Source organism: Pseudomonas sp. A25(2017), from assembly GCF_002001065.1.
Lineage (GTDB): Bacteria > Pseudomonadota > Gammaproteobacteria > Pseudomonadales > Pseudomonadaceae > Aquipseudomonas > Aquipseudomonas kilonensis.
Window position 1 is genome coordinate 1 of sequence record NZ_MUOA01000077.1, and the last position, 52,751, is coordinate 52,751.

65 protein-coding genes are annotated in these 52,751 nt (G+C 55.7%); 12 read left to right on the plus strand and 53 right to left on the minus strand.

Going from position 1 to position 52,751, the window contains the following annotated elements; genetic code table 11:
• The 5 genes from B0E42_RS30515 to B0E42_RS20340 form a co-directional block, all read right to left on the minus strand.
• Nucleotides 1–2,533: inverse autotransporter beta domain-containing protein (locus B0E42_RS30515; protein ID WP_174599586.1), on the minus strand; the 2,533-nt coding region annotated here is incomplete at its 3' end.
• Between the two features lie 129 nt (nucleotides 2,534–2,662).
• Nucleotides 2,663–3,154 carry a hypothetical protein gene (locus B0E42_RS20315; protein WP_077507134.1) on the minus strand — a complete coding sequence of 164 codons (492 nt, stop codon included), beginning with the start codon at nucleotides 3,152–3,154 and terminating at the stop codon, nucleotides 2,663–2,665.
• A 51-nt stretch (nucleotides 3,155–3,205) separates the two neighbouring features.
• Entirely contained in the window at nucleotides 3,206–4,945 is a 1,740-nt protein-coding gene (locus tag B0E42_RS20320) for an LPD7 domain-containing protein (protein WP_077507135.1), read from the minus strand.
• Nucleotides 4,946–5,081: 136 nt separating this feature from the next.
• Nucleotides 5,082–8,306 carry an LPD7 domain-containing protein gene (locus tag B0E42_RS31175; protein ID WP_168188529.1) on the minus strand — a complete coding sequence of 1,075 codons (3,225 nt, stop codon included), beginning with the start codon at nucleotides 8,304–8,306 and terminating at the stop codon, nucleotides 5,082–5,084.
• Nucleotides 8,296–8,643 (minus strand): plasmid mobilization relaxosome protein MobC, encoded by a 348-nt coding sequence (locus B0E42_RS20340; protein WP_077507139.1) that lies wholly within the window; start codon nucleotides 8,641–8,643, stop codon nucleotides 8,296–8,298. Before B0E42_RS20340 ends, B0E42_RS31175 begins: the two co-directional genes overlap by 11 nt.
• Nucleotides 8,644–8,931: 288 nt before the next feature.
• Here B0E42_RS20340 and B0E42_RS20345 point away from each other — a divergent pair, with 288 nt between their 5' ends.
• Nucleotides 8,932–9,285, plus strand: coding sequence for a TraK family protein (locus B0E42_RS20345; RefSeq protein ID WP_077507140.1), 354 nt, complete (start codon nucleotides 8,932–8,934; stop codon nucleotides 9,283–9,285).
• Between the two features lie 50 nt (nucleotides 9,286–9,335).
• Here B0E42_RS20345 and B0E42_RS20350 read toward each other — a convergent pair whose 3' ends face one another.
• The 21 genes from B0E42_RS20350 to B0E42_RS20450 all read right to left on the minus strand — a co-directional run bounded on the left by B0E42_RS20350 (nucleotide 9,336) and on the right by B0E42_RS20450 (nucleotide 27,298).
• A complete protein-coding gene (locus B0E42_RS20350; protein WP_077507141.1) occupies nucleotides 9,336–9,968 on the minus strand; it encodes a hypothetical protein in 633 nt (210 codons plus the stop codon).
• A gap of 5 nt (nucleotides 9,969–9,973) precedes the next feature.
• Nucleotides 9,974–10,771 (minus strand): conjugal transfer protein, TraL family, encoded by a 798-nt coding sequence (locus B0E42_RS20355; RefSeq protein WP_256578329.1) that lies wholly within the window; start codon nucleotides 10,769–10,771, stop codon nucleotides 9,974–9,976.
• Nucleotides 10,772–11,014: 243 nt separating this feature from the next.
• A complete protein-coding gene (locus B0E42_RS20360) occupies nucleotides 11,015–11,530 on the minus strand; it encodes a single-stranded DNA-binding protein (protein ID WP_077507142.1) in 516 nt (171 codons plus the stop codon).
• A gap of 44 nt (nucleotides 11,531–11,574) precedes the next feature.
• A complete protein-coding gene (locus tag B0E42_RS20365) occupies nucleotides 11,575–13,749 on the minus strand; it encodes a type IA DNA topoisomerase (protein ID WP_077507143.1) in 2,175 nt (724 codons plus the stop codon).
• A gap of 25 nt (nucleotides 13,750–13,774) precedes the next feature.
• Complete coding sequence (locus B0E42_RS31180) at nucleotides 13,775–14,146, minus strand: hypothetical protein (protein WP_168188530.1); 372 nt, start codon at nucleotides 14,144–14,146, stop codon at nucleotides 13,775–13,777.
• 47 nt (nucleotides 14,147–14,193) lie between these two features.
• The gene (locus B0E42_RS20375; protein WP_077507144.1) at nucleotides 14,194–15,729 is read right to left on the minus strand and encodes a type IV secretory system conjugative DNA transfer family protein; all 1,536 of its coding nucleotides are present in this window, start codon (nucleotides 15,727–15,729) and stop codon (nucleotides 14,194–14,196) included.
• An 89-nt stretch (nucleotides 15,730–15,818) separates the two neighbouring features.
• A complete protein-coding gene (locus B0E42_RS20380; protein ID WP_077507145.1) occupies nucleotides 15,819–16,145 on the minus strand; it encodes a hypothetical protein in 327 nt (108 codons plus the stop codon).
• Nucleotides 16,142–16,378, minus strand: a complete 237-nt coding sequence (locus B0E42_RS20385) for a hypothetical protein (protein ID WP_077507146.1) — start codon at nucleotides 16,376–16,378, stop codon at nucleotides 16,142–16,144. The genes B0E42_RS20380 and B0E42_RS20385 overlap by 4 nt, the downstream gene beginning before the upstream one ends.
• A gap of 135 nt (nucleotides 16,379–16,513) precedes the next feature.
• The gene (locus B0E42_RS20390; protein ID WP_077507147.1) at nucleotides 16,514–16,864 is read right to left on the minus strand and encodes a hypothetical protein; all 351 of its coding nucleotides are present in this window, start codon (nucleotides 16,862–16,864) and stop codon (nucleotides 16,514–16,516) included.
• Nucleotides 16,865–16,872: 8 nt separating this feature from the next.
• The gene (virB11, locus tag B0E42_RS20395) at nucleotides 16,873–17,934 is read right to left on the minus strand and encodes a P-type DNA transfer ATPase VirB11 (protein WP_077507196.1); all 1,062 of its coding nucleotides are present in this window, start codon (nucleotides 17,932–17,934) and stop codon (nucleotides 16,873–16,875) included.
• Between the two features lie 18 nt (nucleotides 17,935–17,952).
• Nucleotides 17,953–19,236 (minus strand): TrbI/VirB10 family protein, encoded by a 1,284-nt coding sequence (locus tag B0E42_RS20400; protein WP_077507148.1) that lies wholly within the window; start codon nucleotides 19,234–19,236, stop codon nucleotides 17,953–17,955.
• A complete protein-coding gene (locus tag B0E42_RS20405) occupies nucleotides 19,223–19,951 on the minus strand; it encodes a TrbG/VirB9 family P-type conjugative transfer protein (RefSeq protein WP_256578334.1) in 729 nt (242 codons plus the stop codon). Before B0E42_RS20405 ends, B0E42_RS20400 begins: the two co-directional genes overlap by 14 nt.
• 89 nt (nucleotides 19,952–20,040) lie before the next feature.
• Nucleotides 20,041–20,817, minus strand: coding sequence for a virB8 family protein (locus B0E42_RS20410; RefSeq protein ID WP_077507150.1), 777 nt, complete (start codon nucleotides 20,815–20,817; stop codon nucleotides 20,041–20,043).
• A gap of 197 nt (nucleotides 20,818–21,014) precedes the next feature.
• Nucleotides 21,015–21,956, minus strand: a complete 942-nt coding sequence (locus B0E42_RS20415; protein ID WP_077507151.1) for a type IV secretion system protein — start codon at nucleotides 21,954–21,956, stop codon at nucleotides 21,015–21,017.
• 21 nt (nucleotides 21,957–21,977) lie between these two features.
• A complete protein-coding gene (gene virB5 / locus B0E42_RS20420; RefSeq protein WP_077507152.1) occupies nucleotides 21,978–22,637 on the minus strand; it encodes a P-type DNA transfer protein VirB5 in 660 nt (219 codons plus the stop codon).
• Nucleotides 22,634–24,994 (minus strand): VirB4 family type IV secretion system protein, encoded by a 2,361-nt coding sequence (locus B0E42_RS20425; RefSeq protein ID WP_139353191.1) that lies wholly within the window; start codon nucleotides 24,992–24,994, stop codon nucleotides 22,634–22,636. Before B0E42_RS20425 ends, virB5 begins: the two co-directional genes overlap by 4 nt.
• Nucleotides 24,972–25,409 (minus strand): VirB3 family type IV secretion system protein, encoded by a 438-nt coding sequence (locus B0E42_RS20430; protein ID WP_077507154.1) that lies wholly within the window; start codon nucleotides 25,407–25,409, stop codon nucleotides 24,972–24,974. The genes B0E42_RS20425 and B0E42_RS20430 overlap by 23 nt, the downstream gene beginning before the upstream one ends.
• Before the next feature lie 24 nt (nucleotides 25,410–25,433).
• Nucleotides 25,434–25,787: a hypothetical protein gene (locus B0E42_RS20435; protein WP_077507155.1), complete on the minus strand. Its 354-nt coding sequence runs from the start codon at nucleotides 25,785–25,787 to the stop codon at nucleotides 25,434–25,436.
• Complete coding sequence (locus B0E42_RS20440; RefSeq protein ID WP_077507197.1) at nucleotides 25,780–26,451, minus strand: lytic transglycosylase domain-containing protein; 672 nt, start codon at nucleotides 26,449–26,451, stop codon at nucleotides 25,780–25,782. The genes B0E42_RS20435 and B0E42_RS20440 overlap by 8 nt, the downstream gene beginning before the upstream one ends.
• A gap of 15 nt (nucleotides 26,452–26,466) precedes the next feature.
• The gene (locus B0E42_RS20445) at nucleotides 26,467–26,679 is read right to left on the minus strand and encodes a hypothetical protein (RefSeq protein WP_077507156.1); all 213 of its coding nucleotides are present in this window, start codon (nucleotides 26,677–26,679) and stop codon (nucleotides 26,467–26,469) included.
• Between the two features lie 85 nt (nucleotides 26,680–26,764).
• Complete coding sequence (locus tag B0E42_RS20450; protein WP_077507157.1) at nucleotides 26,765–27,298, minus strand: transcription termination/antitermination NusG family protein; 534 nt, start codon at nucleotides 27,296–27,298, stop codon at nucleotides 26,765–26,767.
• 260 nt (nucleotides 27,299–27,558) lie between these two features.
• Here B0E42_RS20450 and B0E42_RS20455 point away from each other — a divergent pair, with 260 nt between their 5' ends.
• Together B0E42_RS20455 and B0E42_RS20460 are read left to right on the plus strand one after the other, a co-directional pair.
• Nucleotides 27,559–27,906 (plus strand): helix-turn-helix domain-containing protein, encoded by a 348-nt coding sequence (locus B0E42_RS20455; protein ID WP_077507158.1) that lies wholly within the window; start codon nucleotides 27,559–27,561, stop codon nucleotides 27,904–27,906.
• 163 nt (nucleotides 27,907–28,069) lie between these two features.
• Nucleotides 28,070–28,525 (plus strand): DUF6392 family protein, encoded by a 456-nt coding sequence (locus B0E42_RS20460; protein WP_256578330.1) that lies wholly within the window; start codon nucleotides 28,070–28,072, stop codon nucleotides 28,523–28,525.
• 109 nt (nucleotides 28,526–28,634) lie between these two features.
• On the opposite strand, the gene B0E42_RS30520 is transcribed toward B0E42_RS20460, so the two are convergent.
• From B0E42_RS30520 to B0E42_RS20470, 3 genes are all read right to left on the minus strand, one after another.
• Entirely contained in the window at nucleotides 28,635–28,865 is a 231-nt protein-coding gene (locus tag B0E42_RS30520; RefSeq protein WP_139353192.1) for a hypothetical protein, read from the minus strand.
• A gap of 84 nt (nucleotides 28,866–28,949) precedes the next feature.
• On the minus strand, nucleotides 28,950–29,285 hold the full coding sequence (locus B0E42_RS20465; protein WP_256578335.1) for an adhesin biosynthesis transcription regulatory family protein: 336 nt from the start codon (nucleotides 29,283–29,285) through the stop codon (nucleotides 28,950–28,952).
• 225 nt (nucleotides 29,286–29,510) lie between these two features.
• Nucleotides 29,511–30,152 carry an SOS response-associated peptidase gene (locus B0E42_RS20470; RefSeq protein WP_077507161.1) on the minus strand — a complete coding sequence of 214 codons (642 nt, stop codon included), beginning with the start codon at nucleotides 30,150–30,152 and terminating at the stop codon, nucleotides 29,511–29,513.
• A gap of 130 nt (nucleotides 30,153–30,282) precedes the next feature.
• Here B0E42_RS20470 and B0E42_RS20475 point away from each other — a divergent pair, with 130 nt between their 5' ends.
• The gene (locus B0E42_RS20475; protein ID WP_077507162.1) at nucleotides 30,283–30,708 is read left to right on the plus strand and encodes a LexA family transcriptional regulator; all 426 of its coding nucleotides are present in this window, start codon (nucleotides 30,283–30,285) and stop codon (nucleotides 30,706–30,708) included.
• Nucleotides 30,701–31,975: a translesion error-prone DNA polymerase V subunit UmuC gene (gene umuC / locus B0E42_RS20480; RefSeq protein WP_077507163.1), complete on the plus strand. Its 1,275-nt coding sequence runs from the start codon at nucleotides 30,701–30,703 to the stop codon at nucleotides 31,973–31,975. The genes B0E42_RS20475 and umuC overlap by 8 nt, the downstream gene beginning before the upstream one ends.
• Before the next feature lie 703 nt (nucleotides 31,976–32,678).
• Here umuC and B0E42_RS31535 read toward each other — a convergent pair.
• Nucleotides 32,679–32,804, minus strand: a complete 126-nt coding sequence (locus B0E42_RS31535) for a hypothetical protein (RefSeq protein ID WP_256578331.1) — start codon at nucleotides 32,802–32,804, stop codon at nucleotides 32,679–32,681.
• Nucleotides 32,805–33,414: 610 nt separating this feature from the next.
• Here B0E42_RS31535 and B0E42_RS20485 point away from each other — a divergent pair.
• A complete protein-coding gene (locus B0E42_RS20485; protein WP_077507164.1) occupies nucleotides 33,415–33,609 on the plus strand; it encodes a hypothetical protein in 195 nt (64 codons plus the stop codon).
• A 9-nt stretch (nucleotides 33,610–33,618) separates the two neighbouring features.
• Here B0E42_RS20485 and B0E42_RS20490 read toward each other — a convergent pair whose 3' ends face one another.
• The 19 genes from B0E42_RS20490 to B0E42_RS31810 all read right to left on the minus strand — a co-directional run bounded on the left by B0E42_RS20490 (nucleotide 33,619) and on the right by B0E42_RS31810 (nucleotide 41,790).
• Nucleotides 33,619–33,870 (minus strand): hypothetical protein, encoded by a 252-nt coding sequence (locus B0E42_RS20490; RefSeq protein WP_077507165.1) that lies wholly within the window; start codon nucleotides 33,868–33,870, stop codon nucleotides 33,619–33,621.
• On the minus strand, nucleotides 33,867–34,112 hold the full coding sequence (locus B0E42_RS20495; protein WP_077507166.1) for a hypothetical protein: 246 nt from the start codon (nucleotides 34,110–34,112) through the stop codon (nucleotides 33,867–33,869). Before B0E42_RS20495 ends, B0E42_RS20490 begins: the two co-directional genes overlap by 4 nt.
• Nucleotides 34,109–34,354, minus strand: coding sequence for a hypothetical protein (locus tag B0E42_RS20500; RefSeq protein WP_077507167.1), 246 nt, complete (start codon nucleotides 34,352–34,354; stop codon nucleotides 34,109–34,111). The genes B0E42_RS20495 and B0E42_RS20500 overlap by 4 nt, the downstream gene beginning before the upstream one ends.
• A complete protein-coding gene (locus B0E42_RS20505; protein ID WP_077507168.1) occupies nucleotides 34,351–34,644 on the minus strand; it encodes a hypothetical protein in 294 nt (97 codons plus the stop codon). Before B0E42_RS20505 ends, B0E42_RS20500 begins: the two co-directional genes overlap by 4 nt.
• Nucleotides 34,645–34,798: 154 nt before the next feature.
• Complete coding sequence (locus B0E42_RS20510) at nucleotides 34,799–34,993, minus strand: hypothetical protein (RefSeq protein ID WP_077507169.1); 195 nt, start codon at nucleotides 34,991–34,993, stop codon at nucleotides 34,799–34,801.
• 73 nt (nucleotides 34,994–35,066) lie between these two features.
• Entirely contained in the window at nucleotides 35,067–35,309 is a 243-nt protein-coding gene (locus B0E42_RS20515) for a hypothetical protein (protein ID WP_077507170.1), read from the minus strand.
• Between the two features lie 14 nt (nucleotides 35,310–35,323).
• Nucleotides 35,324–35,515 (minus strand): hypothetical protein, encoded by a 192-nt coding sequence (locus B0E42_RS20520; protein ID WP_077507171.1) that lies wholly within the window; start codon nucleotides 35,513–35,515, stop codon nucleotides 35,324–35,326.
• Between the two features lie 145 nt (nucleotides 35,516–35,660).
• Nucleotides 35,661–35,990, minus strand: a complete 330-nt coding sequence (locus tag B0E42_RS30525; protein WP_139353193.1) for a hypothetical protein — start codon at nucleotides 35,988–35,990, stop codon at nucleotides 35,661–35,663.
• A 706-nt stretch (nucleotides 35,991–36,696) separates the two neighbouring features.
• Nucleotides 36,697–37,023 carry a hypothetical protein gene (locus B0E42_RS20530; RefSeq protein ID WP_077507173.1) on the minus strand — a complete coding sequence of 109 codons (327 nt, stop codon included), beginning with the start codon at nucleotides 37,021–37,023 and terminating at the stop codon, nucleotides 36,697–36,699.
• A gap of 369 nt (nucleotides 37,024–37,392) precedes the next feature.
• Entirely contained in the window at nucleotides 37,393–37,707 is a 315-nt protein-coding gene (locus B0E42_RS20535; protein ID WP_218191461.1) for a hypothetical protein, read from the minus strand.
• Between the two features lie 337 nt (nucleotides 37,708–38,044).
• The gene (locus B0E42_RS20545) at nucleotides 38,045–38,305 is read right to left on the minus strand and encodes a hypothetical protein (protein WP_077507175.1); all 261 of its coding nucleotides are present in this window, start codon (nucleotides 38,303–38,305) and stop codon (nucleotides 38,045–38,047) included.
• Nucleotides 38,306–38,316: 11 nt separating this feature from the next.
• Entirely contained in the window at nucleotides 38,317–38,571 is a 255-nt protein-coding gene (locus B0E42_RS20550) for a hypothetical protein (RefSeq protein ID WP_077507176.1), read from the minus strand.
• 97 nt (nucleotides 38,572–38,668) lie between these two features.
• Nucleotides 38,669–38,887: a hypothetical protein gene (locus B0E42_RS20555; RefSeq protein WP_077507177.1), complete on the minus strand. Its 219-nt coding sequence runs from the start codon at nucleotides 38,885–38,887 to the stop codon at nucleotides 38,669–38,671.
• 47 nt (nucleotides 38,888–38,934) lie between these two features.
• Nucleotides 38,935–39,123: a hypothetical protein gene (locus B0E42_RS20560; protein WP_077507178.1), complete on the minus strand. Its 189-nt coding sequence runs from the start codon at nucleotides 39,121–39,123 to the stop codon at nucleotides 38,935–38,937.
• Between the two features lie 439 nt (nucleotides 39,124–39,562).
• Nucleotides 39,563–39,889, minus strand: a complete 327-nt coding sequence (locus tag B0E42_RS20565) for a hypothetical protein (protein ID WP_077507179.1) — start codon at nucleotides 39,887–39,889, stop codon at nucleotides 39,563–39,565.
• Nucleotides 39,889–40,530, minus strand: a complete 642-nt coding sequence (locus B0E42_RS20570; protein WP_077507180.1) for an AAA family ATPase — start codon at nucleotides 40,528–40,530, stop codon at nucleotides 39,889–39,891. The genes B0E42_RS20565 and B0E42_RS20570 overlap by 1 nt, the downstream gene beginning before the upstream one ends.
• Before the next feature lie 93 nt (nucleotides 40,531–40,623).
• Entirely contained in the window at nucleotides 40,624–40,956 is a 333-nt protein-coding gene (locus tag B0E42_RS20575; RefSeq protein ID WP_256578332.1) for a hypothetical protein, read from the minus strand.
• Nucleotides 40,957–41,043: 87 nt separating this feature from the next.
• Nucleotides 41,044–41,454, minus strand: coding sequence for a hypothetical protein (locus B0E42_RS20580; RefSeq protein ID WP_077507182.1), 411 nt, complete (start codon nucleotides 41,452–41,454; stop codon nucleotides 41,044–41,046).
• Between the two features lie 48 nt (nucleotides 41,455–41,502).
• Nucleotides 41,503–41,790: a hypothetical protein gene (locus tag B0E42_RS31810; RefSeq protein WP_077507183.1), complete on the minus strand. Its 288-nt coding sequence runs from the start codon at nucleotides 41,788–41,790 to the stop codon at nucleotides 41,503–41,505.
• Between the two features lie 173 nt (nucleotides 41,791–41,963).
• Here B0E42_RS31810 and B0E42_RS20590 point away from each other — a divergent pair, with 173 nt between their 5' ends.
• The 4 genes from B0E42_RS20590 to B0E42_RS20605 all read left to right on the plus strand — a co-directional run bounded on the left by B0E42_RS20590 (nucleotide 41,964) and on the right by B0E42_RS20605 (nucleotide 44,353).
• Nucleotides 41,964–42,263: a type II toxin-antitoxin system RelE/ParE family toxin gene (locus tag B0E42_RS20590; RefSeq protein ID WP_077507184.1), complete on the plus strand. Its 300-nt coding sequence runs from the start codon at nucleotides 41,964–41,966 to the stop codon at nucleotides 42,261–42,263.
• Nucleotides 42,260–42,556, plus strand: a complete 297-nt coding sequence (locus B0E42_RS20595) for an addiction module antidote protein (RefSeq protein WP_077507185.1) — start codon at nucleotides 42,260–42,262, stop codon at nucleotides 42,554–42,556. The genes B0E42_RS20590 and B0E42_RS20595 overlap by 4 nt, the downstream gene beginning before the upstream one ends.
• Nucleotides 42,557–42,827: 271 nt before the next feature.
• Complete coding sequence (locus B0E42_RS20600; RefSeq protein WP_077507186.1) at nucleotides 42,828–43,379, plus strand: GNAT family N-acetyltransferase; 552 nt, start codon at nucleotides 42,828–42,830, stop codon at nucleotides 43,377–43,379.
• On the plus strand, nucleotides 43,376–44,353 hold the full coding sequence (locus B0E42_RS20605; RefSeq protein WP_077507187.1) for a tyrosine-type recombinase/integrase: 978 nt from the start codon (nucleotides 43,376–43,378) through the stop codon (nucleotides 44,351–44,353). The genes B0E42_RS20600 and B0E42_RS20605 overlap by 4 nt, the downstream gene beginning before the upstream one ends.
• Before the next feature lie 740 nt (nucleotides 44,354–45,093).
• Here B0E42_RS20605 and B0E42_RS20610 read toward each other — a convergent pair.
• From B0E42_RS20610 to B0E42_RS20620, 3 genes are all read right to left on the minus strand, one after another.
• Entirely contained in the window at nucleotides 45,094–45,855 is a 762-nt protein-coding gene (locus B0E42_RS20610) for a hypothetical protein (protein ID WP_077507188.1), read from the minus strand.
• A gap of 412 nt (nucleotides 45,856–46,267) precedes the next feature.
• The gene (locus B0E42_RS20615; RefSeq protein WP_077507189.1) at nucleotides 46,268–46,489 is read right to left on the minus strand and encodes a ribbon-helix-helix domain-containing protein; all 222 of its coding nucleotides are present in this window, start codon (nucleotides 46,487–46,489) and stop codon (nucleotides 46,268–46,270) included.
• Nucleotides 46,490–46,850: 361 nt separating this feature from the next.
• Nucleotides 46,851–48,203, minus strand: a complete 1,353-nt coding sequence (locus B0E42_RS20620; protein ID WP_077507190.1) for an OprD family porin — start codon at nucleotides 48,201–48,203, stop codon at nucleotides 46,851–46,853.
• A gap of 225 nt (nucleotides 48,204–48,428) precedes the next feature.
• Here B0E42_RS20620 and B0E42_RS20625 point away from each other — a divergent pair, with 225 nt between their 5' ends.
• Nucleotides 48,429–48,758, plus strand: coding sequence for a TrfB-related DNA-binding protein (locus tag B0E42_RS20625; RefSeq protein ID WP_077507191.1), 330 nt, complete (start codon nucleotides 48,429–48,431; stop codon nucleotides 48,756–48,758).
• A 98-nt stretch (nucleotides 48,759–48,856) separates the two neighbouring features.
• Nucleotides 48,857–49,108, plus strand: a complete 252-nt coding sequence (locus B0E42_RS20630) for a hypothetical protein (RefSeq protein WP_077507192.1) — start codon at nucleotides 48,857–48,859, stop codon at nucleotides 49,106–49,108.
• A gap of 112 nt (nucleotides 49,109–49,220) precedes the next feature.
• Here B0E42_RS20630 and B0E42_RS20635 read toward each other — a convergent pair.
• Nucleotides 49,221–52,751: S-layer family protein (locus B0E42_RS20635; protein WP_077507193.1), on the minus strand; the 3,531-nt coding region annotated here is incomplete at its 5' end.

Here is a 52,751-nt window from a genome sequence, read left to right on the forward strand (position 1 = left end):
CGCTGGCCTTGCCGTTGGCATCGGTGCTGCTCGATGCGGCCGACAGGGTGCCGGTGCTGGTCGACCAGGTCACCGGGGCATTGGCCACCGGGTTGCCGTTGGCATCTTCAACCGAGGCCACCAGGGTGCTGGTCGCCGTGCCATTGGCCACGATGCTGGCCGGGGTCGCGGTCAGGTCCACGACCTTGGCGGTCGCACTGTTCGCACTGAATTCGACCTTTGCGTTTTGCTCCCCTGCCGAGGCTTTGGCCGTTACCGTGGCAGCCCCCATTTTGGTCGACGATTTGAGCGCAACAAGCGCTTTGCTATTCGCGTCGGTAACGCTAGTAGCCATGGATAGAGTGCCATCTGTTGTAGACCAGGTGACAGGTACACCGGCACCGACGGGGTTACCGTTCGTATCGACGATGGTCGCGGTCAGAAGGCTAGTAGTCGTTCCATCTGCAGGTATGACGCCTGGAGCTGCCACCAAGGACAAAATGCGTGCGTTGGCTATATCCGCAACAAAATCCACTTTGGCATCAGCACTGCCAGCAACAGCTTTTGCAGTGACTGCTGCATCACCGATTTGTATCGGCGAGGTCAGCACTACCGTTGCCTTGCTTCCTTCATCGGTCACCGTCGACGCACTGGACAGAGTTCCGTTCGTAGACGTCCAGGACACAGGAACACCAGCGCCCAATTCGTTGCCATTTTTGTCGAGAACAGTTGCAACCAACGTGCTTGTGGACACGCCATCTGCCAGGACAGAGGAAGGGGTAGCCACCAAGCTAACCACTTTCGCCGAGGTAGGATCCCCAAGGAAACCAGCATTCGCCGTTGCGGCCGCGCCTTGAGGCTCTTTTGCTGAAACCCGAACCACGCTGCTCGATCGGCTAACCAGTTTCAAATTGGCTTTGCCTTGCTTGTTTGTCATCGAATCTTTTTCGACGACAGTGGCCGATCCACTGACGGCCCAAGTAATAGCCGTGTTGGAACGTGGCGAGCCGCTTGGCTCCTGCAGAGAAGCAGTGAAAGTCACCTCATCGGATCCGTCCGCCTTCGCCTCGGCCTTCGAGCGGTCCAGAGCAATGAGGAACGGCGTCACAGTCACCTGCATGACATTAGATTTAACTACCTCGCCGTAGACGTCGGTGCCTATCGCCTGCAGCGAATAAGTATTCAAGCCAGTAGGGTTGTAAGCAGGCAAAACAACAGCGCCGACACCGGAGCTGTTGTAAGGACGCGCAAAGCTGCTTGCCGAACCGGTCCATGTGAAATTGCTTGCGCGGCCGCCAGTCAAAGTCACCGGAAACGAAACCACAGCTGTTGGTGTGCCGCTGATTTCCGGCGGCAGCATCAGTAGCGCGTGTTCGGCTTTCTTGTAGTCCAGGACAATTTCATTGTTCCGGTTAACCAAGCCATAACGCGAGTTGGCCAGGTTGTGGTTGACGCTGTAGGCCGTCGAAAGCTGTTTCGACAGTGGAACCCCGAACTGATAGTTGATCGCCAGCTTCACCGACGTTTCAGAAAGACCGTCTTGTCCTTGGCGATAGTCGACGCCGCCGCTGACCATTGGAACAGGCGCGTAGCTCAAGCCCAAGGTGACTGCTTGCGGATCTTTCTGACGATTGCCGGCACCGAACAGACCAACCTCATCGCCATAGTATTTTTCATACATGGCCTTGGCAGTGACTTTCGGCAGCGAAGGCAGGTTGCCTTCAATGCGAAGGTCATAACCATTTGCCGGCCGCTCCAGGTAATTATCCAGATCCGGCGACTTTTTCCATTCCGACATCCGAACATAGACGTTCGCGCTTGCACGAATGTTGTCGGTAAATGCCTCTGCCCCGATGCCCAAGCGCTCATTCTTGCCCGTCATGTCACGATCGTAGAAACCGTTAATGCCGGCGAGCCAGTTATCAAAATTTCGACGATAGCCGACACCCAAGTTGATGGTGCTGCGGTAGTCCTCAGAGCGAGCATTTGAATGACGCACACCCACCTGTGCAAACACCAGGTCTTTTTCGCCATCGACAATCGGATAAAGCATGTCGAAGCTGGCAGTCTTGCCGCCCTTGCTGCCAACATTGAAGGCAACCTCAGTCGTAGCATTACGGGCTGAGAACCAATCTTTCAGACCTTGGGCAGCCGCCGAGTTCAGCATTCCCATGGCCATGCTGCCGAACTCGTCACTGCCCTGATAGCCATTGTTGCGAGGATTCGCAATCGCTTGCTGGTCTGCAGCAGGCAAGCCACCTACGAATTCTGACAGCGGATCCGCGTTGCTAGATGGCGGTTCTTCTTTCACGGCGTCGCTGGCCAGCTCCGGCAGGTTGTACGGATTCGAAGCACTGGACTCTTCCACCGGCTCGCCTGGAACGGCATCGCCAGGGTAATTGTAGGAAGCTTGGTTTTGCTCAATGGCGGCGGCGTGCTCAACCTGCTGAACAGTAGTTGAGCAACCAGTGACAAGTGCTAAATAGCCAATGAACAGTTTTTTGATGAGCGAGCGCGGTCCTCCGCGCCATGAATTATGCGTGTCAGTAATCATCGGTAATTCCCTGGATGATGAACAGCGGAAACAGCTATTCGCGGCGCTGAAGCACCGTTAGTTGTTTCTAATTAAGTTGACCGGCATCTGACCTGGATCGGTTGGCCGATAAAAAGATGTGGAACGTTTTTAATCGAACGCGAACTGCGAACGCGTTATGCCAGGTGCGATCCAGTCGTCACGGTTCCAACTTGAAATTGCATCGTCTATCGTCTGACCTGCACGTCCCACTGCGAAATGCTCATGGTTGAAACAGACGACGGCTCGTTGCCCATCTGCGGTGTGGCTTCCATCAATATCAGGTTTGCAGCGACAGTCGGGACATCCTTTAATTGAGCCAAACTTAGTCGCCAAACGCCGCAGCTCTGTAAGCCGATCTATACCATCTGCAAGCACCAATACATCACGCAGGTGCTCGACCAAATCCGTAAAATTCTCGGGATCATCCTTAACTACCAGCTCTAACGCTTCATAAAGTAACGGACGGTCACCTAACGGAAGCGCGCCGTAACCCGCCTCGATAAGAGCATTTCGAACATAATCATTCGGTAGCAAATTGGCGCCTGGCAGGCGGCGCGCGATCGCCAATTTGCTACCGGGGTTGGTTGCCTTGTTCATCATCAAATCGCACTCCGAATTACAGAAACCCCCTCCACCTGGAGGGGGTCATCCTCAGCTCTCTATTTCCAGCTCGTGGACTTCTTCGATTTGGGTCGTCTCAACCGAAGGGCTCTCAACCTTTACGCCCGGAGCCTGCTTTTCGGCAGCTACGGGGGCCTTCTGACCTGCGCCTGCAGATTTTTTGCCTGCAGTTGTTTTCGGAGCAGATGGCTTGACCGAACCTGCTTTGGCGGACTTGGCAGGCTTAGCGGCTTTGGCAGGCTTCGCCACAGCTGTCACATCTGGTTTGGCCAGCGGCACCACTACTGAAGCTCCGCTTGCAGGAACTTCAATAGTGCTTTCAGCCACGCTTACGAGGCGTTGCGCGATTTCAAGAGCGGGCTCCAGGGCAACCAGCGTCTCGTCTGAAAGACCCGGCTCGCTCACTATCGCGTCAATCGTCTCCTTGAAGCTTTCACGATAAAAATCATCGCTCATGTAGGAAGCCAAAAACTCGCGGCCCTCTGTGCTGTTGTCACCGGACGCCACCAACCATTGCGCATGATCCGCTGCGCGCCACTCCATGACTGTCGACGAAGAACGGATCTCCGCTTCGGTCATACCGGCCATGGCCTCGCGGAAAGTCAATTCGCGAGCAATGATGAAGCTCTTGTCTGCGTTCTCAGCAGTAACCAAGGTGGGCACGTAATCCAGCTGGTCCACGATGTTGACTCGACGAACCTCTGCATCGTTTGCCAACCCGGGGAGCCGCTGCGACTTCTCAGCGGAGACGCCAGCTTCGGCAGTTGAAGCCTGGGGCACGACTGCTGGGCTTGGAACCGCACCAGATGGAGTGGTTTTTTGCTCGATATCCGCCAGCGGAACTACCGGAACTGTTGCAGAGCCAGGTGAAGCCTTATCGCGTACGGGCTCCGGATCGATCTCCCAGACTCGACGAAATACCTCTTTCGACTCCCTGACACCGGTCTCCTTGTTCAGAACCATCTTCAGTACAGGCAAAGACCCTTTGTCCGTTATCTGGATCGGTTGGCCCTGCTGGTAGCCGCCGTCTTTCATCAGCTCACCCAGTCCCACCCCCCATAGCGTACGAACACCGCTAGGGGTTTTCACGGCGACGTAATAGCTCTCATCGTTTTTCTTATCCATCATGTACGGCGCACTACCGTGGTCGACGAGCGAACCTTTCGTCACATCGCTACGTCCCACTTCCTCGGCAGAGGATTGTCCAGTACTGGCCTCGCGCTCGGCCGTATCAAGAACAGGTGCATCGGGGGAAGCAATCTTGTTGCTGTCGCGCTCCAGTTCCAATTCAGCACGCCTTTCAGCGAGCCGTTCATTCATCACCCTGTCCGTGAAGTGAATATCAAGGTTATTTTTCGCAGCAGCTTCAATCACTAAACTCTTGAATTCAGCAGTACCATTAATCGTCAACGTACTACCGAACCGCTGTTGGGCCATTTGCAACGCAAGCTTCACCCCTGATTCCGTGATACCCGTACGGCGCAACGCAATGACTTTGCCGGTATCGACAAACACTGTTTTGTCCGTTTTTTTGTCCAGGTAATGAACAGTCGAAGTAAATCGAGATTTTTTCGTGTAAAGGTCATGTGCTTCCAAGACCCTTTCCAGTTCTTTTTTCGACTCCTCATCCGTATCCAGATCAAGCCGTTTGAAAACCTGCTTGATTCTTTCCCTTACCGGAAGCTCTTTTTCACCTTCCGGGCCACTTATTGTAAATTCCGGTAAAGGATCCTCATCCTTTATTATTTGTCGAATATTTTCACTACCCATGATAGCTATCTCCATTAAATATTAGGGACGCATGAACGCCAGCCATTCAATAATGAAAGCTGAAAAAATATCTACGCGGTATGTTAAAAGTTTTAGATGTCAATCAAACCCAGTTTAATGGGCGTACAAAGCGCAATCAGTTGTCCATATCCAAATCGAGCTGATCGTTGTGATGCACTTCTGGCGACTCCTGGTGAACGTCGACACCTCCTTCAGTGCGTGTCGCCGGCAATGGCGTACGCAACCCCAACGAAGCTGGTTCACCGTTGAGGGTGAATTTCGGGAGCCCAGGCTGAACGTTGAGGTCCGCTGGCCTGGCAACCGGCAGCAACCCCAGCGATGCCGTCTCCCCCTGGTAGGTAAAGGCCAGAGGCAGCGGAGTCTCCTTGGCCTGACCCTGGGTAGCGCTCAGATCGTTACCAACAGTCGGATCAACAGGCCGCAACCCCAACGAAACCGGCTCGCCGTTGTTGGTAAAGGCCAGGGTCTTCGGTCCTGTCTGCACCTCAGTCCGCCCTACAGGCCCTTCCGCTGGCAGAGAGCCCAGGAACTCGCGGGTAAAGTTGGCCGAAACACGGCTTTGTTCCTGCTTAAGACTGTCCAACTCACTCAGGCGTGAAGCTACCTGATTGTTCAATCCTGAGTCGGTGTATTGAATCGGCAGCTGTTTTTCAACAGCAGTATCAACAACCAATTTCTTGAACTCAGAGTTCCCGTTAATGGACAGTGTATTACCGAAACGTTGCTGCGCCACTTGTAATGCGAATGCAACAGCCGGTGCGCTTACCTCTGAACGACGAAGCGAAATCGAATTGCCAGTGTCGACAAACAACGTTTTATCAGTTTTTTGATCGACGTAATGAACATTCGAGCTGAACAGCGACTTCCTGGCATACAAACCAGCAACCTTAAGTAGCTGCTCAATTTTTTCCTTGAAACTTTGATCGACCTCTTTACCGAAATTTTCTACCAAGCTCTTGATACGATCCCGTACCGGCGTCGTACTCCCGGGGCCACTGATGGAAAAATCGGGAAAGCTCTCTTCCTCGGTAAGCAATTGCCGAATGCTTGCGCTACCCATTAAAGATACCTCTCTAGTTGACTTCGGTTGTTTTATTGCTTCCTGCGCTTTCAGTCGCTCAAAAGTAAGGACTGAAAAAAGTTGAGCTTTGTCTTGGCGCGTCAATCGAACATCTGCAAAAACGAATCGGCGCAGCTCGTAGAACTGGCTGTCGACACGGCGGATGGCATGGCGCTGCGCCGGCAAAAGTTGGTTCTGTTCTAGCGACCGACTCAACGATGCCGCGACCGTTGAAGCGCTGCGGGTCGTTGCCGTTGGAACCGGTTTTGCGGTCTGGATCTTGAATACCTGGGCGGGCTTGTCGCCCTGGAGCGCCGCAAACAAACGGCGCGAGTGCGCCTCGATGTCGGCAACGGTGGCAACCTTGTTCGGGTTGCGCGCGTACGGTGGAACCACGATTCGCACCGAACCAGCCTTGCGCCGCCGTTGCGGCTGCGCTTGGCCTTGAACAGGCCCGTCCTTAACATCCGCCTGCCTGGCCGGACCTGCCCGCTGATTGGCGTCCTCTGTAGGCTCCTTGAGCGGATCAAAGAGCCGGGCGCTGAAGGTCTCGATATCAGCGACGGTTGCTGGCCGGTGCGGGTTTCGTGCGTAGGGCGGAATGCTTGAGCGCCGGGCCTTGGTCTTGCGTTGCGACTTAGGCCGGTTACGGACCGGCTCGGCAGCCGGTTCGCTTCGTAGCGGGCCAAGCAATTGCGTGCTGTAAGCCTCCACGTCCTGCACAGTCGCGTCCCGGTGTGGGTTGCGTGCATAGGGAGGGATTGTCGACATCGATCCGGTGCGAGGCTTACGCGGCCGGCGCGGCCGGGGGGTGAGGTCAACCGCAGAATCCGGCGCATCTTCATGCCGGTGCGGCTGCAGTAGCTTGGTGCTGAACGCCTCAATGTCTGCCACGGTGGGTACGCTGTGCAGATCGCGGCCGTAGGGCGGTATTACCCGTCGATTTCCATCTGCCCTGGCTGGGCCTGTGGAGCCTGTTGTTCCCGAAGAAACGCCGGCAGTTCGGCCGGATCGGGTTCCTCTTCCTCTTCCTCTTCCGTTTTGTACAGGTGCTCGCAATCCAGAATCTCTTCCTGCTGCGTGGCGCTCCAAGTGAAGCTGTGCAGCACCGGGCAGAAGCAGCGCACCTGGACTTTGGTCGTCGATTTGCCCGTGGTCTGCCAGATCGCGTCCTGGCACGTCTTGCACGCCACGGGGAGATTCGCTAGTGCGCTCGGCTCCAGCTTTAACAACACTTCGCTTACTACTTCGCGGCCGCTTGGGAGGATGTATTCCGCCATGATGTTCTCCATAGGTTTGATAAAAGGTCTGTTCGCGCTGAACGAGCAGTGAAACTTGCTGCTCAGCAGATGACTGCTTGTAATAAAGCTCCCGGAAGGACGCCGTGGCCTTATCGACGTACTTCATTTCCCTTGCGCGTGTGGGCCACTCGCTCAACCGCTCCTGGATGACATGTTTTTCCAAAGGCGGGCGTTTGAGTTGCCGACGCACTACAAAATCATCTTTGAAGATGGTGTCTTTAAGGTTGGTGAACTTAGCGTCACCGGGCAGCTTTACTGCGATGTATTCGTTTTCCTTGCCCTCATTGCGAACACGGGTTTCGCCATGCGAAGCAACCAGCTCGTAAAAAGACGAACGGGACAGAATGTTCTGGTTGACGATTTCCTTGACCAGCTCCTGCTTGAACTCCCGATTCTTTCCGTAGAAATCATCGCCCTTGTAGCGCGACAACACGCTGGCCGAATCCCTCGGATCGAAACGGATATGGTCACGCGGTGAGGCAAGGTTGTACTTCTGGTTGATGTACTCCTGAAACGCCTCCATGTACTTCTCTGTACGTTGGTGCATCCCGGCCGGATTTGCCTCATTGCCGTTGAACATGTTCTTGCGCGGGATAATGATGTGGATATGCGGTTTGCGGTCGATCATGTCGCCCGTTTTCCGATCCCTCATTTGCTTAATCTTTGGCAGATGCGCTTCGGCGTAGAAGTTTATTTCGTGTTCTTTGTAGGCATGCAATAAAAACTGCTTAAACTCCGTGGTCACATCCAGCAAAGTATCATAAGAAATATGATCTTCTTTGAAGGCCATGGTGTAGGACAGATAGCGCTCCTGTCCGTTATCGGGGATGGACTGATAAATCTTTTGAGTCACATCTAAATCACCGTGAAGAATGACCCGCTCGTCGAGTTCATCCCGCGTATGCTCACGCCCCTGCTTGACCCCTTCTTCTAAATACTCCTTAGCACCATCGTTATAACCCCGAAGCCTAATCAGCATTGTCCACCCCGGCGCTTATTAGTTCGCGGATACTGATAAGTTCATTGAGAAACTTAGCGTATAATGCTTGAGAAATAATATCTCTTTTCCAGGCACGGTTAACGCTATGAGCTAACTGATTTAGGTTATTACTTGCTTTGCTGTAATAAAACAGAAGGCGTTCATATTCTTGTGAGGATTGTTCAAAAACCGGATTCGCCTGGAGAAAAGTCTCCCGGAAGAATGCGGACTGGCTGAGTCCGGCTGCTTTGATTTTCTCTTCATAGGGCGCCATTTGCTCATCCGTGAGGCGGAAGGAAACGACGCGTCCTTTGTTGACTCGCTCTCGCTTTGCCATAGCTTCACCCGACAGCAACCGACAACAACGACAACCAGGCTTTTCCCGCTCTGCGGGGTTTCAAAGGGGGTATCCCCCTTTGGCACGATCGATGTTTAGAAAATGCGAAGCTATTTTGTAAACAATCGGTGACGTGCCTGGGTTTAAGCCTCGGAGTCATCTGTACGGCTGGAGATTGATTTACGTCGCTCTAGATCGATCAGAGTCGATCTGATGTTCTCTATTTCCAGGCCAGGGGCCTATAATCGATCTGATTATCTCTAAGTAGCTCTATAGCGAGGACACCACATGACCAATTGGCGAACCCTGCCCCGAACCGGGAAAAGCCAGTTCATCCCCCTGATGCCACAGATTCAGCAGCGCCTGAACCTTGGCCAGACCTACAAACAGATCCACGATGCGCTGGTTGAATCTGAAGACATCACCTTGGGCTATCAGCAGTTTGTTAAATACATCAACAAGCTGATGGGCATTAGCACCAATGCGAAACCGGCTGCGTCGATCATTCCTGGCGTCCCTTCAAGGCATCTATCAGGTGAACACCCTTTAGCGCACTTGGCGGCCAACCGTGAGAACCGGCGGAATCAGGACGCGGAAATTCACAATCCGGTGCCTGATCCAAAGAAAATTTACGGGGAATAAATTGCCGAAGACATCATGGCCGCTACACACAAGCGGCCTTTCTGCGTTGGCTATTCGGCCAGCAGTTTGTTGGGCAGCAGTTTTTTAACACCAGGTGGCAATGACTTTAAAGCCTCCTGTTGGCCTGAGTACCGATCGAACCAATAGTTCGCAGCTTCCTGATTTCTAGAGCCTGCTGAATAAAGCAGAAACAGGCCTATCGAAAACAAACCCATCAGCCCTATTAGCGCAATGGCCAAAACCATGTTCAGCCTGGACGTTTTGGTATCGCGTAATCCGTTGGAAAGCGCTTTAGCCTGGCGCTCCACCTGCGTGATGTCGCTATTGGCACGTTGCAACGCCGTCGTTAGCAACTCCGAAACACTGGCTTCGACGCTGCCTTTTAGACGTTCCTGAGCGGCTTCAACTTCGAATTTTCCCAGTGCAGAAAGTGCGCCCTTCGTTTCGTGCATCAAGGTTTCAGCGGTTCGCTCTGCTTCTTCGACTGCGAACACTACTTTCGAAAGGCTCTTTTCAAGTTCGCCGGGTAAACGTTGCATCGCCTCCACAATGGGTAGCGTGAATCTGTCCAACACAACCTGCTGACCGATGAAGTACGAAAATATTGGATCATCACCCGATAGTTTCACCCCATGCTCTAAAAGCAGGCGAGACCGAATTTCATCTTTGAATACCTCGTCCATGGCTGTTACTCGCTAGGCACGTTGAACACTCGATCCAGATCGGAATAAATATCGTTGAACACTCGATACAACCGCGACTTAGACATCACTCCGAATTGTTCGGAGTCCATTACTTGGCGCAGCGTAAGGTGCTTCTCCGTCATGATCCGAATATCAGTGCTGAATGCATCGCTGTTGCGGTCAATGATCTTTACCAGGCCCTGGATGACATCTGAGTTGTCTTTGAACCACGGCATTTCGGCGAGCGGCTTACCGTTGAATTCAGGAATCCCCCAAAATTCGTTTTCCCAAACGACAATCTTCGCGTTGGACTTGGATTTCTTAACCAGGTCAATCATCGACAGCAACCCGGTGACCGTGTCGTCCTTGGCCTGTCCGCCGGTCACAACACAGTGAATAAACACCTGCTTGCCGGCCTGTTGCAGCGCCTCCAGCACGTAGTTGGTGCTGATGTATTTGGCGATAGGGAGAAACGTTGATGCTCCGTTGTCGATCACCGTGACCTGCTCAACTGTCATCAACGTTTCAAACAAGGGATCAAACAAACGCTGCACAACAGCCCCGCCGTCGGTGATCGGAACCAGTTGCACATTCAGGTCGCGAATCTGGTGAAAGGTGCTGTTGACCGGATCGGTGTCGCCACAAATCGGGGCACAGCCCCGGGACTGGAAATACTGGGTCAGAACGGACGCTTTGAGCGACTTTCCGCAACCACCTTTTCCCTGCAGGATGAAGTGGCTGGTATTGGCAAAGAAAGCAGCAAGCGCGTTAAGTGTCTGTTCCTGCTTCATCGTTTTAGGCATGGAAACCTCAGGTTTAGAATGGGATATGGGGGGCGTTGGCAAGAAACACCAAGGGCGCGGCCCTTGTCATCTCGCAACGGCCGCGTTGACCTCAGGAGCGCGGGGGCGGTAAAGCTCTACCCCCACACTCCCGAGGAAGCCTGTGTTTTGACGGTGTGCCGTCAAGTGTGCGCTTCGCCCGTGCTTCCGTTCGCCGGAACGATGGAGCTGTTCCGACGAGCCGGGAGCGCGGCACATGACGGTTCAGAACGGGATGTCGGGATCTGGAAGTTCATCGGGATTCGGTGCAGGACTTGGTGGACTCGCGGCCCTTCCTCCACGTCTTCCGGCTGGTTTATTACCCGCTGCAGGCGCTTGAGCGGCTGCAGGATTCGGCGCAGGCTCGTGAGCCCCCGTGCTGCCACTGTCGCCCTGTGGACGGCCTCCCAAGAGCTGCATGGTGCCTTGCATGTCGACGACGATTTCTGTCGTGTAGCGCTTGATGCTGTCCTTTTCCCATTCGCGGGTTTGCAGCTTGCCCTCGATGTACACCTGAGAACCTTTGCGCAGGTATTCGCCGGCAATCTCGGCCACCTTGCTATACAGCACTACACGGTGCCATTCGGTCTTTTCAACTTTCTGGCCAGTCTGCTTGTCCGTCCATTGCTCGCTGGTGGCCAGGCTCAGGTTGGTCACAGCGGTGCCGTTGGGCAGATAGCGTACGTCCGGATCCTGACCGCAGGTTCCTACCAGGATGACTTTGTTAATTCCACGGGCCATTTTCTACTCCATCAATTATTGGTTCAGCCAACACACGCCATCGGTTAGGCGCGTTGTTTCGCTGCTGCTTTGGTTTTGAGAAACACAAACTCGACGTTGCCATCAGCGGTCAGCTTCAACGAGGCGTCGAATGGCTTACTGCCTTCCTTGTGGCCACGCATACCCTTGATCACCCCGGTGCGCGCGGTCGTCAGCAACTGGTGCATCTGTTCTTCGCTGAGTTCTTTGCCACAAATCTCGCGGAACACCTTGAATTCACACGCTTCGGCTTCACAGGCCACGACATTGCCGCGCGGGGCCATGACGCCGCCGCACATGGGGCACTTGGCCGTGACGTTGAAACCCTGCACAGCCCCAAGGTCGACTGCATTGATTTGCTCGACAATGAACGCCTCCAGCTCGTCCAGGAACGCATCGCAGGTCAGCTCGCCGCTTTCGATCAATTGTTGTTGCTCATGCCAGAGCGCGGTCATATCCGGCTTGGTGGCAATGGCTGGCAACGCGTCGTGGAACTGCAGGCCGAGCTTGGTCGGAATCAGCTTGTTGTTGTCGACGCCGTAATAGTTGCGCTCCAGCAACTTGGCCAGCATCGCGCCGCGTGTGGCCGGCGTGCCGATGCCGCCGCGCTCGTTCTTGTCCTTGCCTTCGTCGCGGCTGAGTAACAGCTTTTTGATGCGAGGATCCGTGACGTATTTGGAAACCTGACGCAGATCCTTGAGCAAGGTTGATTCGGTGTAGAGCGGGAGCGGTTTGGTTTTTTCCTTGGACACGCTCAAGCTTTCGCATTGACCGCTAGCACCGGTAGCCAGCGACTCCAGCACATCGAACGGCGATTCAGAGACATCGCTGTCGTCGCCATCCTCGACGTCCTCAGCCGCTCCAGCATCGTTGATCAAGGCCATCCAGCCTGGCACGGTGACTTTCTTGCCGCGTGCCATAAACTCGCTGCCGGCGACCTCAAACTGCACTTTGGCCGAGCGGAACTGCTTATCGGGCAGAAACTGCGCGACGTACTGCTTGACGATGGCCAGGTAGACCGCACGTTCTTCGCCCGTCAGGTTGTCCAGATCGATCTGCACCGCTGTGGGGATGATTGCCGTGTGCGCTGATATCTTGCTGTCATCGAACGCCCGGCTTTTGCGCTCGGAATCGACACAGGCAAAGGTACTGGCCAGATCCGGCAGCGCCGATGCCAGCACGGCCAGCGTTTCCGGAGCTTCGTCGAACTGTTCGTCCGACAGGTAGTTGCAATCGGAACGGTTGTAGGAAATGGCCTTGTGGTTTTCACGCAGCGCTTGCGTGATGGCCAAGGTTTTTTCCGCGTTAATGCCGTGGTCTTGGCTCATCTGCGCTTGCAGATCCAGCAAGGAGAACGGCAACGGCGGCGGCGTTCGTTTGTCCTCGACCTTGGCGACAGTGACCTGCGCGACTTGTTGCTGACACGCCTTAACGATGTCGGCCGTGAACGCTTCGTCAACGATGCGTTTTTTGCTATCGACCGGCGCGTCTGCCGGCGGCTGGAGCTTGGCGGTAATCGTCTTGCCGTCGAAGGCGAATTTGCCAAACACACTGAAGAAAAAGGCGGCGCTGTGTCCGGTGTAGGCTTTAAAACGCGCCACGATCAAAGCCAGGATCACGGTTTGCACCCGCCCTACCGCGAGCACCCCCCGAATACCCTTCGCCTGGCCAGCGAGCGTATAGGCCCGCGTCATGTTGAAGCCGTAGAGCTGATCGCCGATGCTACGTGCCTTCGCTTTTTGGGACAGGCCAAAAAACTGGGTGTTGTCGACCATGTTGGCCATCGCTTTGCGCGCAGCATTGGCGTTCATGTCGTTAATCAGTAGCCGCTTCACCGGCCGCGTATTGCCGACGTACTCCAGCACCTCGTCGACCAGGAGCTGACCTTCCTCGTCCGGGTCGCCGGCATGCACGATTTCAGAAGCCTGCTCGATCAGCTCGCACACCACTGCCAGTTGATCCTGGGTTTTTTCGATGGGAATGTAGATCGCAGGGCGCAACTTCAACGGCAGATCCGCCGCTACCCAGTCAGCATATTTTGGGTTGTGATGCTCCGGCGGGGCCAACTGCAGCAAATGGCCAATGCACCAGGTCACGATGTCAGAACCACATTCGATGTAGCCGCCCTTTCGGCGGCCGTTGCCTAAGCCTTCAGCAATCACCTTAGCCAGGTCGGGTTTTTCAGCAATAAACAGTCGCATGTCTCTCCACCTCGGGTTGATTCGGTCAGCCGCGGGACTGGCCGAACTTGTCGTTGATCTGTTTGGTTTTCCCCCGATCAGCAGTCGGGCAACTGTTTTGCTGCTTCAGGCGCTCGGTGGCTGTCCGACTCCATTTAATTTTTCCTTTCTTCTTCACGATGATGTCGAAATATTCCTTTTCGGCGGCGTCGCACTCATCTCCGCCATCGTCACCGGAGCCGGTGAGCTTGGAATATTTGCCCCACATGCAAAGCACCATCTTGCAAGGGTCTTTTGCGAAGGCCGGCGGCGCCGCCAATACGGTGATGCCAAGCAGCGCAGCGGTAAAACATTTACCCAGGGCGAAACGCTTCGCGGCGAGGCGCACAGCGCCCGCCTTAGTAACGGTCTGTTTCATTGGGAGGATCCTGAAAAGGCACCTGACGGCGCCGGGACTGGCAGTGGTTACTTGCGGACGTCGGCCGGCGGCTGACGCTTTTGTTGCTCTTGCTGAATGACCAGGTCGTGCGGAGTCACCATGGCGGCGGTGGGCACAACCACTCGCATCGGAACGGTCAAACTGTCCACCAACGCCGCATCGCCCATGGGCAGGGCAGGTGTCGGCAGGCCTTTGCGCGCTTTGAAAACCTCTTCCTCGTAGTAGACGATCTTCCTGCAGCGAATATTGACCGGCTTGGTCTTCTTCGTACCCTGGACAAAAATAATTTGCTCATCGAAGGGCAGCTCATTCAATTCCTGAGGCAGCAGCAAGGGGCGCGGTTGATCGCTGTAACTAGAGGACCGGGTGCGTTCTTTGCCGTAGTTCACCGAATCGTTTCTGACCCGTACGGTGGTATTGCCCAGTCGTTCGCTGTAGGTTCTGGCCACATCGATGTCGCCCGGCGCGAATACGACTTCAATGTGAAAGGCTTTCATAATGGCGTCGCCTGTTTCCTTGCCGTAGGTGCGTTCACCACGCATCTGATCCTTGCTCTGGAAGATGATCAGGTAACGCAAGCCGGCGCCGCGCAACAACGCAGGCCCCGTTTCCATCGCTTCCATCCGACCCATTACCGCGATTTCATCCAACACGAACAGAATCTGATACTTGAGCCGGAGCGATCCATCCTCACAATGCCCACCTTGGTCTGGCAGGATCCTTGAGTTTTGCATCATGGCCTGTGAAAAAAACATGTTCATCAATGGGCCAAACTTTTTGACGTTTTCGCCGGTGACACAGAAATAAATGCTCGTTTTTTCCTCGCGCATCCTATCGAACTCGATGTCATCACCCGACAGCGCCCAGGCCACGGTCTTCTCTGAGTACAGCGTCAGTTGGCTACGGACGATGTCCGCCGTGGTCGACCAACCGCTTTTCGCTTTTGCCTGCTCAACGATGCTGCCAATTTCCCGCAAACACTCGGCGCTAAGTGCTTTTTCGCCTTCGCTACGTGCAGCCATTACCTGTTCAGCCCAGGCGCCCATGCCGACGCCCATCGAGGCGACTTCATACACCTGAGGCAATGTAAAAGGCAGCTCAGGCGTTTCCATCAGGTAAAGAACAATGGCCGAGAACACAGACGCAGCCTTGCTGTACCACTCCTGGTTCTTGGGGTTATCAGACACATAAAGCGCAGCAGCCTGCGTCCGGATATCACCCAACCGATACAACGGATCACGGCGCAGCGCAGAGAACGGGTTCCAGCGGTGGGTATCCATGCGCTCGGGGGAGAAACGCCGTACCTTCTGCCCGGTCAGAGCCCGAAAACCGGCCGTGGCGTCCCAGTTTTCAAACTTCGGATCGTTGACTACCACCGAATCCGGAAACGTCAGCAGGTTGGGGATCACCATACTGACGCCTTTCATGGTGCCAGGCGGCGCGGCCAGCATGACGAACGACTGGCCGTAGGTGGCCAAAAACGAATCGCGCTTGGGGTGCTTGCCGATCAGGATCGGCGGGAAGTCTTCTATCCGCTTCTGCAGATTTTCTTGGCTGTACATTTAACCTCCTGGTCATTTGGAACTGCTACCAAAACACCGCCCGGGTGTCGACGCTCGATCGGCAAATTTGGTAGCCAGTACAGGGCGGGTTATGTCTTGACGGCAGTGCACGCAGCGCTGGCCGGCTCGATCATTTCGAAGTTCGAATCACTCGCCGGCACCGCCTCCCCGCGACTCAGCGCCTCCAGTTGCGCGGCGCTGATGGCTTGATAGCGCCAGAGTGCCGGCGAACCTTTCGGGCAGTAGCTGAAACTGATCGGGTACGCAGCCTCGACTACCGTGGCGCCTTCGATGCCATGTTTTTTCAGCACCGTCGCTGCCCAAACGTCGAAGTCGAACAGTGGAGTCGGCAACATTGCCGCTGCGCTGCCCGAGGCGAGTGCTGCAGCGATGGCGCAACAGGCAACAAGCTTCATGGGCGTACCTCCCGCCCGGCATCGGCGGCCTGTTGCACGGCCAGCGTTTTTTCGGCCGTCGCGTGAATCATCGACAGAGTTGCATTACCGAGTGCTTGATTAGCCTCCGACATCACCTGGTTGGCTGCAATAATCGTCAGTCCCGAGTTGATCATTGCAAACTGTTTGACCTGGATGACCAGGCCGACAACCAGTGCGCCCAGCACGACTACAGCGAACTTTTTATTGGTCATGAGCATTACCTGTTTTTAATCAACCCCCGTTGTGCCTGGACGACTTGTCGCGCAGGCACAACGGGGCCACCAAGCCACTGATGGCGCGGTAGCGATTATGAGTTTTTTTGAAACCGGGATTGGATCTCGGCAGGGTTACAGCTTTTGGTAGTCGCCCGTGTACTCGAAAGCTCGAAGCTCTTTGTCATTGGCGAAACGGGCATCACCGTGCAACGAGCGTTTCGGCTTGACCCGTGCGAGCAGGGCCAGCAGCGTCAGGCCGACCGGGAGGAAAGTCAGTGCAGCGGTGATGCACCACACCCAGGGCAGGTACACCAGACGGCTATCATCAAGTGCAAGGTGCCGGGCATCGAACAATGTCCGGTAGGTCACGCCAGAGTAATCGCCGGCTGTAATCTGCAAGAACACTCCCCCACCCACATACAGCCCCAGGACGAAGCACACGGCCATCAGGATCAGGACTATCAACGTCACTTTCCACCACATAATCCCTCCTAGGCCGCTACGCCATTCAACAGATCCAGCTTGTGCTGTGGGTCATAGTGCACTTCAAGCAAGTGCGTTTTTTCCATGTAGATCATGATGTCGAACGACGTCCTTACCAGCCGCTCGATGTATGGGTAATCAAGCCCTTTACCGACTTCCGATTGCTTCACCAGACTGCAGATCCGCGCGACACCCGCGATGCTGTCGTTCGCGTGCGCCGTCGTGACAGTGCCGGGCAAACCGGTGTTGAGGCTTTCCATGAAATGCCAAGCCTCATCCCCGGTCAGCTCGGCCAAGAGCAGGTGGTCGGGCTTCATCCGCATCGTGATGGCGACCAATGACTTGGGGGTCACCCGCTGGCCATACAGCAGGTGAACGCGGTTTGGATGTTTTGGCAACACCAGCTCGTTGACGGCTTCGATGGTGATCAGGCGGCGGCTTGGGTCATAAAGGTCAACCAATGCCTTGGCAAACGTCGTTTTCCCCGAGCCAGGCCCGCCAAAAATGATGATGTTTTGCCGATGGTGCATCGCCAGTCGGAAGAACCGGTCCCAATCCAGTCGCACATGCGCGTCCATCATGTCGCGCTGCCAATCTTTCAATTCCGCCTTGGACGTCGATATCGCGCGGATCTTCTCAAACCGTCCTGAGTCTTGGTAGTTGGGCAGCGAAAACCGGTCAAGCGAAGGCTTCCGAATCGTCAGCGATATGGTGCCTTTCTCGCAGGCTGGCGGCATGACCAACGTGCCCCGCGTGCCCTGCGGGAAAATGTTGGGCAGATCCACAGTGTGCAAGGGCTCGTCGGCGGACATCGATATTCGGTTGAACGCCGCCAGTGAGGTCGCAACCTTCTCGCACAGGTCCAGGGTGAGCTGTGGCATTGGCTCCATCGTGTCGGCGAGCTGTCCTTCTGCCGCCGTCCACAGTTCGCCCGGGCGGTTGAAATACACCTCGGTAACGCCCTTACGCTGCAATCGCTCAGTCAACCCCGCCTGCTCCATGAAGTCACGTAACAGAGTCGAATCATTCAGCTCCTCGAATCCCTCGAGATCCTCGACGGGCTGGCTCATCATGTTCATCAGATCCTCCTAGCGGTTTTCAAGAACCGAAGAAAAGTCGATATCGCGGGCGATGATCACTGTCAGGATGGTGCCTGGCAGCAGATAACCCGTTGGGTTGATATTGATGTTGGCGTCCAGCGCCTTGCTGGCCATGTTTTCGACGTTCTGTTCACTGTTGTTGACCGTGTAACCAGACCCGCTCTCCTGGGTGGAGTTGGATGCAGCCGACAACACGTCTTGGAAGGCCGACAACGCGACAGCACCGCCGTAGCGCTCAAGATAGTGGTTGTCGATCCACGCCTTGGTTCCACTTGCCCCCATTTGCCCCGCGCCCAAACTATCCAATCGGGCACGAATACCTGGCACACCCGCCACCCCGGAACTCGTTTCAAGCTCTGTCCATGACGTGAACACGTTGGTCTGACCTGGGCGAACCTCAACTTTCTGCTCGCCATTGAGTGGCGCGCCAGCTTCAGCAATCACTGTCGATCCGTCTGCCGAGTACAGCGGTTCTGTCAACCGACACTCCACCAGGCCCGGTTGATCGGTGATGATCTCGGTGTACAACGCGCAACGCGCATAGGTGTTGTGCCGCAGCAGGTACTTGCCATCCGGGGCCAAGACCGCTTTAGACGGTTTGAAACCAGTACCAGAGAGGTTTGACAGGCTTCCGCGATAAGACGACGAACCTGAACCGCCACCGCCATCGAACGCACCCGCATCCGCCTCGCTACTGCCGGCCGACGACTGGCGAGCGCCGGTCGCTGATTGCCCGTAACTGGAACCGGCGACTGACGTTGGTTTGACGTACACCCCACCGCCTAACTTGCGTTGCAGCGGTGTTTTTTCAGCAGGGGCAGAGCTGTTGCCTTGACCGGATGGGGCCGGTGCCTGCCCAGTGGACTTAGGCGGCGACGCCGGCTTGGACTCCGGCGCCGGGGCGGGCTTGGCTTGTTGCTCCTGTTTGCGCTTCAACGCTTCCTCTTCGGCCATTCGGCGTGCCTTTGCTTCCTTGGCGATTTTCATCGCGTCATCGTTGCCCTCAGTACTGCGCAGCATGGTATCGGCCTGCACCTTGGATTCGTCGATGTCAGTGCTACCTTCGCTCATCACATTGAAGGCCACCGCCCAAAGCGCCACAAGCCCGGCGATCAACACCACGAACACCACGCCGGCAATCGCCCAATACTTCATGTTCTGCGGGGTTTTCGTAACGCTCGACCGGAGGTCGAACGCTCCGCGTGCCTGGGCTGAACTGCTGGATGCTGGCTCTGTTACGCCTTCAGGCGTTGGGTTGTTATTGGTCTGCATGTTTCACCACCCGAATATCGCCAGTCGTGGTGCCGTTGTAGTTGTAGAAGCCGCCCAGGCGCTGCCGCGTTTTGACTTCCAAGACCATCATGTTCAAACGAAAGCGGAATGCTTGGCTCACACCATGTACGACCAGGATGTTTTGCACCGTACGGGTGTTCACCAGACTTTCACTTCCATCCGGCAAGACTTGGTAAACCACAGGTCGCGGCGTATTTGCCGGGAAGCGGAAACAGGTAAACGTACCGTTGTCCCATGCCTCGTAAGGTGAAATTTCCTTGTCCCCTCGACGCTGATAGGCGCGGTTCATCGCGCCGCTGCACGGGTTGGGGTTGAGGTCCCGTTCCGCGACCATTTTTTTAACGCCAATCGGCTCCGGGTATGTGAAGCGCAGCGCGTACGTCTTCAACGCGTCGTCTTTTACCAACACCAGTTCGAAGATATAGGTATGTCGATTGGTGTTGATGATCAGGTTGGTGTCCGGATCCTTGGGGACTTTCGGCTTGATACTGACCAAGTTGCCCGCCAGATTCGTGCCCAACTCCCAAGCGTCCGGGTCGCCTGCAACCATAAGCCCGGAGTCCTCAGTGACAGTCTCGTTGACCGGGAACTGAATCAGCGATGTACGCCCGATCACAGCCTGAATGCGATACACGTTGTCAGGTGAGTAAACGGCCGTCTGTACCCGAGGATCCATATACGAGCCGGCGCCCATCACTTCGGCATTGGCGTAGCGCGATACCAGGGTGCACAGCGCACCAGCGGTGAATAGAAGTCCCGCGATGCCCAGCTTTTTTCTGAAGGTCATAGCTTGCCCCCCACTTCCTCGTTTTTCGAGTAGGTGACCGCCCCGAAGCCACTCGGCGACAGCCAAGCGTCGCCGCGCGTTTTCGGCTTCTTCTTGTAGTCGTAGGTGATCATTGCACGGTACTTGAGCGGCTTGATCGTCATGTCCGGCTCGCCGTTGCGGTCAAGCACCACCTTGGTCATCAACACCTGGGCTGTACCGGTGCGATTCTTACGATCCAGAAAGGTGATGTCGTTGATTTCGGTGCGAATCATCCGCGTGTCGCCCAATACCTCCAGGTAGCCTTTCTTCGACAGTTGGAAGTTTCGGTATTCTGTGAACGTCTCATCATGAGACATCAATTCGACCAACTTATATTGCGCATCGTGATCTGCGAAGGTGTAACCCTCACGAGCCCGTACATACGTGGCCAGCATGAACTCATCATCGATTTGTTCCTGCGACTTCGTTTCACTGGCCGGGCGCAGCACATCCGTCGCACCGGTAACTTCGTTAACGCGAACCGCGAATGGGACGTACTCTTTCAAGGGCGTCAACCCCATGACAGCGCCGATAGCCATGAAAGTCAAAACACTGTTAAACATCGCGATACGACGCCACATGGTAGCTTTGGCTTTATGTTCTTTCGCGACGTTATCCTCAAACCAGCGCGCGGCCCATTGATATGCCTTTTCGTATGCGCTCATTTCTTGAGCCGTCAGCGCGTCCATTGCCGGCGGTGACGCTAAGAGCCGTTCCTGTTCAATGATTTGATCTTTACTTTTTCGCAGCATTGGGCGCCCTCCCTTTTAATTGACTTGCTTGAAGTACCGGCGGATTAAAGTCTTCCCAAGAACCGGATGGTTCCGGCAACTTTGGCGCCGAACTACAGGCAGAAATAAAAACCACGCAAAACAACCCGCTCAAGGCAAGTTTATATTTCATCGCAATAACCTTTAGGTGTTGGTACGAGTGCTACCCGAGAGGGCAACTATTGGACTGTGTTGCGGCGTCTCATAACTAGCCTGGCGATAGCTTTGCCAGCAGCGCCGGCCATGCGGCCGGCCGTGCCGACGCCCGTGCCCTTGCCGAGGAGCCCGGACACGCCCGTTGCGCCGGAAGGCGTCCCGCCCATGACGGAAGCGGCGTAGCTCGGTAACTCAGTTGCGAGCAGCGTAAAGGCACCGAAGTAGAACAGTATCGAGAACGCTTCGGCCCAAGTTGCTTCAATCGCGCCATTTTTCATAATTACCGTGTTGATGAAGCCGATCTCCAAAGCGATCACAATGGAGAACAGCACACTGGTGAGCATAAATCCCCCAACCAGCGATACCCATCCGTAAAACCATTGGCGGGTTTGATCAAACAGCGCAAACGCAATGAATATCGGACCTACCACTAACATCAGTGTTGTCGCAACTTTCAAGGTAATAAGCGTTCCAACGCACACCGACAAGAAAGGAATCCCACCAAGCAACATGAAGATCAGCACACATATGCCCATAATGACGATGTTAAAGTTGTCCAACAGATCGAAATCCATCGCTTCTACCAACTTCACCACAGCATCAACAAATGCACTAATCAAAGTATCAACTTGGTTAGTCTGATTCCCCTGTTGCCCTGATAGGACGCCGCCCATCCATGTTGGTAGATCCGTGACAAACGGAACCACGTTCTGGATGTACCAGGACACGTTAAACGCGAAGGACACGATGATCGCCATTTTGAAGATAGACCAAAGAATATCTTGATAAATGACGTCAATCCCAGTGAATAGCCATTGCAAACTTTTCAAGGCAAAATGCACCATCCAGACTGAGCCGAACGATGCACCCACCCCCAACATCACTTTCGCTGTGCCGGACATCAACGTACTGTTAAGACCGGCCTCAATTGCTTTAAATAACGGTTCCGCAATTTGAATATCCATAGGTCACCTTTAATTGCTGGGCTAAGACTTCTTCCCGTTGAGGTGATCCTTGAACGCCTGGGCACGCTGCTTACTTTCCAGTCGTTCTTTCTGCGCGACCAGCATCTGAGTCTGTTGCAGCCTCATTTGCTGATTTTGTAGCTCCAGCAGTTCTTGCTGGTAGCGCAGTTGCAGATCCTCCTTCTCTTGTGGTGTTTGGACCTCATCGAGCTTGGTGCGCAGGGCCTGGGCATTCTTGACCCGCTGGGTGCTCGCGTCGTAGTTACGCTCCAGGGCATCGGTCACCGCGAGTAGCTTGTCGAATGACTTCTGAACGTTGATATCGTCCGAAACCAGTCCGTAGCGGTCACGCAACGAACCGAGGTCACGCGCGTCCTGATAAATATCCTCCCAGCCATCAAGCGACAGCGTCTTGTTCAGCTCAGGATTATCGAGAAAATCACCGAGTTTGGAATTTCCGGTGACCAGGCTCTTGTAGTGGTCAAACTGAGCCTTGGCCTGCTCAATTGCCTCTTTTGCCGCGTTGAGCTGGTCCAGTGCTTCTTTAGCCTGGCGCTGCGCGTCCAGCGCCATCTGTGCCAGGGCCGCGATGTCGACGGTTGGAATGCCTGATCCGTAACTGCACGGCACCGAAACGGCAATGGCCAACGCCAAAGCGGATGCAAGTAGTCTTTTTTTCATGCGGACACCCCACCAGCATTGGCTTCTCTGGCTCGGCGTTCGGCGGCGGTTATTGCAGCCATTCGCTCCAGAAACGCCGGAACCCATAGATGTGGGTCATCGGTGCCAAGTGACCGCCGTACCTCTGCCGCGACCGGAAGGTTCTTCTCCGTCGACGACAGCAGCGGTAGCCAGTATTTCAGGTGATCGGGCAGTTCCATCTTGAGCTGCACCGCCTGATGCCCCTGTACCACCACCATTTCGCGGCTGAGGGGATGCATACCAGCGATGGTATCGAACACTTTGCCCTTGACGCCGAACTTGGCATAACCGTCCTCATCCGCTTTGGTATTGGGCAGCCAGATCGCCGTAATGACCTGCTGGACAACCGCCGGAGCGTACTCAGTGCTTAATGCATCCTCCGGCGACTGAGTGTCCATGATCAGGATTTCGCCACGGGTTCGTCCGCTCTTGAGGATTTCCTTGATCTTTTCGGCTGTACTCTCGAAGGACAACGGCACCCAATACTCAGCGATCGCGTTAATGAGCAGGCTGCCCGGTTTGGCTTGGTGCATGGTGCGTTTCACGAAAAACAGTGTGTTGAGTAACACTTCCATGACATCGGGATGCTTGGTGGCATATTCCTTTTTCAGAATCCTTGTGCAATCAAACGCCAGACGTCTGAACGCTTTGGGATCAAACAGGTTTTTCGGCGAATCCAGTACCCAGGCATATTGGCCGACATGACCACCGGCAACCCGGCACCACTTGGCCAAGCGGGTATGCAGGCAGTTGTTGCCTTTCTTGGTGATGTTCTGCAGCAACAACGACATGCCTCGATTGTCGACGTTGGAATGCTGCATCACCGCGTCGATGGAGCTCTGAATCTCCCGCTCTTCATCCTGGTTAGTCTGCTCCTTACCGCCTGCGCAGCAGAACACGATGTCGAACAAGAACTGGCGCAATTCCTCGTTATCCGGAAACTGGAACGGGTTCAGACCGGTGAATTTCCCCGGTGCGATGGTGAAATAGTGCGTGTTGAGCGCTCGCAGCAGGTTCTCCAGCGAGTTGTTGTAATCGATGCAGAAATACATCGGATCCCAACGACTGAAGAACATCAGCAATATCGCCTCGAACGTGGTCTTACCGACCCCCGTTTGCCCCGTGATCGAAATATGCCCAGGCAACATTTCACCCAAGTTGTTTTGACCAGGAGGGCTATCGTGCGCGCTGAGCATGAACAGCCCTTTTTTGACGGTCTGCATCGGGACCAGCGCCGTTCCATCCCCAATGGGGTTGCCCTTTGCTTTGCCGGCCGGTGTGGCGTGCAATGAAAAGCCGCAGGCGAGGTTTTCGGTCGACTTCGACAAAGGGTATAGCGAGCGGGTTTCGCCAGGAAACTGCGTGTACCAGGTCTTGTAGTTCGTCATGGTGGAGCGTACGAACGTTGCATCGCGCACGGTAAACACTGATTCCATCTTGGAGCCGTTAATGATCGCCTCGTCCGGCGTATTGCCGAACACGATCATCGACGCGTGATATCGACCCATTGCCAATTCGCCCTGGGTGATTTCCTGCACAGCAGCCAACAGTTCATTGGTCTGCTTGGACTCCCCCTCTACCGAACTCAGATCGGAAACGTGTTTAGTGAAGGTCCGTTTGGCCGTGTTGCGATCCTCGAAGATGAAGGTCTGCACCAACGTAAAGTCGAACGGCTGTTCAATCGCCTCATCCCACATGCCAGGGTAGGAACCGGCGCTCGGGTAGTCGCGCAGATCATAGGTGGTACCAAAGCGAACGCCGCCCCTATTGGGTCGATTCTCGAGGAAATCGTATTCGCCGAAATTGGTCACACTGTCGATCATCGCGTCACCCAGGCGCGTATCGCTGTGCAGAATGTCTTTTTCATGCCCGTTGATGAGCAGGCTGAAATAGCGACCGGCTTGGGAGAACAGCGCGCCGTAACGGTTCGATTCCATCCCCATGAAAGAGGGATCGTAATCGGCGAGCATGGTTTCCGAAATCGTAAGCAGCTCCTTCATCCGGCGAATGCCGTCGTCCTGGTCGCGATACTTAAGAATCAAGCCAAGGGCATAACCCGTCTGCCGATAGGTCCCGTTGCGAAAAGGCGCTGTATACGCGTCGGCAAAATCCTGCAGCGGCTGCAGCTCGAACACATATTCGGTGTCCAGCTCGACTTTGGTTTTGGTGATGTAGGTCTGCAACATCAGGTTTTTGCCTTCTTTCTTACCCAGTGCAAGAAAGTAAGCATTGATCTGCAGGAACAGCCGGTCGAGTTCGTTTTTACTGACCGTCTCGTGAGAAATGCCTTTGAGTCGAATCAGGCTAAACAGCCTATACCCGCTCAGAGTCATCATGTGTTCGTGGACTGGGTAGCACATCAACGGGACTTTTAACTGTTCCGGCGATAACGCGCTGTTGTGAAAATCTCTTCCCATAATATTGGCTCCAGAGAGGACTATAGGGGGTGAGCAGCAATTGTTTGCCGTGTTTTAGGTTCAACCACAAACGATGGATTGAAAACCGAACACGGCGCACGTATCTATCATCGATAGACGTCATGATTCGCAGACCGCACACCGCAATAACGAATGGCAGTAGTGCAACCAGCGCCCAAACGAACGAAAGCAACGTGAACGTGATAACAAAGACAATCACTGCAGCAAGAAACAACCCGACAAGCGACATGATAGGAACGCCCCAAAACATCGCGGGACGGCTCATGGCGTTATAACTCGGATAAAGCAAAATCTTATCTTCTTCTTGCGACATTGGAAACTCCGTGACTTTCAGTTATCAGTCAAACGAGCCTGTACCGAAAATTTGCCAAGCGCCTGCCGCTAATACCAAGGCACCACCGACAGCGATAATTACCCAGATTTGTTCGAGGTAATCTTTGAAGGTGGTGGAATGATCACCGTTGGCCCGTGCAAGCAGCCATTTAATGCCGCACCACAACAAAGAAATCAACGCCGCCGAACCACCCGCCGCATACATACCAATGCGAATTTTTCGAGTTTGATCCAAAACGGTTTGATCCCAATCGGCCATTGCAAACAATGGCACGCAAGCAATCGCTACCACCAATAACTTGATGAACTCCTTTTGCTGAGTGAAAAAGCGAGCGATTTTTTGCTTTACGTTAAACATCATTGTTCTCCTGTGGAACTTCTTCGGGTGTTGGTACTGGTTTACGGTCTGGTGCGGGCACCGGGGCATAACGCGGGTACTGGCGCAAGACATCCCAACTTTCGTAGGTAGGTATTGGCTGGGGCACTGGGGGTTGCGCCAAAGGTTGTGCAGGATTGCTGCCTTCCGCTGTTATCGGCCCGACCTTGTAAGACTCGGCATTGGCGACGATGCGCTGGACATGGCTAGTTCCGCCAAACTGGGGCTCTGCCCTGAAGCCAGTAGTCTCGTTGCCGCTGTAATAGCAGGAAATTGCTTTAAGTGTTTTCTCTTGGGGTGTATCTCCTTTCGATCCTACGCGCTCGTAGCAAGCCTCCAGATTGGCAGCAGCCATGCGCAGATTAGTACACGGATCAAAGACCAACTCCGACTTATTCACGTCGAAGTTATAGCGATTAATTTGACCCAACCCAATACTAAAGTTTGCCCCTTCGGCGACCAGCTCTTTTACTTTTACAACCGCCTCCTCCAAAGTCTGCGGTTGCTGCGGTAAAACCTTACCTACCACACCAATCGCCCAAGGGTTAAATCCAGATTCAGTTTTGACGATAGTGATAGTAGTTTGAGGGTGGACGGCGGGAGCACATTGCAGCGCCAAGGTCATAACTGCGCTTGCAGTCAATATTGCCATAATGGTCACCTAGGTTTTTGATTGTTCCTTCAACTTCGCTGTAGCAGCTTCCGCGTAGTTGTCGATCAGATACATAATGAACTGACCGGCCGTGTAGAGCCGACCACAGTTGTAACTGACATCAATCGCACAGTCGGTGAGAGCTTTAACCCTGTCAGCACCGACGTGAATCGTACGTGGGTATTTCACTTCCCCAGTTTTGCTGGGTTCTTTTGGCTGCATATTTCCTCCAGGCAAACAAAAACACACCGCCATGCGCATGCATGCAGTGTGTTAAAAATGTATTGGTGTGTTTACAGCTGACGTGTTACCAGACTTTTTCGTCGACTTTCGGTGTTTCAATGACCGAACTAATACGCGAGTAAGGCTGATTGCCCATCGCGATCAGTTTCGAATCATTTTGCAGCAGATTAAAAAAAGCCGTCTGGCGCTCAATCTTAGACTTCATTAAAGCAATCTCAGCCAGCTTGGCTAAAACAGCCTGGGGCACATTGTGACATTCAAGGCGTTTAACTTTTTCGTCGGCCATGAGGATCAACGATTGCTTCAACGCCTCGATCAGCGCGTTGGACACGGTGCTGATGTCGCCACCGAACCGTACGAACTCCTTGACGCCTGGAATGTCGGCAATGACCGAGTGATGCACCACCTCAGGATCGAGGCGGACGAACAGGTATCCGGGGAAAAGCGGCGTAGAGGTGGTGCGGGTGCCGTTGCAGTCACGCCGCTTTTTCACTTCCAGTTTCATTGGGCAGTAAATCTCGACACCCAACAGCCTTGCTTTGTCCGTAACCAACTGAAGCGCATGCAGATTATGTGTAATCAAATGCCATCGAAACATCCCTATACCCCTGTATGCGGGCACGCGCCGCCACAAACGCGCCGTAGCCCATCCCTTTTAGCGACCGCTCCATGGAGGGCGCTTTCCGTCGTATCGACGGCGGCTGATTATATGTACAGTGCGCAAAATTGCAATGGCACCGTGCCAGTACGTAATTTTATTCACTTACCACAAAGTAATCAATCATAAATGCATATTGTGCAATTTTGCCCTTTAAAAACGCATGGGACGCCCGAAACTGACGCATTTCAGGCGGGAAAATGACTTCTCCGATTCGCACGCTCATCGGCTCACGGATCAGATCGCACCGAAAAGCTAGGCAGATCACCCAAGCGGCGCTAGCCGAAGCCCTCGATTGCGAGGTAACAACCATCGGCCGTTATGAACGCGGCGACCACTCTCCCGATGGCGAACAACTGGTGAAGCTTGCGAACTTTTTCAACGTCTCTCCCATCGAGTTCCTACCGGCCGAGATCGACATCCGTTGGCAAACCGTCTGCGAGTTACGCTCAGTGCTGATCGATCTCGTTTATCGCATCCAGGATCCGGCCGAATTGCAGCGCTTGATCAGTGCCGCCCGCGCAACAAAAACAGCTAATCTGCGTTGAACCGAACGGCTCTAACTGGATCCTATTTGGTCGGAGCTAGCACAATGCCACGTCAACTCTGGTAAAAAATGCGGCTTCACGGCATCTTATCGACCCCCACCGTCCGCAAGAGGCGTACGGGGGTATTTTCAACAGGTCTGAGGCGCAGATGAACTCCGTAAATATGGAACGTTTAATCAAGAACCTGGGCTGTTCGTACGATGCTCTAATTGCTAATAAAGTAATAGATAACCTTCCACTACAAGACTTGTATGAAGATGGTGAATCGCTAGAGATCGAGCCGGTTCCTGGAATTGAGTTGATATTCTGGCCCGAAACCTTACGTTTCGAGGTTATATACATCACTTTGAAAGATGATCAAAACAGCAATGTGCCGCTATTCACAGGGCAGTTACCTGAACCTTTTGGTTCTCTTTCGGATCAGTCACAGGTGCATAAAGCCTTGGGTGAGCCGATGTTCTCGAAAGGCGCAATGGAGCTTCAAGGCACCGATTTAAGCGGGTGGGACACCTACCAGCTTGAGTCTCATTGGCATCCTGCTGCGCTGGTTGAGTTCCAATATGTCAAACACATGCAGACCAGTAAAATACTGTTCTCATTAATCGACAGAAACGTGTAGGTCCAAGCCAAAACTGAGTAGGGTTGCACTGGTAGAGCGTCTTGCCGGTCGCAACTGTCTCCCTGGGGTTATTGACCAGCAAGGCGCTCTCCAGTGCCTCCCTACCCTACTATGCGCTAACCGCATCGTATGCAAAAACGCAAAGTTCAAGATCAATGGTTTCCTGAGTTCTCGTGCCGTTTAGTTCAGTTCTAACCTGAATCAGCGAACCCTTGAAGCCATTATTCCGAAAAAATTCTATATTCCTTACGTTGCGATGAGCATTGCATGTGAATTCATTCACGGCGGTTTGCCGTCCTTCGCTATCGATCACAACTCCGCTCAAGCGGTAAGTGGTCATGCTTACGTCCCTCGTCAGCAGTGGCAACGAGGGAGAGTTTACCGATATCGGTTAACCTTCACAATAAAAGTTTACCGATATCGGTTAACTTTTTGGGTGCTCTCTGTAGAACGGCGCTATCTCTCGAACCGCGACGCTGACGCTGTTTATGTCGCCGATCTTCCGCGATATGAATGCCTTCCTAAACCCATATACACGGCAGATATCCGCTTGTTTCACCCCGTCGACAAAATAGCTGTGCAGCGCCTCGATTACCTTTTCTCCTGTGATTCCAGTAAACCCGATCAAGCGCCGTAACTGCTCCGGATCGACCTTGCCCGGCTCCAGGTCACGTTTTAAATCTGCCATCACATCCCTCATCCAGCCTTCTTTCGCGGCGGCGAAGTGTGGCATTGTGCCCAAGTTGTCGGCAAGAAACACCAAGGGCGCGGCCCTTGTCATCTCGCAACGGCCGCGTTGACCTCGGGAGCGTGGGGTGGTGAAGCTCTACCCCCCACTCACGAGGGAGCCTTGTTTCATTGGGGGCTGTTCAAGGGTTCGCTTCGCACGGGACTCCGTTCATCGCGACGGAGAAGCGGTCGCGACGAGCCGGGGTCGCGTCCCTTGACCTGAGTTAAACCGGTTTAGTCTTAAGACTTTGGCGGTTTAGCCAACCGCCATTCGATCCGCTGGATATTGACGCATGAACTCCGCGCTATCGTGGACCGGAGCGTCGAGCCAGTCGTTGTAGAGCCCTTGCGGCAGGATAACGACCATGCGTTTTTCGTCTTCCGGTTTGTGGTAGTTGCGCATAAAGGCGTGGTCGTCTGCGTTGACGGTCAGCATCGTGTAGCTGTGCAGGACCTGGCCGGTAGACGGGTCGTGCCAGCGCTCCCACAAGCCGGCGATGCCCATGATTTTCCAATCCGCCCGAATGATGCGCGCCGGAAACGGTTTACCCTTGCGGTAATCGGGCTCGTAAATGGCTGTGGCCGGAATGATGCAATGCTGGGCCTTGCGCCAGGCGTTACGGTAGGAAGGTTTTTCGGCCACCGTCTCCGATCTGGCGTTGTAGGTCCTTCGAACGATCTTTTTTCGCTCCTTACTCCACCCAGGAATCAGGCCGAACGCGCCGGTTAGCAGTTCCAGGCTGGGGCTTCCCTCGTCCTGGGCGTCGGCGTTGGCCGGACGGCGGACAAACGGCCCGACGTAGCCAGGCCATAGCTCCAGCTCGCCTTGTGGGTAAAGCTCGACGCCGAAGGCCTGGGCAAGCTGGCTCGGCGTCGGCGGCTCGTAATGGCTGCACATGGCTGGTTGCTCCTGTCACGGGCGGGCCCTGGTGGCGATCCGCTGGTCTGGTGGAACGTACAATAAAATTGACCGCAGGCATTCAGCAAAGTTAACTGTATATCTGTACAGTTTTCGGAAGTCGTGCGTTATGAGTTTTTCCATTCATGGCCCATTGGCCGAAGGCGGCATTCGGCTGCCCTTGTGCCTGTTCAAGATCCCGGCCGGGTTCCCGTCGCCGGCGGCCGATCACATCGAACAACAGATCTCACTCGATGAGGTGCTGAATATCCGGGCGCCGCATGTCTACCTGGCCTCGATCAGCGGCGACAGCATGCAGGGGGCCGGCATCTTCGACGGGGACCTGGCCGTGGTCGATCGGTCAATGGAGCCAGCTCACGGCCACATCGTGGTGGCCCTGCTCAACAACGAACCGGTCTGCAAGCGGTTATGCGTGCGCGATCGCCAAATGATTTTGCTTTCGGAGAATCCCAAGTACCCACCGCGCTACGTCCTGGAAGGCGACGAGCTGGTGATTTGGGGTGTCATCACCAGCACGGTTCGCAGCCATGTCTGAGGCGCCTGTGTTTGCCTTGATTGACTGCAACAGCTTCTATGCAAGCTGCGAGCGCGTGTTCCGACCGGACTTGGCCAAGGTGCCGGTGGTGGTCCTGTCCAACAACGACGGTTGCGTGGTGGCGCGCAGTTACGACGCCAAGCCCTTTGTCAAAATGGGCGAGCCCTACTTCCAGATCAAGCACAAGCTGCAGCGCCTGGGCATCGTGGCCTTCTCGTCGAATTATGCCTTGTACGGCGACATGAGCCAGCGGGTGATGAGCGTGATTGAATCGCTAGTACCGGCCGTGGAGGTTTACTCCATCGACGAAGCATTTGCCGACATGAGCGGGATCCGCGGGCCCGAGGTCCTGGGTCGGCAGATTCGCCACCAGGTGCTGCGCTGCACCGGCATTCCGGTCGGGGTGGGCATAGCCCCCACCAAAACCCTGGCCAAGCTGGCCAATCACACGGCCAAGCGCCTGCAGGCACAAACCGGTGGGGTGGTTGACATCTGCGACCCCTTCAAGCGTGATTGGGTGCTGCGCAACACCGACGTGGCCGAAGTCTGGGGAGTCGGCCGGCGGATGAAAGCGCACCTGGAAGAGATGGGCATCAGAACGGCCATGGACCTGGCCCGGGCCGATACCTGGACGCTGCGCAAGAAGTTCAGCGTGGTCATCGAGAAAACCGCCCGGGAACTGGGCGGCACCTCGTGCCTGGCGCTCGATGAGGCGGATCCGCCGAAGCAGGAGATCTGCTGCAGTCGAATGTTTGGTAAACGCCTGCAGGCGCTGCCGGCGATCCAGGAGGCGGTGGCCACCTACATGATGCGCGCTTCGGAAAAGCTGCGGGCCCAGCAGTCGTTGTGCAAGAAGATCCGGGTCAGCATTCGCACCGGCATGTTTAACCCGGCAGAAGCGCAGTATGCCAATGGCCTGGTGGTGGACCTGCCCTACCCCACCGACGACGTGCGTGTGCTCACCCGCGCAGCCACAGACGCCGTGGAGCGGATCTTTCGACCGGGGTATCAGTACAGCAAGGCGGAGGTCATGTTGCTGAACCTGTGCCAACCAGGCGAGTTCACCGAGGATCTGTTTGCCCGCTCCCAACCCGGGGAAGCCAGCAAGGTCATGTCGGTGCTCGATGCCATCAATGGCCGGTGGGGTCGAGGTACGTTGCGGGTGGCCAGCGTACCCACCACGCCGGAATGGGCCATGCGCCGCGACTTGCTGAGCCAAAGCTACACCACTCGGCTCGACCAGCTGTGGCAGATCCATTGCCGGTAGACATACTGGGCGCCAGGAGTTTTTGCTGGCGAAAAAAAACCACCCTAACCGAAGCTAGAGTGGCTTTTCCCACGGGTTCAATCCTTACAGCAGGTCGAGCAGATCGTTCCAATGGTCCCGCAGAAACTCATAGAGGTGATAAGCCCCTAATCCGTTTCTAACGAGGTCCCACGCACGCTTAAATTTCTTAAACATACTTTGGCCTCCTACAATGAGGCCAACCTCCGACGGGCTTGTCCGGCTTACCGCCCATCTTCGGGAATACATTGCGAGTGCATCCACTAAGGCGGCCGGGTGTGGGCCCTCATGCTGCACCGGCACGGCTCTCACCCCGTTTTAAGGGCATGGGAAACTGTTACGTACCTGGCCAGACCTCGTGGACGACTCACATGCAAGGAACTCGTCACCTCGCATAGTAGCCGATTTGCGCACGGTTTCCGCTACCAATAATGGCTAAATGCCGGTCAATTTGCGGACGGGCACCAGGGGATAGGCGTTATTTATGCTTGTCTGTAGGAGCAAAGGCGAATAAAGTAAGCCCATGCGAGTGCATCCACTGAGGATGTGCAGGCCTTGGCCTCACCGAAGCCTGCAACCAAAACCGCCCCCTCAAAGGCGGTTTTTTTTCGCCTGCCGTTTACTCGTGACCCGTCACGCGCACCCGGATAGAAAAAGAAGTAACCCCGCCGAGGCGGGGCTTGTATCAGTTCAGCCGGTCTAGATCGTCCAGCCGGTCGCGTAGCCAGGTGAAGGCATGGCCAAGCTGAATCACTCTCAGCACGGCGCCGAACGCCCGTAAAGCACGGCGAACCCATTTTTTCCATTGCATATAGCAGTCTCCTGATAGGAGCCTGACACCCGCTGCCCTAGAACGGTCAGAGCAATGGGTTTGCTGAAAGTTGTCGATACCTTCAGCGAGCCAGGTGTTTATCAGCCCTTCTGTTCCGGCACGTTTTCCAGACGTGGCGAAGGGGCCCCGGGCACAACATCGTGACCGTTGGGTTACTTGATACTCCAAAACCCCTGACAGAAAAAAGCACTTTGACGCTTTTTTGAAGTTTATTTTTCAAAGCGACGAAAACCCTTGACGGCGCCCTGTCGTGACGATCTAGGTTGACGCGTAACCGGCGCGTTCTGCCTCTATCGCCTTGATATAGTGACATTTCCCGGTAGTTAGCGACGTTTCGCCATTTCGTCAGGAGTGCCAATGAAGCAAAAAGATGGCCGATGAAGCGCGATTATTATCCGTGAACGTGTTGCGGCGACTATTGCGCAACAAACAGACCGTAATTTATGATCGATTCGTCGATACCTTCAGCGAACCGCCAAACGAACCTCCAATTCGAATGGCACAAATCAACCGCCCCTCCAACGGCGGTTTTTTTGTGCCCGCCGTTTGCGTCGGAAACGCTCCCCCGAATGACACGATAGGAAACGCCGTGAAAATCACCCTCGATTTGAGCGAACACCAGCTCGACCTATTGCGCCAGTTCCGCGAACAGCACGCGCTCAACCGGCGCACGCCAGCCAGCGCGCCCATGCTGGAATTGCAACGGGTCTACAGCAGCTTGAGCACCACGGCCATCATCCTGGCCGAAGCGGTGGACCAGGCGGCCAAGGACCAGGGGATTTAGGCCGGCGCGCTACAGCTCGACGACAAAGCCGCGCAGCCCCACGGCGTCGGCGTACTTGATCACCGCCTTGGCGCTGGTCCAGATGCGCAGCGGCTCACGTCGCGAGCGCACCGGGATCAGCCGCGCCGTGGGTGCGCCCAGGCGCACCGACAAGGTCCAGCGGTGGTTGTCGCCCTCGAGGCGGCCCACCACTACTTCACGCACCACGTGCTGGCAGACCAGGGCCTTCAACGTGTCGTCGTGGATCGCTTCGCCGATCACGACAGCATCACCTGGCGCACGGTGGCCGCCTGCTCAAAGGCCAGGTAAAGCCCCTCCAGGCTCGCCGCGTTCAACCCCCGGAGCGTTTCCAGGCCCAGCACAAAGCCTTCGGCGCGGTCGGCCGCGCGCGTGCAGTCGCCCGGCGTGCGCGCCTGGGCGATGGCCCGCAGCAATTTAACCGCCTGGGCGTGGACGTGGCTCGGCAGGTTCAGGCGCGCCAATGGCGCTTCGAGGTCGCTCATGCCGGCACCGCCGGCAGGTCGCCCAGCAGCGCGGCCAGCGCGTGCCAGGGGTGTTTGGCACACTCACTGTCGATTGCGCAACCGGCGCCGTGCTGGAACGGCTCGCCCGCGTCCCGGGCGAACTGGCCCACGCTGCACAGGGCGCACAACAGCATATTGCCGTCCAGCACCCAGCGCAGCGACCAGGCGTTCAAGCCCTCATCACGCCGGTACCGGGCCGCGTTACGGTCACGGGCACTCATTGGCCGCCGCCCTTGCCGGTGAACCGCGCCTCAGCCTCGTCCCTGGACTGGACACGGGCGTCATTGAGCGCCTGATAGGTGGCCAGGTCGATGACCTGGGCACGCAACAGCGCATTGGACCAGGCCAAGGCGTATTCGCTGGCCCGCTCCAGGTCCGCCGCGTAGGTGGTGCGAATCCGCGTCAGGATGTCGGCCCAGTCGTCTTGAAGGTGGCTGGTGGGCAGTCCTTCGGGGTTGGGGTCAAACCCGGGGCTTACCGATCGTTGATCGCCGGCCAGGTCGTTGCTCATGAGGTCGCTTCCTTTTCGAGTGAGGGGCCCCCAGTGCATCAAACCAGAGCCTGGGGGTGTGGTAAACCAGTGTAGGGTGTTGTGGTAACCGTGCCCAATAAAAAAGGCCCCCACACCGGGCTTGAGTGTGGGAGCCTATTTCACATAAACGGCGTTACTGGTACTCGCGGAAGTCCACCTTGACCGGCTCGCCCTTTCCTTCCCAGGCCAAGGTGTACAGCGGCCACGCCGAACCATCCTCCGTGGTTCCTGGGGTCATGCCTTTGTAGACCCATCCGGCCTTAAGGTACGCGTTGACTTCTTTGCTATCCCGAATATGCCGGATGGCCTTTACGTCGCTATCTGCCATGCAGTGCTACTCCTTGCGATGAATGATGGCCCATTGTAAGCACAGCGGGCGAGCCGGTGGGGGTTCCTTTCGGTTATGCCTGTTCAGCGGCTCTGAATTCGCGCACGCGCGCTTCGGCGGCCTCCCGGGCATCATCCAGCAGCGTCAGGCGCTCGGTTTCGGTGATCGCGGCCACGTCATACAGCGCCTCGGCATAGGCGCGGGCATGTTCCTCGGTGCGGTCGATGTACTGCCTATTCGCCTTGGCGATGGCCAGCACCTTGCGCCGGGCTTGATTCAGGTACAGCGTTTTTTCTTGGTCGGTATAGGTCGGCACGGCCGGGGTTCCTTTCAGGTTCGAGGTGTAACGGCGTCGACTTCCAACTGGGCCGCTTGGCGGGCCTGGGGGTTGTCCGGGGCCACCCAGGCATCCCGGGCGCGGTCCGCCTCGTCATCGAACATTTGCTTGGCGGCCAAGTCGATCAGGTTTTCCATGGCCAATGCCATGAGATAGCCGGCGGTCAAAGTCCACTGAAAACTCATATCCTGCGCGGTCTTGGCGCGGGCAATGCTGCGGATCTGGAAACGGGCACGCTCCAGGGTTTGCGGGTTGTTCTACTCGGTCATGGCAAAGCCTCCTTTCGTGGCGGGTAACAGCACGGCCTAAAGGTCATAGGTAATGACCAAGTTATCCAGCTTTCACAAACTCAAGATTGCGATAGAAAATCACACCATTTTCAAAGCGGATGTTGCGCATCCCATTTTTAACCGAGATAACGGACTTCGAGACGGGCTGGCCTACTTCGCGTTGAGTCTTGTACTGGCCATTAAGATAGATTTCCTCGTCAACGCGAAACGTACCTTCTTCCCTCGCAATGGTCAGGACACGAGGATGCTTACTTTGGTCTTGCGTCTTCTCGACCCAGCGACCAGACAGCGCGCTGCCACTCTCCGCTTCACAGCCAGCGTTCAATAGCCCGGCCAGTGCAACAACCAAAACCGCAAGAGTATTTTTCACCATATTCTCCAGACATTTTGGGACGCGAAAACCGCGCTTCTCCTACGACCTCGGCCCAGCGCGAGGGCTGGGCTTGTGGTGTACTTGGGTGGCAGATCCGCGCGTTTTTCCGTGATCAATTTGAGGATGGAGGAACGACCTGGAATGCCCTTCCCTGACTCCAAGTGCAAGCAAGGTTGATCAATTTCAGGATCTGCTCATCCGTCATGCTTGGTGCAAGAGTTACAACGCCATGACCAGCGGAGAACCGTTCGATCATCAAAGCATTCAGATTGATATCAGTTGCTTGACTGGACTCAGTAACGCTTGCGTCGTTGACTGCGACTATGGGTCTGCCGCAGCTCGGGCATTGGTCTCCATTGTGGACGGCGGGAGAAATTACCGAGCTGTCGGCGAAGCAACAGTAATGACGCGTTCCGTTGGCTGTGAAAAATTCACCATGGCAATTGTGGTTCATCATGAATTTCCGTTAACTGCTGGATTTATCGACCAGGGCTTTGGGAGACACCAAAGGAGCTAAATCCGGGTGCCGTCGATGGAAGCGCCAAGCGGCGAAACCGTTGCAAATCCTACCAACCGTCTGACCTATTAGCGTGTTGGCATTGAACGAGTGGAATGACCAGTAATCCCGCTCATTGCCTTCGCGGTCGATGCCCCGGCTACAGCTCGCGCGGCTTGAAAAATGTTTACCCATGAGACCTTTCCTTCATATGACGGCTTTGCAGGACTCGCTACCGGATTCAACCTCAACCGTTCTTTCTGCCTCGCTCAACGGCTTCACGGTTTTGCCCTGCTGAAGTGCGTTCAACTGCTCGATGCTCATGACGTCGTAACGCCAAAGCGAAGACGAATCCTTGCGGCAGAACGTGAAGCTGAAGGGGTACTTTGTTTCTACAACGCGAGCATCTGTAACGCCTGCGTCTTTCAAAGTTTTGCTAGCCCATTTCGAAAAGTCTGGAGCTGGTAAACCGGTCGCCCCCGCAGTAGTGGATACCAGCAAGATGGCGATGAGGGACGCTTTAAAATTATTCAAACTGGACTCCTTGTGTTTCCCATTCAGATTTTTTCATTACGGCTTTTTCCCGCTTACTTCGGCTGGTTCGACTTAGGTGCCTGGGAGGCCAGGAATTTAGCCATTGCCGCTGTTGCGTCCGAGGACTTAGATTGGCCGCCCTGAGTCCAGGTGTTGGGTTGTACTTTGGCGGTATCCGGTTTACTGGTCATAACTGGTCATTCCTTCGATATGGTGGACGCCAAAGGGGCATCCTTCTACGTCCACGGCCCCGGTTTTTAGGCCGGGGCTTGGTGTACCTGGTGCGTTTTTCTATGACCGCAGGCGGATACAGCTTGCGATAGCCTCGGTGCCTCCTTGAAGGCCCGGCGAACCGGGCCTTGAGTTGAATTAGCCCGCCAGATGCGCATCCAGCTTATCTGCAATTTCGCGGGCAACACCCTGCCACGCTTCAAAACTGATCAGGCCGCTATCCCACACAACGGTCGCGGGGTCAGCATCTGCGACAGCACGAGCACGCCGAGCAACCGTATCGATGATGAACATCTGTGCCAGAGGCCCAAACTTCGAGTACTCCATCAGATCAACAAGCACACCGACATTGGTCATGGGATTTTGTTGGCATTGGCAGTCGTCACACAGGCCGATCTGCGACTCTTCCAGATCCGCGGAGCAAGTGCTGCACTGTTCAAGTTGCTGGGTCATTTCAGGCGTCCTCAGTGATTCGCTTCAATGAGGAATATATTAGCCTATAGGCTAACCTAGATCAACTAAATATTAGCCTATATGCTAATGTTTATACTCTGGCAGACCTCTCACCGCGTCGTCCCAATGTCTTGGACGTTCGGGATCATTGACGATTTTGCTGAGCGAAACAGGGTGCTTACCCCAGTGCGCCGCCAGATCCTTGCCGCTCCATCCCCGGCGCCGGTACTCGGCCTTGAACTCTTCCGGGGTCAATCTCTGAACCAACATCAAATAATTCTCCGCACAATGTCGCCCAAGCGGGCAGGATCACCCGCGCAGAGCTTCTTTTCCTTGGTCAGTCGGCTTGCAGTGTAGGGCTTTGCTGTTTCTGTACCTCTTCAAGTCGCCCAAGCACTTCGGTCATACGCTCCTGGTTGCGTTGTTTGAACTTGATGGCCTCAATCCGCGTTTTGCGCACCAGATCCAGCAGCTGGAACACCTCGGCGTCGGGGTCGGCCTCACCAGCCGATGCTGTTTCAAGCAGTGATTCTAAATCCTGCAACTGACCCAGGGTTACGTCCAACTGATAATGCGGTTCGGTAACTGGTCTATCCATGAGAATTTCCTTTAACACTTGAACAGTTTTGAAAAGGCCCAATTCACGCGGTCGTTCACCCACTTGGCTACCACTGGAACGCCGCTGAACGTCGCCACACCGGCCAAAGCAACCAAGGCCAGCTTACCGTCGCTGGAATCACCAAAAACGACTGGAGCGAAGGCATAGGCAGCACCAATGCAAGAGGCAACGGCAACGTGCAACGCGATAACCGCGCTAACCACCTGAACCGCCCAACCCTTCATGGTTTTAACTTCTGTTTTCATGCCCGATTTTCCTGCTCGATCCTGGGGAGCGATAAGCGTCCCTCTCCTACACCCATAAGCCCGCACGGCGGCGGGCTTATGGGTGTAGCGGATACTGCTATTGAGTGTCGTCGCCTTCCAGGTCAGAGAGACTGTCCGCAAGGTCGATAACTACCGGGAAATCATCGGAGCCGGTCACAACAAAGGAACAGGCGCTGTCTTGTTCTCCTGCTGCGATGTGAGCCTGAAAATAGCGATCAGCAACAGCCTGGGCGGCGTCTTTGTGGTCGCCCGGGATTTCGATGTCAGTGGTCCAGGTTACTGTGTACTTGCGCATGGTCGATTTCCTTGAACTGAGCGGCCCGGCGAACCGGGCGAGGGTGGTTAGATAGCGTCACGAATCTCGCGGGCTTCCTTGACCGACTTGTGATAGTCGTTGAGAAGGCGAGCAACCTCGTTTTTCGCATCGCTGTCGGGCATCACGCTAAGCATGGCGTCCACACCCTCCATCAAAACCATGCCAGCCAAAGCGCGGGCTTTCATGCATTCGTCGTACTTGATTTTCGCTGTCATTCCTGCGTCCTCAGTGATTCGCTTCAATGAGGAGAATATTAGCCTATAGGCTAACTAAATTCAATAAAATATTAGCCTATATGCTAATTACTCGCAATCTGGAAGGCCCCTTATCGGACACTGGATGTTTACCCCAGTGCGCCGCCAAGTCCTTGCCACTCCATCCCCGGCGCCGGCACTCGGGCCTTGAACTCTTCCGGAGTCAATCGTTGAATCAACACCACCTCCTCTGCCCGCTCTCTAAAGACTGCAAGCCTCAACAACTTAAATAAGCTAAATACATTAAACAAGCTCTGTAAGCTCCGTAAGCTCCGTAAGCTCCGTAAGCTCCGTAAGCTCCGTAAGCTCCGTAAGCTCCGTAAGCTCCGTAAGCTTAGAGGCTATGGAAGGCGTGGGACTACAAGCTCTACAACTTGCAGAGCTTGTCCCGTGTTTAATCTCAGTCCTTTTCCTTGAGCTCCTTCAGGAGCTTAGAAACATTCTCATCACCTTGGCTCGCCAACAGCGCTACGGCTGCACGGATTACGTCTGATCTAGAGACGCGAACGCCATGAGGAAGCAGACTCAAGCGTTCAACTTCCGCGTCAATTTCAGACGTGAGAGAAAACATGATCCGCTTGTAGACCTTAGCCTGGGCCGGCTTAGCGGCCACAGCGCCATTCTTTCCATCGATCTTGGCCCCGTTAATGAAGCTGTCAGCGGCTGGTGAGGCCGCTGCTGCTTCAGCACCTGAACCAGCACCTTTTTTCAGGCTGGCAACTCCCATCATTCACCTCCCCACAATTCAGCAGCGATTAGCTCGATTTCCTCAATAGCACGTAGGTCCGTGGTGACCTCAAGAACGGAAGAACCGTTCTCGTCAGCATCATCGTAGACATTTCGTGCCGTGGTGAACGCCTGCAATGGTTCAAGCCCGAAACTGGCGCAAGCATCTTTGGAGTCGAGAATCCGCTGAATTTGACTGGGCAAAGAAGGGGCCTGAGTAATCACTGCTCTGGCGATTAGTCCGTGGTTTACAGATTTTGCGAGCGTTATCATTTCCTCGACATGGGGCAAGGTTTTAAGGTCACGGCGCTTCGGTCGGAACGGGAGCAGCGCGTGAGTTGCGACTGTTAGCGCCGAACGTAGAGCAACAGAGTCAGCACCACCAGCATCTACAACAATCATGCCGTAGCGCTTAGCTCGGTCCAGAAGGGTTTTACGGATGTCGCCATGTGCGGTTTCAACCTGGATGTCAACTAGCTTTGGGTTCTGTTCACGCTCTCTCGCCCAATCAAGAGAAGTACCCTGTGGGTCAGCATCCAGCAGCAGGACATCGTGATTTTTTCGTTGCAACCAAACCGTTAAGTTTTGAGCAATACAGCTTTTCCCGCTACCGCCTTTCTCACCACCAAGTACCAGAATCATGTCATGCCCCCACAAGTGACGTAAGTTAAATAGCTTATATAAGCCGAGGTTAAAAGAATACACAAGCTCTACAGGATACACAACTTATATAAGCTATGCATCGTATAGACATTCAGTTGCTGGGGATTTACGGGATCCTGGATGATGGCTTTTCCGATTTCGCAAAAGAGTGATAGAAGCATCGTCTGCCTGCCACTCTTCCGCCTCCAGGTAGTCAACGGCGGTTTGATAGTCGCACCTGGTGCGCCGCATTACGTTAGCAATTTGGTCCTGCTCAAAGAGCTGACGGTGGGACAGGTTTTCACGGCTGAAGCGCCGCATCAGAGCATCTGCAACGCAAGGCGGGGCAATTTCCCCGGCGAACTCCAGCAGCGATGGCAGGTGGCGAGGATTAGCCAGATCGCGAATAGGCACGCTGCGTACCATGTTACAATCAACACTGGACATAATTTTCCCTTTCCGGTGGGTTGTGTTCAACGCTGGGGGTGGCTGCAACCATGCCCCGGCTTTTTTTTAAGCCATGAAAGCCAAAACAGGGATAACGTCCTGTGGCACCCGGCCAGTCATTACAAGAAAGTGACGCCATACTCCATAAGGCACCGGGGTACTCCCTTCCTTAAAAGCTCTTACCCTTCGATTGGTTGACAACCCCAACAAATCAGCGAGCTTTGCATCCGTGCCGTATTCCTTGAAGTGCGCCTGAAAATGCCGAAAGTACGCACCGATAATGTCTGGATGCGGTGCCTCCCAGCCCTCACGCTCCCGCAGTAGGTGGGTGCGCGGATATTGGCTTTCATCAACCTCTGTTTGCGGCGACACCCTCGGCGCGTCCAGGTTGGCTTTTAGCTGCGCAATCGCGGCTTTCGTGCCCTCCTCGAAAATCATCGCCTGTTGTGTCGCGATGTCAGGTAATTCAATAACCATGTCTAGATCCTTGTTATGGTCAGAGCAGGGGGCTTACGCCCCCCATTCCTACCGTGGCGACAGCTCGATACGTCGAACGTCTGAAACACGGATGTTGACCAGACTCAGAGCTCCCGTAACTACCGTTTTCCAGTAACCGCCCTGGTGAACATGCATCAACGCGTAGAAAAGGTAATCAGGTAACAGGAGGTCAAGGCGGTTAATCCGAATGCCGATATGCTCAGGGTTGAACTCTCGACTGGGCTCCCCGCAACGTTCCGCTGACCCTCTCCGCACAATCCAGAAATGAGCCTCTGGAAAGTTGGTCTGAATCGTCGCTACATCTGAAAGTCTCATCTCGTTCTCCGTCAGCGGCAACGACTAGCCCCCTCAAGAGTCGAGTGGCTCTCTGCGTGCCACCAACGGATTTCATATTAGGCTAAATTAGCCTAAATAACAAGAAATACTTAGGCTATTTAAGCCTAATAAAAGTATTGACTGATTGTCGTTTATAGACGACAATGACGCCCATGAAGACAATAAAACAAACATCCACCTACATGACGTGGGAACGCAAACTCAAGGACCAACGAGCCAAAGCCGCTATCGCCGCGCGGGTCTTCCGCTTGGCGAACGGACTACCAGGTGATGTATCACCAGTAGGGCAGGGCGTCAGTGAGCTGCGCATCCATTACGGCCCAGGCTACCGGGTCTATTTCGCACAGCGCGGTGAGGAATATGTTTTGTTGTTGTGCGGCGGTGACAAGTCCACACAAACCCGCGATATCGAAGCGGCTAAAAAACTCGCGATCGATTGGAGGCAAAAATGAACGAACCAATTTACGACTATGACCCGGCACAAGCGCTGGACGGCCCCGAGGCCATTGCCATCTTCATGGCTGACGCCTTTGAGACCGGGAACGCTGATTACATTGCTCAAGCCCTGGGCGTTGTCGCAAAGGCCAAAGGCATGAGCGCACTGGCTAAAGAAACGGGTCTGGACCGTGCACAGCTGTATCGCTCATTCAGCACGGACGGCAATCCCACACTTAAAACCCTACTGGCTGTAACCCAGGCCCTGGGCATTGATCTGACCACACGTCCGCATGTGGCATCCATTTGAACCACCCGGCGCCTCGATCACCCGATAACCGCCTCGGTCACCTCCGGCCGGGGCAATCCCTCGCAACACACCTTCACCTGGTCGACCTGCACTGATCGATCTGGTTGACGCCGGCCTCAACACCACCACTAGCACTGATCAACACGTTTTTGCTTGTATTGCGAACAGAGTGTGCCTTTCAGTCACTTAGCGACAAAATCCGCCGTTACGCTCGTCGTCCACTTAACTGGTGATAAAATACGTTATCACCACTTTCAGCAGGGAGCGCCGTATGTCGTTTTTTGAGCCGCTACGCGACTTTTTCCATAGACGTGCGGGAAAAAACCTGAATGACGCGTCGGCACGCGTGCACCTGGTCAATCGCCGGCAAGAATCGCCCCGGGGCAACTTTGTGTTTCCCGGTACCGACTACCTGGACGACATCGAGGTCGCTGGCCAACGCGTTGGCCAGATCGATTACGGCATTAACCCGCTGGGCGATCGGCTGTACATCAACATGATCGAAATCGAACCCGCGCTGCAGGGGCAGGGCATCGGCCTGGGCGCGCTGTGGCAGCTATGGCTCGCGCACCAGGTGCCGATCGTGCCGCTGTATCAGTACACGGCATCGGATGGGTTCTGGTACCGGGCACGTCAACGCTTTGCAGCGGCCGGCGCTGTGCTCGAGGACGAGTTGCGCGGCGTCGATCAAATGGAGCGGGAACAACAGCGCTGGCAGCACCTGGTGCCCGAACCTGAACACGAACGGCTGATACGTGAATACTGGGAATGGGTAGCCGCCGAAAACGCGGCAGGTCGACCTGCAGGGCCAGGCATACGATGAAAGACCTGAATCCACCCCAGTCCACCGCCGCGCTGTTGCCGTCCGGCGAACGCCGCTTGAGCGCCCAGGAGTTCCAGCAGCTGGCCAGCGTGCCGGCCGCCGTGGAATGGTTCGCCAATATCGACAACCCACGCACCCGACGCGCCTATCAAAACGACCTGGAAGACTTCTGCAGCTTTGTAGGCCTCACCAGCGCCGAGGAATTCCGCGCGGTCACCCGCGCGCACGTCCTGGCCTGGCGCGCCCAGCTGGAAACCCGGGGCCTGGCCGGGGCCACCATTCGGCGCAAACTGGCGGCGCTGGCCAGCCTGTTTGATCACCTCCTGGAGAACAACGCCGTCGCCGGCGGCAACCCCGTGCACGGCGTCAAACGGCCCCGGGTGGAATACAACGAAGGCAAGACGCCGGCCCTCGGCGATGACCAGGCTAAATTGCTGCTGATGGCACCGGACGGCTGGACGTTGAAGGGGATCCGCGACCGCGCCATTTTGGCGGTGCTGCTGTACCACGGCCCACGCCGTGAAGAGGTCGCGCAGCTGATGACCAGCGACCTGCAGGACCGCCGAGGCATCAAGCACGTGCGGGTGAGGGGGAAGGGGGGCAAAACCCGCTATTTACCGCTGCACCCGGTCGCCGCCGAACGCATTCATGCCTACCTGGAACGAGACAGCGAGCGTGAGCCTGGCCATGGGCCGTTGTTCCGCTCGATCCGCGGCCGCACCACCGGCGCCGGCATCAGCGCGAATGGGATCTACACAGTGGTGGCGCAGTGGGCCCGGGCGGCGGGCATTCACGTCGTGGGTCTGGGCGTGCACGGACTTCGAGCCACGGCCGCGACCAATGCGCTCGAGCATGACGCAGATATCGCTAAGGTCCAGGAGTGGCTGGGCCACGCGAATATCAGCACAACCCGGCTGTACGATCGGCGCGGCCAGCGGCCGGAGGATTCACCGACGTACAAGGTGAAGTACTAAAGGTTACTCGACGGTTATTTTTTGCAGCACAGTCATAGATACCCAGCTCTAGGCGAGATCCTGGAGCAGTTATCCGCCCGCACCTCAGACTGCAAACCATCATTCGTCTACGTGACAAATCTCTACCATCGTCCTGACTCGACGCATTTTCAAAAATCGATGCCTTCACCGAAGGCACATGGCGGTCGAACGGTTTCATATTTCTGTTCAAGCCTGCGCGCAAACGCGCCCGGTTGAGTCCTCGGGCGGTTTACCGTCCGGGGGCGATTTATCCGGGTCTTAGCGCCCGAAGGGTGGCCGAAGGCCAGGGCAGGGCGGCTTTATCGCCCTGGGCCGCTTAGACAGGCCTTTACGCGGTAGTAGGGTTTGCTTTACTGGTTGCGGGTGCAGGGGCCGCAGGCCTCTGCCTGGGGTATGGGGCTAGCAGCCCCATGCTTTACACCGTGCCGTGCCGTAGGCACGACTTTGCACGGGCGTTATCTGAGAGGTGTTAACACCTCGTAAAGCCCTGTTTTTCCCGGAGGGGGTAACTGAAGAGGGTATAAAATTCCATTTATTTCTAAAGCTCACAGCCTGACCAGCCCAAGGTACTAAACCCAGGCCAAATTCAGCTTGGAAAAAGGGCATTTCAGCAACAGTCGGCGCCGGCCACACATACACGCTGAGAGGGCACAAAATGCGGGCGTGACAGGACCTCCGCGTGAGCGGATAACCAAAGGGGAGGGTACTAGGAAAGATAATTAAGAGCGCTTACCCGCCTTAGCCACGTTATCCAACAGCTGACTTAACCTATCCTGAACGCTGGTAGTCGACTGACTTCTGCCTGGTGAGTTACCAGGTGGGTGCGATGGCTCACGCATTGACGGGTTGCCCTGATTCTCCTTGGCCTGCCAGCGTGCCCGAGATACTTCACGTCTGTGCAGCTCTTGGGAGTAACGCGCTATGTCATCCAACCGCCGCTGGGCAATCGTGGCCAACTGGACTTGGCGACGCTTCCGCGCTGAGTTCTGCACGCGCTCAAAAACGTGCAACAGGCCGAGGTCTTTCCAGAACAGTTTTGTGAGGCGAACTAACACGCGGGTGCGTACCAGGTGCAAGCCGTTGTCGTCCTTTTCATCCAGGCGAACACGCTCGATACGGCGGTATACATAGCCGGCAGCATCAAGGGTCTGAAATAACCGGCACAGGACCGGAGCTGAAATGGGCGAGTCCTCAGCGATTCGCCGCTGCGTATTCAATACATAGTGACCGTTATCTTCATCCAGGAAGCCCAGCACCCCCGTGGCCAGGTCCAATCGAACCAGGATCTGCTCTGCCACTTTCTCGATGGCTACGAACTTCTCAATGCGTGTGCGGCGATCGCCATTCACGCGATCAAGTCGACGAAGGTAACGACCTCGATGAGCCGTTATGTTGCTCAGTCGCTCGTATGCAGATCGGATCAGGGGGTTTTTCAGCTGCTGCTCGGATAAATGCCGGGGGGCTGCGTAAGACGGTGGCATCGGCCGCGCGGGGCGCCGTAAGGCGGAGTGCGGATTAGAGGGGTCAAGTCGTACGGCCTTTAGCTTTGCCATTACGCCTGCCCCCCTCGGTTGCAATAACCGTTCGGAGAAAAGCCTTTGTCTACTATGAGGTACGGGCCGTTGCCATATTGGACGCACACAGCCGCTGCGAATACGAATTCCATTTTTATACGCCGTTCGACGGCAAGCTAAATCGGTTGACATTTTCAGGGTTGCAAGAACCCGTAGTGCCAGCCATAATCAGCTCACCAATTGATGTGTTGAGCAGGCCTCTAACCGTCGAAAGAGAAAGGCCTGTTCTAGATTTTCCAAAAAGCCCGGTTACCAGCCGGGCTTTTTGGTTTCTGCTTTTTGGTTTTCTACACGATTGAACTCTCTGTAAAGGGCTGCCTCAGTGCTGCTCGGCCTTGTTATCCGAACCTTCATTTCCTAGATCCAGACGGAACTGTGGGTGCTTTACCCCCTCGTCCAGCTCCTTCAAATACCTCAACACCGCATTGCGCATGGTCTCGGACACCGTTGTACCTTCCAAACGCATGGCAGCATCAAATCGTCTTTTGGCTTGCTCATCGAGCTTGAAGCTGACGACAGTGGGTTTGTGTTCGGCGGTCATAGGCAGATACCAAAGTAATACGGTAATACACGCTTATGTGAGGTTAGAAGTTCTACGGTAGTACGTCAAGCGCTGGCCTAGATGGTAATGCTTGGCTAGTGAAGGACTTAGCGTAGAAATCTCAGCCTCTGTACCAGACATGGCCAATCGGGGACCACGTGGCTTTACCGGGTAGGTACTGGTGGAGGCTTGGGCTTTGATGCGGTAACGGCAGTGGATGGCCAGCGCCGTAGGCGGATCGAGGAGGTGCGCCAATAGCGAGAATCACTAAGACGAAGGCATAAAAAAACCCGGTTTTTGATCACCGGGTTAAACAAGAATTAGGCCATTTCTGAGAGGAGCCGGCCCGGAAAAGATATTATCAGAAGAAATTGTAGGTGTAACTCACGATCAATCGATTCTCGTCCTGATCGCGCTGGTTGGCCGCATCGGAGCGAAGCGAGGCATTACGCCAGGTCAAGCCAAGGCCTTTCAGCGTACCGGCCGGAACGACGTAGCCCAGGGAGAAATCACGCTCCCATTCGCTACGGTCATAGCCAGCGGCAGCAATGTTGTCGCCCTTCAAATACATGACCGATGTTGTCAGACCAGGCACACCAATCGTTGCAAAGTCGTAGGCATAACCTGCCAACCAGGTGCGTTCGCCGGCACGTTGGAACTTGCCAATCTGTACATCGGTAATCAGGTAGCTGCTGGAACCATCACCTTGGTTCAAGAATGGGAAATCACTGGTTCCATTCACACGTTGATAGCCGGCGGTCAGTGCATGGCCTTGCAGGCTGTATGTGAATTTTGCGCTCCAGGTGCGGTTATCAACTTCACCACCGTTGTTGTTGAAGCCCGACGAGCGATAACCCGCAATCCGACCTTCTTGGCTGGCATTCTTGCCATCAGAGTCGCTGTAGAAGTAGCGGAGATCGGTTTTCAGATTGCCAACTGGTAGCGCCCAGTTATGCAGCAAACCGAAGAAGTGTTGTTTGTAGAAGTCATCCAGGTTGCCGTAGTAATACTGAGCGGTCAGGTCCTTGGTGATCTTGTAATCACCCCCGCCGTAGTAGAACGCATTGCTGCGCTGGTTGGATCGGGTGGTTACTGGATTGCCATTCGAGCCCGCAATGGTCAGCGAGTCCATATTGGTCGAGTTCCGACCCTTGGCGTGCTCGAGCTTGCCACCCACCAATGTCAGGTTTTCAATGTCATTACTGGTGATCTGGCCACCCTCGAAAGTCTGCGGAAGCAGGCGGCCATCATTGGTTTGAACAACAGGAAGCTTTGGCTGCAAAGTACCCAAGCGCAATTCTGTCTTGGAAATTTTCACCTTGCCGGTAACGCCCAGGCTACCGAAGTCGCCAACGGCGCGTCCGTCACTGTCACTCGGGAAAACAGTACCACCCTTGCCCACGCTATTGGCGTTGTAAGCAGTGCCTTTGCCGGAGTCAAGACGAACGCCATACAAGCCGATAGCATCCAAACCGAAACCAACAGTTCCCTCGGTGTAGCCCGATATGAAGTTGAAGATGAAGCCTTGGCCCCACTCTTCTTGCTTCGAAGGATTGGCGGTGCCGTCTCGGTTGTCCGTGTTGATGTAGAAGTTACGGGCCGTAACGCTCAATTTGCTGTCTTCAACGAAACCATGTTGCTGGGATTCGGCGGCGTTTGCACCTAAAGAAAAGCTGGCAAGCGCGACAGCTATAGGCAAAGAACGGTTGTACATAGATAGCTCCTGGTGTGTCTTTTTTTGGTGATGCTGAAAGGCCGCCACGCTAAACGTAATTATTTGTTACGTCCATGATCGTTACGGTTTTTGCTTATGCATTTTGGCTATGAGCGCATCTACGAAAATGCCAAATACCTTCTAGATAGAAGTAAACCTAGTAAACCGTAAGGCATCAGTGTTTACTATTCCGTACACCTGGATCGCGTTTCGAACCAGGTCGCAATGAAGACTGGTATTGATCCGATGACAGAGCCGATACGAATGACCCTTGCGGATTTTGAAGCAAGCCAAGCAAAGCTGATAAAACTGTCTGCTGAGGTAAATAACCTGGCCCGCTTGATTCTTGTTGAGGGGTTACCCCCAACGGAAGCCGCAGCGGCGGTGGGTATGACCAAGCAGAATGCTTACAAGCATATGAAACGCGTTAGGGCTCTCCTACACGGGTTGCCAGCCAACTGGGTGCTTATGGAAGCGGAATGGATGCCAGATTGGTTAGCGGCAGAAACACGCGAAAAATTAAAAAAAGAGGTCGAAAAAATAAAAAACGAGTAAACCCGGTAAACTAATGGTTGACAGGGTTTACTCAAGTACATAGCATGGGGCCATCAGCGACAAACACGGCGCTGAACCCCAAACCAAGGAGTGTCACCATGAAAGCATCTATCAAAATCGCAGCGTTCGGCCTGGTTGCAATGGGCGCTCTGTTCAGCACCGGTTGCACTACCCTCGACAACCTGCATGCCGCCGCTGCTGCTGAGCGCGCTGCGAATCCAGAGAAGTACACCGAGATTCCAGAAGTTGCGCAGGCTCAGTACTCAGCTGGCCAAGACGGTGCGCCGTACCAGCCATCCTGCGCCTGGGGTTGCCCGGACGGTGTGCCTGAACTCACCCGTAACTTCTAAACCCAGCGATCCAAACAAAACCCCGCCGAAGCGGGGTTTTTTGTGTCTCACCTAGAAAACGCCCCGCATAGCGGGGCATTTCTAACTACAAACTAACAGCACGATGAGATTTTTAGGTCCCGCTACAGCCCCCTCCACAGCTGTACCACTTAATTGTTAGTGGAAGGGCGCGAGTTGACATTGCATCACCATTGAATGCCTTCAACGTGTAGGAGCGTACGTCACCGTCATTCGTTTTCAAATAAAGATCGGAGCCGAACTGTCCAGGTATGACTTTATTTGAGAGTGAGAATGAGGTTCCCGAGCCTGAGTAAACAACGTTGTCCCATGGGTCAACTACTTCGTAACGAGTAGCCCCCGTGGCACTCCAACTAAAATTGTTTTCTTCGTAATACGCAATCTCCCTATCTAGATGAAGACGACTGGCACTGAACGTCGATGAGCCTGCCTGAGTAGAACGACCTTGCTCAGAAAAGCTGCTTATAACAGGCGCGGCACTCTGTAATGTCACCGCCGCCGTGGCCGATCCAGCTACCGCCGACGCCCTCACCGTCGCAGACCCAGCGACCGAACCACTCAGCGTCACAGTGACTTTACCGCTGGCATTGGTGGTAGTTGAAGTCGCAGACAATGTACCTAGGCTGGTGGTCCAGCTCACGGCGACGCCTGCACCAACAGAGTTGTTATTGGCATCAAGTACCGTTGCAACCAACGTACTCACATCAGAACCATTTGCAACAATAGAAGTTGGCGTTGCCTCGACATCAACGACACGGACTGTTGAAAGGTCAGCTGTAAAAGTAACCCCAGCGTTTGCGAAACCAGCAACCGCCGCTGCTTTGACTGTTACACCTACTGCGGCGGTTGAAGAACGCAATACGATTGTTGCTTGACCACTGGAATTGGTCACGCTCGATGCTGCGGAAAGCGTGCCTCCGGTAGTTGTCCACGTCACATTGATACCGGCCCCCAAAGTGTTGCCATTGGCATCCTTGACTGTCGCGACCAAGGTACTGGTTGAACTGCCGTTGGCTACGATGCTGGTGGGTGTCGCCACCAATGCCGTTACCGCTGCCGTGGCGCTGTCGGGCGTCAGGGTCACCGTTGCCGTTGCAGATCCAGCCACGGCCGAAGCCGTCACCGTCGCCGAACCGGCCACTGTGCCTTTCAGCGTCACCGTGGCCTGGCCACTGGCGTTGGTCGTGCTCGATGCTGCAGACAAGCTGCCCAGCGACGTCGACCAGGTCACCGCAACGCCGGCGCCCAGGGTGTTGCCGTTGGCATCCTTGACCGTGGCCACCAGGGTACTGGTCGTCGTGCCGTTGGCCACAATGCTGGTCGGAGTCGCTACCAGCGAGGTCACGTCGGCCGTCGCACTGTTCGGCGTCAGGGTCACTGCTGCAGTTGCAGATCCAGCCACGGCCGAAGCCGTCACCGTCGCCGAACCGGCCACCGTCCCTTTCAGCGTCACCGTGGCCTGGCCACTGGCGTTGGTCGTGCTCGATGCTGCAGACAAGCTGCCCAGCGACGTCGACCAGGTCACCGCAACGCCGGCGCCCAGGGTGTTGCCGTTGGCATCCTTGACCGTGGCCACCAGGGTGCTGGTCGCCGTGCCGTTGGCCACGACGCTGGCCGGTGTTGCCACCAGCGAGGTCACCTCAGCCGTCGCACTGTTTGGCGTCATGGCCACAGTTGCTGTGGCGGATCCGGACAGACTACTGGCAGTCACGGTTGCAGTCCCAGCAACTGTTGAGGCTGTCAGTACCGCACTGGCTTTGCCGTTAGCATCGGTGCTGCTCGATGCGGCCGACAGGGTGCCGGTGCTGGTCGACCAGGTCATCGGCGCGTTGGCCACCGGATTGCCGTTGGCATCTTCAACCGAGGCCACCAGGGTACTGGTCGCCGTGCCGTTGGCAACGATGGCGGTCGGGGTAGCTTTCAGGTCTACCACTTTCGCGGTAGAGCCATCCGGCGTCAGCGTCACGTTGGCCGTCGAAGCGCCGGCCGAGGCCTGGGCTTTCACGATCGCGGTGCCGGCAACGGTGCCCTTGAGGGTCACGCTGGCCTTGCCGTTGGCATCGGTGCTGCTCGATGCAGCCGACAGGGTGCCGATGCTGGTCGACCAGGTCACCGGGGCATTGGCTACCGGGTTGCCGTTGGCATCTTCAACCGAGGCCACCAGGGTGCTGGTCGTCGTGCCATTGGCCACGATGATGGCCGGGGTCGCGTTCAGGTCCACTACTTTCGCGGTGGAGCTGTCTGGCGTCAGGGTCACAGCTGCCGTTGCAGATCCAGCCACGGCCGAAGCCGTCACTGTCGCCGAACCGGCCACCGTCCCTTTCAGCGTCACCGTGGCCTGGCCACTGGCATTGGTCGTGCTCGATGCTGCAGACAAGCTGCCCAGCGACGTCGACCAGGTCACCGCAACGCCGGCGCCCAGGGTGTTGCCGTTGGCATCCTTGACCATGGCCACCAGGGTGCTGGTTGCCGTGCCGCTGGCCACGATGGTGGCCGGGGTAGCGGTCAGGTCTACGACCTTGGCGGTGGAGCCATCCGGCGTCAGCGTCACGTTGGCCGACGAAGCGCCGGCCGAGGCCTGGGCCTTCACGGTCGCGGTGCCGGCAACGGTGCCCTTGAGGGTCACGCTGGCCTTGCCGTTGGCATCGGTGCTGCTTGATGCGGCCGACAGGGTGCCGGTGCTGGTCGACCAGGTCACCGGGGCATTGGCCACCGGGTTGCCGTTGGCATCTTCAACCGAGGCCACCAGGGTACTGGTCGCCGTGCCGTTGGCCACGATGGTGGCCGGGGTAGCGGTCAGGTCTACGACCTTGGCGGTGGAGCCATCCGGCGTCAGCGTCACGTTGGCCGACGAAGCGCCGGCCGAGGCCTGGGCCTTCACGGTCGCGGTGCCGGCAACGGTGCCCTTGAGGGTCACGCTGGCCTTGCCGTTGGCATCGGTGCTGCTCGATGCGGCCGACAGGGTGCCGGTGCTGGTCGACCAGGTCACCGGGGCATTGGCCACCGGGTTGCCGTTGGCATCTTCAACCGAGGCCACCAGGGTACTGGTCGCCGTGCCGTTGGCCACGATGGTGGCCGGGGTAGCGGTCAGGTCTACGACCTTGGCGGTGGAGCCATCCGGCGTCAGCGTCACGTTGGCCGACGAAGCGCCGGCCGAGGCCTGGGCCTTCACGGTCGCGGTGCCGGCAACGGTGCCCTTGAGGGTCACGCTGGCCTTGCCGTTGGCATCGGTGCTGCTCGATGCGGCCGACAGGGTGCCGGTGCTGGTCGACCAGGCCACCGGGGCATTGGCCACCGGGTTGCCGTTGGCATCTTCAACCGAGGCCACCAGGGTACTGGTCGCCGTGCCATTGGCCACGATGGTGGCCGGGGTAGCGGTCAGGTCTACGACCTTGGCGGTGGAGCCGTCCGGAGTCAGCTCAACATCAGCCGACGAAGCGCCGGCCGAGGCCTGGGCTTTCACGGCCGCGGTGCCGGCAACGGTGCCCTTGAGGGTCACGCTGGCCTTGCCGTTGGCATCGGTGCTGCTCGATGCGGCCGACAGGGTGCCGGTGCTGGTCGACCAGGTCACCGGGGCATTGGCCACCGGGTTGCCGTTGGCATCTTCAACCGAGGCCACCAGGGT

Bases quoted from the DNA above. Each gene is read 5' to 3' on its own strand.
- B0E42_RS20390 (WP_077507147.1), bottom strand. From the start codon at position 16,864: ATGTGGTGGAAAGTGACGTTGATAGTCCTGATCCTGATGGCCGTGTGC.
- B0E42_RS20510 (WP_077507169.1), bottom strand. From the start codon at position 34,993: ATGGCAGATAGCGACGTAAAGGCCATCCGGCATATTCGGGATAGCAAA.
- B0E42_RS31175 (WP_168188529.1), bottom strand. From the start codon at position 8,306: ATGCTGATTAGGCTTCGGGGTTATAACGATGGTGCTAAGGAGTATTTA.
- B0E42_RS20460 (WP_256578330.1), top strand. From the start codon at position 28,070: ATGGAACGTTTAATCAAGAACCTGGGCTGTTCGTACGATGCTCTAATT.
- B0E42_RS20535 (WP_218191461.1), bottom strand. From the start codon at position 37,707: ATGACCCAGCAACTTGAACAGTGCAGCACTTGCTCCGCGGATCTGGAA.
- B0E42_RS20555 (WP_077507177.1), bottom strand. From the start codon at position 38,887: ATGCGCAAGTACACAGTAACCTGGACCACTGACATCGAAATCCCGGGC.
- B0E42_RS20500 (WP_077507167.1), bottom strand. From the start codon at position 34,354: ATGAGTGCCCGTGACCGTAACGCGGCCCGGTACCGGCGTGATGAGGGC.
- B0E42_RS20400 (WP_077507148.1), bottom strand. From the start codon at position 19,236: ATGCAGACCAATAACAACCCAACGCCTGAAGGCGTAACAGAGCCAGCA.
- B0E42_RS20595 (WP_077507185.1), top strand. From the start codon at position 42,260: ATGAACGAACCAATTTACGACTATGACCCGGCACAAGCGCTGGACGGC.
- B0E42_RS20495 (WP_077507166.1), bottom strand. From the start codon at position 34,112: ATGAGCGACCTCGAAGCGCCATTGGCGCGCCTGAACCTGCCGAGCCAC.
- B0E42_RS20410 (WP_077507150.1), bottom strand. From the start codon at position 20,817: ATGCTGCGAAAAAGTAAAGATCAAATCATTGAACAGGAACGGCTCTTA.
- B0E42_RS20380 (WP_077507145.1), bottom strand. From the start codon at position 16,145: ATGAAGCTTGTTGCCTGTTGCGCCATCGCTGCAGCACTCGCCTCGGGC.
- B0E42_RS20365 (WP_077507143.1), bottom strand. From the start codon at position 13,749: ATGCGACTGTTTATTGCTGAAAAACCCGACCTGGCTAAGGTGATTGCT.
- B0E42_RS31810 (WP_077507183.1), bottom strand. From the start codon at position 41,790: ATGAGACTTTCAGATGTAGCGACGATTCAGACCAACTTTCCAGAGGCT.
- B0E42_RS20575 (WP_256578332.1), bottom strand. From the start codon at position 40,956: ATGGTACGCAGCGTGCCTATTCGCGATCTGGCTAATCCTCGCCACCTG.
- B0E42_RS20345 (WP_077507140.1), top strand. From the start codon at position 8,932: ATGACCAATTGGCGAACCCTGCCCCGAACCGGGAAAAGCCAGTTCATC.
- B0E42_RS20545 (WP_077507175.1), bottom strand. From the start codon at position 38,305: ATGGATAGACCAGTTACCGAACCGCATTATCAGTTGGACGTAACCCTG.
- B0E42_RS30520 (WP_139353192.1), bottom strand. From the start codon at position 28,865: ATGACCACTTACCGCTTGAGCGGAGTTGTGATCGATAGCGAAGGACGG.
- B0E42_RS31180 (WP_168188530.1), bottom strand. From the start codon at position 14,146: ATGAAACAGACCGTTACTAAGGCGGGCGCTGTGCGCCTCGCCGCGAAG.
- B0E42_RS20355 (WP_256578329.1), bottom strand. From the start codon at position 10,771: ATGCCTAAAACGATGAAGCAGGAACAGACACTTAACGCGCTTGCTGCT.
- B0E42_RS20550 (WP_077507176.1), bottom strand. From the start codon at position 38,571: ATGAAAACAGAAGTTAAAACCATGAAGGGTTGGGCGGTTCAGGTGGTT.
- B0E42_RS20570 (WP_077507180.1), bottom strand. From the start codon at position 40,530: ATGATTCTGGTACTTGGTGGTGAGAAAGGCGGTAGCGGGAAAAGCTGT.
- B0E42_RS20455 (WP_077507158.1), top strand. From the start codon at position 27,559: ATGACTTCTCCGATTCGCACGCTCATCGGCTCACGGATCAGATCGCAC.
- B0E42_RS20625 (WP_077507191.1), top strand. From the start codon at position 48,429: ATGAAGACTGGTATTGATCCGATGACAGAGCCGATACGAATGACCCTT.
- B0E42_RS20415 (WP_077507151.1), bottom strand. From the start codon at position 21,956: ATGGATATTCAAATTGCGGAACCGTTATTTAAAGCAATTGAGGCCGGT.
- B0E42_RS20560 (WP_077507178.1), bottom strand. From the start codon at position 39,123: ATGACAGCGAAAATCAAGTACGACGAATGCATGAAAGCCCGCGCTTTG.
- B0E42_RS20605 (WP_077507187.1), top strand. From the start codon at position 43,376: ATGAAAGACCTGAATCCACCCCAGTCCACCGCCGCGCTGTTGCCGTCC.
- B0E42_RS20350 (WP_077507141.1), bottom strand. From the start codon at position 9,968: ATGGACGAGGTATTCAAAGATGAAATTCGGTCTCGCCTGCTTTTAGAG.
- B0E42_RS31535 (WP_256578331.1), bottom strand. From the start codon at position 32,804: ATGCAATGGAAAAAATGGGTTCGCCGTGCTTTACGGGCGTTCGGCGCC.
- B0E42_RS20320 (WP_077507135.1), bottom strand. From the start codon at position 4,945: ATGGGTAGTGAAAATATTCGACAAATAATAAAGGATGAGGATCCTTTA.
- B0E42_RS20385 (WP_077507146.1), bottom strand. From the start codon at position 16,378: ATGACCAATAAAAAGTTCGCTGTAGTCGTGCTGGGCGCACTGGTTGTC.
- umuC (WP_077507163.1), top strand. From the start codon at position 30,701: ATGTCTGAGGCGCCTGTGTTTGCCTTGATTGACTGCAACAGCTTCTAT.
- B0E42_RS20405 (WP_256578334.1), bottom strand. From the start codon at position 19,951: ATGGGCGCCGGCTCGTATATGGATCCTCGGGTACAGACGGCCGTTTAC.
- B0E42_RS20600 (WP_077507186.1), top strand. From the start codon at position 42,828: ATGTCGTTTTTTGAGCCGCTACGCGACTTTTTCCATAGACGTGCGGGA.
- B0E42_RS20630 (WP_077507192.1), top strand. From the start codon at position 48,857: ATGAAAGCATCTATCAAAATCGCAGCGTTCGGCCTGGTTGCAATGGGC.
- B0E42_RS20340 (WP_077507139.1), bottom strand. From the start codon at position 8,643: ATGGCAAAGCGAGAGCGAGTCAACAAAGGACGCGTCGTTTCCTTCCGC.
- B0E42_RS20430 (WP_077507154.1), bottom strand. From the start codon at position 25,409: ATGTCGCAAGAAGAAGATAAGATTTTGCTTTATCCGAGTTATAACGCC.
- B0E42_RS20505 (WP_077507168.1), bottom strand. From the start codon at position 34,644: ATGAGCAACGACCTGGCCGGCGATCAACGATCGGTAAGCCCCGGGTTT.
- B0E42_RS20445 (WP_077507156.1), bottom strand. From the start codon at position 26,679: ATGCAGCCAAAAGAACCCAGCAAAACTGGGGAAGTGAAATACCCACGT.
- virB5 (WP_077507152.1), bottom strand. From the start codon at position 22,637: ATGAAAAAAAGACTACTTGCATCCGCTTTGGCGTTGGCCATTGCCGTT.
- B0E42_RS20580 (WP_077507182.1), bottom strand. From the start codon at position 41,454: ATGGTTATTGAATTACCTGACATCGCGACACAACAGGCGATGATTTTC.
- B0E42_RS20375 (WP_077507144.1), bottom strand. From the start codon at position 15,729: ATGTACAGCCAAGAAAATCTGCAGAAGCGGATAGAAGACTTCCCGCCG.
- B0E42_RS20590 (WP_077507184.1), top strand. From the start codon at position 41,964: ATGAAGACAATAAAACAAACATCCACCTACATGACGTGGGAACGCAAA.
- B0E42_RS20475 (WP_077507162.1), top strand. From the start codon at position 30,283: ATGAGTTTTTCCATTCATGGCCCATTGGCCGAAGGCGGCATTCGGCTG.
- B0E42_RS20565 (WP_077507179.1), bottom strand. From the start codon at position 39,889: ATGGGAGTTGCCAGCCTGAAAAAAGGTGCTGGTTCAGGTGCTGAAGCA.
- B0E42_RS20520 (WP_077507171.1), bottom strand. From the start codon at position 35,515: ATGAGTTTTCAGTGGACTTTGACCGCCGGCTATCTCATGGCATTGGCC.
- B0E42_RS20610 (WP_077507188.1), bottom strand. From the start codon at position 45,855: ATGCCACCGTCTTACGCAGCCCCCCGGCATTTATCCGAGCAGCAGCTG.
- B0E42_RS20315 (WP_077507134.1), bottom strand. From the start codon at position 3,154: ATGATGAACAAGGCAACCAACCCCGGTAGCAAATTGGCGATCGCGCGC.
- virB11 (WP_077507196.1), bottom strand. From the start codon at position 17,934: ATGAGCCAGCCCGTCGAGGATCTCGAGGGATTCGAGGAGCTGAATGAT.
- B0E42_RS20360 (WP_077507142.1), bottom strand. From the start codon at position 11,530: ATGGCCCGTGGAATTAACAAAGTCATCCTGGTAGGAACCTGCGGTCAG.
- B0E42_RS20450 (WP_077507157.1), bottom strand. From the start codon at position 27,298: ATGTTTCGATGGCATTTGATTACACATAATCTGCATGCGCTTCAGTTG.
- B0E42_RS20620 (WP_077507190.1), bottom strand. From the start codon at position 48,203: ATGTACAACCGTTCTTTGCCTATAGCTGTCGCGCTTGCCAGCTTTTCT.
- B0E42_RS20470 (WP_077507161.1), bottom strand. From the start codon at position 30,152: ATGTGCAGCCATTACGAGCCGCCGACGCCGAGCCAGCTTGCCCAGGCC.
- B0E42_RS20615 (WP_077507189.1), bottom strand. From the start codon at position 46,489: ATGACCGCCGAACACAAACCCACTGTCGTCAGCTTCAAGCTCGATGAG.
- B0E42_RS20425 (WP_139353191.1), bottom strand. From the start codon at position 24,994: ATGATGACTCTGAGCGGGTATAGGCTGTTTAGCCTGATTCGACTCAAA.
- B0E42_RS20435 (WP_077507155.1), bottom strand. From the start codon at position 25,787: ATGTTTAACGTAAAGCAAAAAATCGCTCGCTTTTTCACTCAGCAAAAG.